This is a genomic window from Microcoleus sp. M2_D5 (genome assembly GCF_036701935.1).
GTDB lineage: Bacteria > Cyanobacteriota > Cyanobacteriia > Cyanobacteriales > Microcoleaceae > Microcoleus.
The window spans coordinates 2,584-44,505 of record NZ_JAUBRP010000055.1; the positions used below are offsets into that span (position 1 = coordinate 2,584).

Below are 41,922 nucleotides of genomic sequence, written 5' to 3' on the forward strand. Positions count from 1 at the left end.
GATTTTAGATTTTAGATTGATGGCTGTTTTGGGCCAAGTTGAGTTTAGCGCAATTTTGGCTCGACAACTTGTTGATTTTAGGTTTTAGATTTTAGATTTTAGATTGACGGCTGTTTTGAGCCAAGTTGAGTTTAGCGCAATTTTGGCTCGACAACTTGTTGATTCTTGATTTTAGATTTTAGATTGATGGCTGTTTTGGGCCAAGTTGAGTTTAGCGCAATTTTGGCTCGACAACTTGTTGATTCTTGATTTTAGATTTTAGATTTTCGGCAGTTACGGATAATTTGTAATATGTAATTCTAGGTTAGAGCGATCGCCCTACTTGAATCTAGTTTAGTATTGTTATAAGGCCTATAAAAATTTCAATGAAACTTTTAATTAGCAACGACGACGGCATCTTTGCACAAGGCATCCGCAGCCTCGCCAACGCTCTCGCCACCGCTGGCCACGACGTGAGTGTAGTTTGTCCCGACAGAGAGCGTTCCGCTACCGGCCACGGCCTTACCCTGCACCAACCCATCCGCGCCGAAATTGTCGAATCTATTTTTGATCCCGCAGTCCAAGCTTGGGCCTGTTCGGGTACTCCGGCCGACTGCGTGAAACTTGCTTTGTGGGCTTTACTTGACAAACCGCCGGATTTTGTCCTTTCCGGTATCAACCACGGGCCCAATTTAGGCACGGATATCATCTGTTCGGGTACGGTTTCGGCCGCAATGGAAGGAATTATGGAAGGCATTCCCAGCATTGCTTTCAGCCTCGCGAGCTTTACTTCGCAGGAATTTGGGCCGGCGGTGGATTTCGCTGTCAGCTTGCTGTCACAGTTGGAAAAACACCCAATGGCGAAACCGATGCTGTTGAATGTCAACATACCGCCAGTCACACAAGCAGAAATTACCGGAGTTGCGATCGCCCGTCAAGGCATTCGCCGCTATTTCGACATATTTCAAAAGCGCACAGATCCGCGCGGCAAAACTTATTATTGGCTGGCTGGGGAATTGTTAGAAGATGTAGAAGAAATCGCCGATTCGGCGGTGCCGCATGATATTCCTACAGACGTACAAGCTATTCGCGACAACAGAATAACCGTAACTCCTTTGCAATATAATCTCACCTGTGCTCCAGACTTGCACTCGTTGCGGGATTGGCAATTTGCAGGTTTTCCCAAGCAGTGAGCTCCGATCGACCCGATTGGAGCGGTAAACTAGGAATTAAGGAAAAGTGCCTCTCAAGGTCTATACCTTAAGCGTTAACACAGGCTCCCAATTACTTGTTAGTTTTTTTTACTCAAGAAAAACAGTTATGAACGCTCCCACCTATAACACTCATTCTGTCACTTGCCCGATCTGCAACCGTTCCAGCGTCGTAGGCCCCGTCGGGATGGTCAGTGGACTATTCACTTGCCCCCACTGCCATTCTCATATGGTAATTAGCTGGAGCGGTCATTTTGTGCGCGATCCTTTTAGTCTCAAACAACTGACGGTAGGAAAGATGCTCAGGCGCGAGAGCAGGCCGTTAGCTCGGCTTCAGCGGGACTTTGGGCTGGGTAAGCCTTTGCCGCTGATTGCAATTTTGGGCAGTGTGGTCTTTTTCGGGTGTGCGATCGCTGCTACGGAACAATCGCTACCCCGACAGCATTCATTTCAAGGATTTTTAGAGTGGGTGAGCGGAACTGGTAATTCCCAAGATGTCTCACGTTAACATTTCTTAAAAAAGATTGTGGCAGATACTGCGTGCAAATATCTATTCCTTTAGGTAGAAATCACACTATTTTAGCAATTGCATCCATCTTGAGCTACGGGTAAGCACTTAGACGCCGTGTCCTTCATCCTGTGCCCAAAAACGTCAAAACCCCAGTCCGGCAGGGGTTAAAACCCCTGTAGGGAAAGCGCTGTGCCCGTAGGTGTCAACTTAACGTGCAACCGATAGTCCGACAGTCCGACAGGGGTTGAAACCCCTGCCTCAAAGCTAAAGTCGTCTTCAGACGACTGAGGATCGCGAATTAAATAATTTACACATATTTGTGGGATGGGCGTCCCGCCCGTCCACTCATGACGGGCGGGACGCCCATCCCACAAGAACAATTAAAATGGTAAGTTATTTAATTCGCGATCCTAATGAGTTTTTGAGTCCTCTTTGATAGGGCTTTAGCTATAAGCCCTGTGGAATATCATTCCCTGGGGAAAAGTGCCGGGTGAGCGGGAGGACTGGCGGACTAAAAGCTTAAGTTGACACGCCTACGGCGCTCGCCCCAGGCGTGTACTCAATTGAGAAACTCAGCAATTTTTCTAACTGCTGCTTCTAAAATTGCTGGCGACTCGACTAAGGCAAATCGCACGTAGCCTTCTCCTGATTTCCCGAAACCGGCACCGGGGGAAGCTGCGACTCCTGTAGTCTGTACTAGCTGAGTGCAAAATTTCACGGAATCTTGGGCCCAAGGTTCCGGCAGTTTCGCCCAGACGTACATGGTGGCGGGGGGTACGGGTACTTGCCAGCCGATGCCCTGTAGCGCGTTTACAAAAGCATCCCGCCGTTTTCTGAAGGTTTCTACGCTGCTTTTGACGGTATCTTGAGGGCCTGTTAATGCGGAGATCGCTCCGTTCAAAATCCCTAGGTATTGGTTGAAGTCTACTGCGGCTTTTACCTGTCGCAGGGCTGCAATTAGTTCGGCATTGCCGATCGCGTATCCGACTCGAAAACCTCCCATACTGTACGATTTGGATAGTGTAAAAAACTCGATCGCCACACTCTTGTCTCGATCCGCCTGAAAGATTGACGGTGCCATCAATTTGCGGTTTTCCTCGATCCCAGTCGCCTCAATTGCAGAATTGCGAGCGTCAAACACCAAATCTACATAAGGGAAATCGTGCACTAAAACCAGCCGGTGTTCGCGACAAAAAGCCACGGCTTTCTCAAAAAAAGCAACCGGGGCGATCGCAGTTGTAGGATTGTGAGGATAGCTCAAAACCATCATCTTCGACTCAGCCAACACTGCTGTCGGAATATCTTCAAATATCGGCAAAAACGCATTTTCTGCTAATATCGGCATCGGATAAATTTGACCGCCGGCCAAATGCACACCGCCCGCGTGGGAAGGATAGCCCGGATCGAGCAACAAAGCAAAATCTCCGGGGTTGAGTACAGCTAAAGGCATATGCGCTGTGCCTTCTTGGGAACCAATTAACGGCAGCACTTCTGTTTCTGGATTGACTGCTATTCCAAATTTTTTCTCGTACCAAATAGCTGCTGCTTCCCGAAAATCTCTTGTGCCGTTAAATAGCAAATAGCCGTGGGTGCTGGTGTCGGACAGAGAATGTGCGATCGCCTCTGTAATGTGAGCAGCGGCCGGCAAATCCGAAGAACCCAGAGACAAGTCAATCACATTTTGTCCCGCTGCTCTAGCTTGAGCTTTTGCCCGATCCATATCGGCAAATACATTAAATTGCAGTGGTTCTAAACGTTTAGCAAATTGCATATTTTCTATATTTTTGGGAGATTTTAAGGATTATTTTTATATTAGCTAAATTATTTTTTTTACTAACCGCAGAGAGCGCAGAGGGCGCAGAGCCAGAGAGGAATATTGAGGATACAAGAGAGATATTGAAAAACTATTTGCGATTGCTATAGTTGTAAGTAGGGAGTTGGAAACTCCCGAATTATTTCCAAACTTTATAAGTGAGCGTCCAGCAAACCGATTAAAGTTTGTTTAGTAATGGCTCCCTCGTGGGAAAGCACTACTTCGGCATTTTTAAACAGCCTGAGAGCTGGGACTCCTTCTACTTTATACTGCTTGACAGTATTAGGATTGGGGTCAATTTCCATTTTAACCACTTTCAGCCGATCGCTGTAGTTGGCCGCCACCCAGTCTACCGAAGGCGCGATCAGTTTGCAAGGCCCGCACCAACTCGCCCAAAAATAGGCAAGCACTGGTTGCTCTGCTTTCAGGACTTCTGCTTCAAATTTTTCGTCGTTAATGACAATTACACTGTTGCTCATGGTTCTGCGATTATTTTTTCTATTTATTTCTAAAGCACCGGCGGGGGTGAAACTTGCACCAACTTAGAAGACAGGCCCAAAAAACTGTTACTAATTTTAAAACATTCTGCGAATTATTGAGTAGAAACTAAGGACTCGCGACTGATGGCTAATTCTGTATGGCGTTTAATTCCGCTGTTGTCGGCGTCTGGTAGCGTGCAGATGGCGATCGACCAATGGCTGCTGGAACAGCATCTAGCGGGCAAAAATCCGCCAACTCTGCGATTTTACACTTGGCAACCGGCGGCGATTTCCTTGGGCTACCACCAGCGCCGGTGGCCGGAGTTTTGGCAGCAGTTGTCTTGGGGGGGAATGCCTGTGGATTTGGTGAGGAGGCCCAGCGGCGGGCGCGCCGTGCTGCATCAAGGGGATTTAACTTATGCAGTTGTGGCGTCGGGATTTGGAAGCAGCCGTATGAAAGCTTATCAGATTATTTGCGAGTTTTTGATTGAGGGTTGGAGGGCGATGGGTTTGGATTTGCACTATGGGGAAGCTGGAAGGGGTTATATTCACAATCCGAATTGTTTTGGTACTGCGACGGGTGCGGATTTAGTTACTGCTGATGGCTGCAAGTTAATTGGTAGCGCTCAATTACGCAGGGGTGATGCTATTTTGCAGCACGGTTCTATGCGTTTGCAGCCGGATGTTTGTTTGTTTTCTCAAGTGTTTGGGGAGGATTTAATTCCTGTGCAATTACCTCTCTCTCAAGGGGGAGATGATTTGATTGCCACTGTCATTGATGTTTTGAGTGCGGCGGCTTGTCGCTGTTTTGAAATTGATTTGGAGGTGCAGCCACTTTCGGATCGGGAATGGCAGGATATTTGGGAATTAACAAGTAATCAACTGTTTCACATTTAACCTCCATATTTGGGGCGGGGTTTACTGCTACCTTTTCGGAACAGCCAAGATGGCCGTTCCACAAGAGATTTTTGGGATAATTATTGTGGGGTATACCGCCTTTTGGGAACAGCCAAGATGGCCGTTCCACAAGAAAAATTATTTGTTGTAGAATAGCCATCTTGGCTGTTACTGATACAAGTTAAAAACTTGTACAGTTATTTTTATTAAAAGTTTTCCCGGCAGTTGTTGATCCGACGCCAAAAAAGTTAAATTTAAATGCTGTACCGCTTAGGGCTGTGGCGGAATTTGAACGATCGGCTCTTTGGCAACTTCGCCCAATTTCACAGAATCCAGCAAGCTTTCCCAATCAGCCTTGAACGTTGTATCATTAGGTCGATCGCGGCGAATGGCAGCTAGGGTGCTGAGGGCATCTTGCCAAATCCCATTTTCAGCATAAATAACGGTTTTCTGGCGCGGATCGGCCTGATCTAATTGACTGCGGATATCTTCACTGAGTTCAACTCGCCGTACCGTACCGATTTCTATCTGATCTGCCGATCGGTCTAGAGAGTCGCAAATCACTGTAAAATTCCAACGGTAACTTTTGCCTACTTCCAAGGGCGGTACATTTTGGTTAGCGGGGATACTAACGCCGATTACCCCTGATAAATTGCTAATTGTGAGCTCCTGTTTATAAATCTCCTTGCCGCTTTGATCTTGTAGGATAAATTCGGCTGATTCGGCCTCTGTTTGAGGCAAGTAGAAAAAGAACGTTGGATAGTCGGAAACAGTCCGTCCCATCTTATTTTTAGGCACTAAGGCTGTGAGACCTAGCTGACTAATGCTGGCGCAGCCACCGCGCACAGGGCGTCCCGGTTGAGTGGGGGGCCGCTCATCTATATCTTCAGTAGGCTGAATGAAGCGCGGCCCTCCCGGTATAGGGTTTGGTGGCCGGTCAGGTGTGTTTATGCTGGGCTGTCCCACAACTGCCAATTGAGAAATGTTAAGTGTGGCTATCAATACTATTGAGCCAACTGATATCAGATCGATCAGAAACTTAGTAATTGTTTTCACATGAACTCCATCAATTTGTAGGGAGAGATTCTCTCTTTTTATTTCTTTTTCCTTCCCAAAATCCGGTAGACATTAACTTTTTGTTCCCTGCCTCTTAACGGTAAAGCTCCCCAAGATTCTACCTCAAATTTGTCTGCCAAATGCAGAAATGTTTCTTCTGCAATCAATATCCGGCAAGTGTCCTCGTGCCGCTCCTTTTCGCAGCTTTCTAGGCGAGAGGCAATATTTACGCTGTCGCCGATCACTCCATATTCTAAACGGGTTGTGCCTCCCAGACTACCCACCATAACAGGCCCTGTAAAGATGCCTACTCGCATTTTTACGGCCGGTAAACCGCGTGTGAGCCAATTTTGATTCATTTCTGGCAAGCGGGAACTGATGGCTAAAGCGCAAGATACGGCAAGACGAGCATCTTCTGCAATTTCTTCTGCAGTGGTGCGGGGAATGGGTACGCCAAATACTGCCAGCATTCCATCTCCGGTAAATTTATTAATCACGCCTTGATGTGCTTGGACTTCTTGGGCCATTGCTGATAAATACTCATTTAACCAACTCATTACCACTTCTGGCGCGAGTTTTTCGGAGATTGTACTAAAACCCTGCACGTCGGTGAGGACGATCGTAGCAGTAACTTTTTGACCTGGCAATAACCCTGATTCGAGCAGATGGACGCGCTCTTTCCACAAGGCATTTGCGATCGCGGGTGAAGTTTGTTGTCCTAATAATTTCATCACAATTCCTTGCTGTTGTCTCGACTGCTCGTATTTATAGGTGACTGCGACTCCTGCGGTGATTAAAAGTGCCAGGGTAGGGGAAATTAGAGGTATCCACCCCTGTTGCATGAAGAGGAAAAAGGTGAGTCCGAATAATGAGCCGCAAGCTGCGATCGCACTTCCCATCAAATTCAGCGATTTTTCTAGCCGCCAAGCTAAACAGCCGCCCGCTGCACTCCAAACCACAATCCAAAGAATTTCTTGCCATTCGTCCCAATACCAAAATAGCCCTTGGCCGTCTAAAACTGCACTGAGAATTTGGCTGGTGGCCGTTGCGTGAATTAATACCCCAGGCGTCGGGATATTACCGTTTTTTGTAGCGCTGTAGGGGGTAGAAAAAATATCTTTTACAGTTGGGGCTGTCACCCCGATTAAGACTATTTTATCTTTGACCAATTTTGGGTCTACTTGACCCTCCAAAACTTGAGTTAATGTGACGGTTTCTGCTATTTTTTTAGGAGAGCGGTAATTGAGCAATATTTGATATCCTTGTGCAGGAATGTTCTGATAACCTCCTGAGTTCGATCGCAACTTTGAAAATACTGTTTTATCTACTAAAAATTCATTGTTTTCTGTAGCTTTAGATTCTATTTTTTTGCTATCAAAATATGCAAAAGCCAGCCGGGAGGAAAATGAATAAAACGTGTTTTTACCGTCGCCAATAGACATCACATTGCGACGCACTATACCATCTGGATCGAGATACATATCGTTAAATCCTACCCGCTTGTCTGGTATGTTGGGAGGTGGCTGCACTCGATCGTACTTTAAGGAGCCGATGAAGGTAATGGGAAATACTTTGGGGTTTTTCAGTTGAGTTGCTAATTCTGCACTCCCCGGTTCGTAGGGAATATCGCGAATTATATCGAGGCCAATAGCTGTGGGTTCCAAACGCGCTATTTCGGCGATCGCTTTGGCTAAAACGCGATCGGAAATTGGCCATCTGTTTAAAGCACTAATGTCCCGATCCGTGACTTCAACTATCAGCAACCTGCGGTCGGGACCCCGATCTGGCCGCAACTGCACCATGAGGTCGTAAGCATTTAATTCTAGTGGCTGCAACCCGCCTAAATGCCTCACGCCCAATAGAGTTCCCGTCACGACAATCCAGATAATAGCAAGAGGCTGCAAGTCAGGAAAGGGGAAGAAATAAGTTAAGTTTTTTCCACGTCCATCTGCCAATTTCTGATAAATTCTCTTAAAGAATTTGGGCATAAAATTTTTTGTTTTAACCCTTATTGACAAAGTTTGCTACATCTTAATTTATCGCTGATGCCCCTTACCGATGCCCAATTTTTAGTTTTCTTGTGCGGTTTTGGCGATCGCACTTAACTGCAATCCTTGAGGATAGCTGTTTTCTTCTTTGCTGCGCTTGATGTCGGCCATTGAAATCTGGGGTTTGAGGTATTTTGCCAAAACTTTAACCACGTCGCCCCGATCGATCGTCCCCGCTACTGAACCAATCGGCGAGAGGACGATGATTCGGGGGAGTTGACGGGCTTCCATGCTGTTAATTACTTCTGCGAGGGATGCTTTTTCGGAGACTGTGGGGGTTTTTCCCAGGGGTTTCAAAATGTTGTGCAAAGTCTGAACTTGCCATTGGCTGCGTTCTGTGAAGCGGATATCGTCGATCGACACTAAGCCCAAATCGCGGCCGTTGGTCGCAGCAATGTAAAATGGAAACGGATTGACTTCTAACAAATAGCGATCGGCAAATTCTCGCAGAGTCAAATCTGCATCTACAACTCGAAAATCGCGACTCATCGCATCGCTGGCTTTAATTTTAATCAAGGCTTCTTGGAGCGAAGTAACTTGGCTGTAAGCAGTGGCATTGCGAATGCCAAACCAGCCAATCAGTGCAATCCACAAGCCGCCGTACTCGCGCGCTAAAAAGCATAAACTCAGACCCAAAGCAACACCCATCCAACCTAAAACTTGTCCTGTTTTTGCCGCCCAGCGAACGCCGGCAAATCGAGATCCGGTGATTTTCCAAATTGCTGCTTTTAAAACTTGTCCTCCATCCAAAGGCAGACCGGGAATTAAGTTAAATAATCCCAAAACGAGATTGATTAGTGCTACCCTTTCGGTGACAATTGCTAGCAAACTTTGCGGGGGAAGAACTTGAGAACCCAAACCGAGGATTAAAAACAGCGCAAAGCTGACTAGAGGGCCGGCAATGGCTACTTGAAAAGCTTGACCGGGAGTTTTGGATTCCGAGTCGATCGAAGCTACTCCGCCAAATAAGAATAAGGTAATAGAATTAACTTTAATGCCTTGCGATATCGCCGCCAAGCTGTGTCCGAGTTCGTGCAAGAGCACGGAAGCAAACAGTAGCAGAGCTATTGCTAACCCCGCACTCCAGGAGAGCGCAGGCCCCCACAGGCGGTAACTGCTGGCGTATTCGCGGGTTGCTAAGGCTAAAATTATAAACCACGAATAATCTATAACTAGGGGGATGCCAAATAAAGAGCCGATTCGCCAACCTGTCTGCATGAATTTTCCTGGGAAAGGAGAGCAAGAAAGAGTTTCTATTATATCTTTTCTCACCCCTTGCCTTTGCCTTTCCCCTGATTTTTACAGAACTCCGGCGTTACCCAAGCCCAAGATTACTCCGGCTCCGAGCAAGTGGCCGAAGCTGGCTGTTGCCAGCAATTCTGGTACGCCGAAGCCTTTGAACATTCCAGGGAGTGCAACGGGTAAAGCTGGGCCCTTGCCTCGGTTTTGCTTGGAGATGCCGTAGTAGCCGATCGCGATCGCCAGCAAATTGCATAAAATCATTGTCAGTCCTACCAGTGGCGACCACTCCGGTGTTGAGGGTGCGGTAGATTGTACGGCTAACAACAAAGATGAGTTAATCATGTTCTTATCTCCTGATTTCACAGATATATTGAGTTCCAAGATTATAAAAAGCGTTTTGCATTAAACTAAGATTTGTTTTAATAGTTAACAATTCGTTTATATTTTGATACAAATTCGGAAGGGAGGAGTCGGAGTGCGGGTTAAAATTTGCGGAATCACTAAATTAGACCAAGGAATTGCGATCGCCCGCTTGGGAGCCCAGGCTTTGGGGTTTATCTGCGTGCCGGCTTCCCCCCGCTATGTCACCCCAGAAACAATTCGCCTGATTGTCGAGCAGTTGCCGGAAAATGTCGATCGCATCGGCGTTTTTGCCAACACCACAATAGAAAATATCTGTCAAGTAGCGGCAGAGTCAAATTTAAGCGGGGTGCAGTTGCACGGAGATGAAACAGCGGAATATTGCGATCGGCTGCGGGAGTTTTTACCGGGAATTGAAATTATCAAAGCCCTGAGAGTTAAGACTCCTGAAACTTTAGCCACCGCTGCTGTTTATGCTGTTCGTGTCGATACTTTACTGCTGGATGCTTACCATCCAGGGCAATTGGGCGGTACTGGTAAAACGATCGACTGGATGATGTTATCAGAGTTTAGACCGCCGTGTCCTTGGCTGCTGGCGGGCGGTTTAACACCCGATAATATTTTAAATGCAATTGATAGCGCGATCGGCAATAACTTCAGCGGTGTTGACCTTTCTAGCGGGGTAGAAATAGCGCCGGGAGATAAAGATTTGACCAAAGTTGCTCAGTTGTTTGCTAATTTAAGTCAACTTGCTAATCATTGATACAGCATATTTCATGTAAATGTAGAACGCGAGAAACCGGGTTTCTTAAACAGTATCAGTAATGATACGAGAACTGTAAAGAAACCCGGTTTCTGGGGTGTAGTTCATAAACCTGGAATACGCTGTAAATTGCCCATACCAAATTCGCGCTTTTTATGCGATTCATTCTTTAGTCTGCGCGAGCGAAGCCTGCCTTATACAAGGCAGAACTCGTTTCTACAGTAGCAATTTCAACCGCAGTTTATGCCGTTTAGGATCGCGAATTAAATAACTTACAATTTTAATTGTTATTGTGGGATGGGCCTGAAAGCCCGTCCACTCATGACGGGCTTTCAGGCCCATCCCACTTTCAAGAGTGGAAGTTATTTAATTCTCATTCCTTATTCTTTTATCGCCGGATCTCAAAAGTACGCGCGGCGGAGCTATCGTCAAGGGAATCGCCCTCCGGTTCTTCGTATTCCAAAACCAACTCGCTCACCTTAGCACCGCTGGGGCCGCCTCGGCACCAACTAATCATTTGTTCAACAGCTTTTTTGGAGCCTTCAAAGACAGCCTCGACGCGCCCGTCGGGGAGATTTCTTACCCAGCCGCCCAGGCCGAAATACTTTGCTTGATTCCTCGTTGAATATCGGTATCCTACTCCTTGAACTAATCCCGAAACAAAAACGCGGACTCTGACGGGCGGCAACGATTGGTTTTCCATAAACAGCTCAACTTACTGCTAACATCTGTTTGACAATTTTAAGGATCAGTTTGATTATGTTAAATTTTAGTGCGATTCCCTACCCTTCGGGAACCCCTGCGGGGAACGGGATAGCTCCGCTTCACGCGCTGCCGGGATTCCTGATACGCCGCGTCACCCTGGCTTTTTCAACTATTCCCGATGTCACTGATTGGCTGGTTGTAGCTATGCTCGCGCTGGTTTACACTTCTATCGCTCTTTCCATCGGTTTTTGGTCGGGATTTCTAAAAGTAGACGTGCAAACCTCTCGGCGTACAATTTTGGGAGTGCTGATTGGCTGTTTGTTAAGTCCGGGCATCACGGAGGAATTATTGTTCCGGGTGTTAATGCTGCCGCACTCGTTTGAGAAGGCTTCTGGCTTAATGCTGTGGTTTTGGGGAGGCGCGAGTTTGGCGCTTTTTGTAGTTTACCACCCGCTGAACGCGCTGACTTTTTACCCGGTTGGTCGATCGACCTTTATGAATCCAGTGTTTTTGCTGCTGGCGGGAATTTTGGGAGTTGCGTGCTCCCTCGCATACCTGCAAAGCGGTTCTATCTGGCCTGCGGTGGCGCTTCACTGGCTCGCAGTGACAGCCTGGCTGTTGCTACTGGGCGGTTACAGGAGGCTGTATGGTTAAATGTAAAAAGTCCAGCATCACTATTTTGTCGGGAGGATCTCAGTTGTGGGTATCATAGGGGCGATCGTAGGTTTTTTGGCAGGGGTAGCAGTTGCTTATTGGTTAGTGGAAAAGCGCTTAAAGAAGCAAAAGCAAGAATACTTGCAGCAAACTCGCAGAATTACTGAGGAAATAGAAATAGCTCAGATGTCTCGGGTGCAACAAGCTGTCGAATCTCAGCAAGGAGAACGGGAAAATCAGCTTAGAAAAGCTACTATCGAACACGAAAATTTACTCAGACAAGTTACCACCCAATACGAAAACCAGCTCAAACAAGTTGCGGCTCAATATGAAAATCAGCTCCAACAAGTTTTGGCCGAACGCGACACTCAGCTCCAACAAGTTGTCAGCGCACACGAGCCCGAGCTGCGCCGACAAATCACCGAGGAATTAGAAGCTGCTAACAATGCTAGGATGCAGCAAAATATCCAATCTTTGCAAGCCGAACACGAACATCATTTACTTAGAGTTGCTGACGAATTGCATCTAAATTATCAAGCTCAGATGGAGCAACATTTGCAAAACTTGCAAAATGAACACGAAATTCGCTTGAGGCAAACTGCCGAGGAATATGAGAACCGCGAGGTTGAGCTGCAGTTAAATATGGAGTCTTTGCAAGAGCAATACGAGAGTCAGTTGCAAGCGGCTCACGAGCAGTTGAGAGAGCACGAAGCTCAGATGCAAGCTACTATCAGGTCTTTGCAAGAGCAGTACGAGAGTAACGTACAACAACAAGAAGTCCCGGAGCAGCAGTTTAGTCAGTTAAATTCAACAGAATTTGCCGAAGGTTTATCACAAGAAGAAGTTTGGCAGGAACTGTCAACTGGGTTAGATCAAACAGAAGTTGAAGAAGAGTTAAATTACACAGATTTTTCAGAACCACAACCCATTGATTTAAATCAACCCGAAGTCGAACAACAGCTTCCAATTGCCAGACAAGCACCAAACTATTCCCTACCGCAGTTGATGGGATCTGTTCAAAGTCAGGACAAAGAAACCCGCAAGTTTGCAGCGTCTGCTTTAGGTAAAATGGCTGCTGCTAATGCTCTGAGATCGGAAGGTCAGCGAGCAATAGAAACCTTGGGAAAATTAGCTCAAGATATTCACCCGGAGGTGCGCGAAGCTGCAGTGGAAGCACTAGCAATGATTAAGTCTGAAAAAGTGATTCCGCTGTTGCAAAAAGCTTTGCGAGATATAGATAGCGGTGTGGCTAAATCGGCAAGTGCTGCGCTCAATAAGTTTAAGTTTTATCCGCGCACTCCGGCGGCTAAACCGAAAACTGTTGATGTAAAGAAACCAAAGCGTTAAGCATTTAGGATCGTGGATTAAATAACTTCCGTAGGTTGGGTTGAGGAACGAAACCCAACAATCAAGCGTGACTACAAAAAATGCAAGTTATTTAATTCTCATTCCTTACTAAGATAAAGATAGCAATTCTTAATTGCCTACAACACAGTAGGGATACAACATTGTTGTGTCCTTACCCGGTGCTTTATTGCTCTCATTTGCCATTACTATTACAAACATATAGTGAACACTTTGGAGGTTGGGTTGAAGAACGAAATTACACTAAATTATTCGATCGACAACTCGCCCAATTTTTAGCAGACATAGCAGACACCCCGCTGTTTAAAACCGTAGGCTGAAACCTTTTTTAGCAACTGGCGATTGAAATCGCTTCTTGTATCTTCACGCATCCTGTAGGGGCGGGTTTTACCAATTATCTATGCCAGAAACCAACAATATAATAAACCCGCCCCCACTTGGGCGGCAAATCCGAATCTACATTTTTTGAATTCGCTCGAATATCAGGTTAATCTGGGTTATCGGTTGTGTGGGGGCGGGTTTACAAGATTGTTTGCGGTTATCAAATATTGTTGGTAAAATCCGCCCCTACAGTTAACTCGCGACTGATGACTAATTTAAAATCGCTGCTTTGTACCGAGTATAAATTTGATGTCGCCGGAGTCGCTAACAGCCACATCTAAGCGAATTAATCCAAAGGACGATCGCACCCTCACACCCAGCCCAACACCCGCCCCAGTCCCCGGTTTGTCCCTGACTACGGCCGGTTTTCCCAGTACACTATCTCCCGTTCCCAAATCCGACGCAAAATCAGCAAATATCACGCCGCCAACATCCCTCCCGACAGGAAACCGATATTCACCCGAAGCTAAAAAATAACTCCTGCCACTGCCAATATCCCCGCTATCGTAACCCCGCACAGAATTGCGACCGCCGAGGCGAAAAGCTTCCGTTGGTGGCAAATCCCCGATTACCGTGCCCGCTTGCAAGTTAAAAGCCAGCATTTCGGGCAAGGCTTCGGACTCGCTGATGCCGAGCAAAGTTACTGGTACATAATGTATATAATTTGCTAACAGCCTGTTACTCACAATGTTACCTCGTCCCAGAGGTATCGACTGCTCGGTGCTGAGGCTCAGAATCGAGCCGCTGGTGGGGTTGAAGGGATTGTCCCGCCGATCGAGCATCGCACCAAAAGAAACAGTGTATAACTCATCAACGCCGCTGCCGCTGAATGTGAGAGGATTGCCGAGTTCGTCGCGACGGGCAATATTTAAGTTGCGATCGCGCGTACTGATGTTTGTATAATTGAGTCCCAAAGTCGATTGCCAATCGCCCAAAGGTCTGGTAAACCTCAGATTTCCCCCCACCCGAATTTCCCGAACTCGGTTCCCGTTGGGCAAATCAATATCTTTGTTGAAAATTTCCGAGATTCTGCGATCGCCAAAAGCTCTCACACTGTATCCCAAACGGTCTTCGGCGGCAACGTAAGGGCTGACAAACTCGACATCGTACTGGATACCTCGGAGGCTGGGCACAAGTTCCACCGCCAGCCGCTGCGGGGTTGTTCCGAAAGTTCGATCGGTATAGGAAAGAGGCACAGCAACGCCAACATCATCACTGAGAGTGGCACTCACGCTAAAAGAGCGAGCCGATCGCTCTTGAACGTTGTAGATTACATTAACATCCGTGCCAACTTCTTCGATCGAAACCGTAACTTTCTCAAACAATCCCAATTGCTGCAACTGCTGCAAATCCGATCGTACAACTTCCCGGCTGTAGTTATCCCCCGCCTTGAGTTTGATCTCGCCTCGGATAAAATCTTCGGAAATTCTGCCCTCAATTGGATTCCCTTTTCTATCAACAGCTTCGCCTCTGGAATTGACAAAGCGAATTTTCACCTCAGCAACGTAAACGCCGTCAGCATTGCCCGCTTGACCCATTTGTAGAGTACCGTCTAGCTGTCGGGCGTTGGTGTTTACGGCTTCGGCGATTTCGGCGTTGGTTGCGATCGTCGCCGGAGTTTTTAACAGAGATGTAAAATCTTTATTGTGGCTGGACTTGAGAGACAGAGATTCCCTAGGGGATAGCTGCGCCCCGCGTACTTCAGCCAACATTCCTGTGCCACAAAACAATTCATCTCTTGTGGAACGGGCATCTTGCCCGTTCTGGACAGATGCTGCACCGTTCTTGACAGATGCTGCACCATTTTCAATCAGCTTTTGATGAACAGGCAAGATGCCTGTTCCACAAAACAATTCATCTCTTGTGGACCGGGCATCTTGCCCGTTCTGGAGAATGGTGCCAGATGTGAGACTCACCTCATCCTCCTCCCTCTGTGCCCTTGTGGGACAGGCATCATGCCCGTCAATTTCTGCGGTTTCCTCTCTAAACTCGGCCTCAGTCGGTGCGGCACTCGGATCGATCGCCCCGGCTGCCAATTCGCCCCCAGCCAGCGCCACCAAAGTCAAAAATGCAATAATCGCAATTCGCATAGACATTAAATTTAAAGCACACCCAACGCATATTACCCAAAACCTGGCCCCTTGCATAATTAGCCGAAAAGAAACCCGGTATTGTTGAGGCTACCGGGTTTCTGGGATGCTGAAATGTCGGAAAGTTCGATCGACCGCGGGCGATCGTAAATTGGGGAAACCGAAAATTTGTTTAAATAGCTTGTCGAGAAACTCGTTTCTCAAAATGAGCCTGAGTCTGCTGCAACAGTTGTTCGCGACTGTCCTTAGCGGTGGTAATGGTAGGGAGCAAGTTGCGAGCTTGTAACGTCATGTGAAGCTGTAGGTGTGCTACGTACTCACTGACATCTTCCCGAAGAGAGCAAGCCGGGTACTGTTTTAAAGTAGAGTTCAAAGTGTTCTCCTGCTTTGGGTTTGTAGTATTTTCTAATAATCATAGAGAATATCACGGTCTATTTCTAAGTGCGTACTCCGTAATGAAGTTTAACCTTTGGACTGCTTTTTTGTTACAATTTTTTACAAAAATTTCTTACCTATCAGGAGTCGCTCCCCGTGCAGTCTCAAGCACTTGTAGGACAAAAGCACACATTAAGTACATTTGTCAATAGCACTAGCCAAACAGCAGCCTACCTCGACATCGGGTGCGGCAAACCCTTATTGATGCTGCACGGTTTCTTAGGATAAAAGACTTGCTGGCTGCCATTAATTGAGTTACTGCAATCTCAGTTTCGGTGCATCAGTTTAGATATGCTAGGTTTTGGAGAATCCAGCAAACCAGAAATCCGCTACGACGTAGCTGTAGAAGTTGCTTTTGTCCGGCAAGTTGTAGAACAACTAAATATCGAACCTTGCTGCATCATCGGACATTCTTTTGGCGGTTGGGTAGCATCTGCATATTCCCTCAAATATCCTAATTCTGTGAGCAGTTTAGTGTTAGCAGCACCAGCCGGAATTCGGGACGACAGTTTTTGCGGTCAATACGATGCTTTGCGGCCGCTATTGTGGGAAACTCCAGTTGTTGATTGGGCATTGCAGTTGGCAAAACCTTTTGCGAGTTTAGCGGGAAAAAGTGAGAAATTGCAGCAAATTTTTGGGTGGCGCAGGGAGTTAATGTCTCAACCAGTAGCAAGGTCATTGTTAATGAGTCTGATGCGGCAGGAAGACGCACTTGATACAGCAGAAAAATCAATTTACAACTTGCAAATTCCTACCTTAGTTATCGCAGCAGATAGTGACGAAACAATTCCTCTATGGCACTGTGAAACCTAGGCTAAGGAATGAGAATTAAATAACTTCCACTCTTAAAAGTGGGATGGGCGTCCCGCCCATCCAAAAAGGACGGGCGGGACGCCCATCCCACAATAACAATTAAAATTATAAGTTATTTAATTCGCGATCCTAACAAGATACCGGGGGCAGAGTTAGCAATTATTCCCAATGCCACTCACGGGTGGCCGCAAACTCAAGCTCCAATTATGGCGAAGTTGACTTGTGAATTTTTGAATAATTAAGAAAAACTGTGCAAGAAGCCGAATCATAAAAATTGCGATCGGCCACAAATGGAAAATAATTGTGTTTTAGTATACTACTTTATTGTGAAATACAGAATATATTGATTAGTGTATTGTACAATTATTTTTATGGCTCTTAAATATTGTGTCAGCACGAGCTACAGACATTTAGTTGAGTCGGGGGTATTACCAGTGGCAGCATTGAGCAACTACTTTAATCTGGAAGAAATTACGACAGCCAGAAAAATTAGTGCTGCGGTAATTAACATCAGCGGCCGCCAGCGAATGCTTTCCCAACGAACGGCTTTTTTTTGCATGAGGTTAGTTTGCTCTCAGAATGGCGTAGAAAGAGCCAAACTGCGGGGGAATTTGTTAGAGGCGATCGAGCTTATGGAAAAATCCCACCGCGACTTAATTAATACTAGCAGCAGCCTCAACTTATTGAGTCCCCCTTCAGCCACCGTCAAGGCCATGTATTTTGAGCCACCACTGTATTTAGACAAACAAGTACGCGCATATATCGATCGAATAAAAGCCTTGGTGCAAGTTCCCGATGCCGAACTCAGGCTGGAAAATCCCCACCTGCTGTACATTGTCGAAGCAGCGGGCGGCGACTTGCTAGAAGCTTTCGATGCCGTGGTGAGTCAATACCAGCAAGAAAGCGAAATCGAACAATTTGAAATCGATCTTAAACAGGTAGAACTTTATCAAGAAAGTTGTGCTGCTACCTCGAAAGCGGAAGCTCAAGCAGCCCAGCTCGATCGCGCACTTTGCGAACTAAAACAAACTCAAGCTCAACTCCTCCACAGCGAAAAAATGTCTTCGCTGGGGGCGCTAATGGCTAGTATCGTTCACGAAATTAATAACCCAGTTAGTTTTATTTACGGCAACTTGAGCCATGCCGCAATTTATACTCAAGATTTGTTGCACCTGCTGTGTCTCTATCAAAAATACTGTCCCAATCCCTGTCCCGAAATCACAGCTAAAATCGAAGAGATAGATCTGGGTTTTCTAGTTGAAGACTTGCCTAAAGTTATCTCTTCCATGCAAATGGGTTCCAATCGCATTCGCGAAATTGTCAAATCTATGGGCAACTTTTCGCGAACCGATAACAGTAACATGACCATGTGCGACTTGCACGACAGCATTGACAGCACCGTGTTAATTCTGCGAAACCGTCTCAATTCTCAAATAGACCGCCGCGACATTCAAGTAGTTAAAAATTATGGAAAATTGCCTCCTGTAGAGTGTTATTCAGGACAGCTAAATCAAGTATTTATGAATCTAATTACCAACGCGATCGATGCTTTGGACGAGGTAGCACAAAACCAGCCCAATGCTGCGCTAAAAATTTTTATCAGCACAGAATTAGCTGGCCCCGATCGGGTGAGAGTGCGGATTGCTGACACGGGAACTGGAATGACACCACAGATAAAAGAACGAATGTTCGAGCAGTTTTTCACCACCAAGGAAATCGGTAAAGGTACCGGTTTAGGATTGTCTATTGTCTACAAAATCTTAGTAGAAAATCACCGAGGATCGCTCCGCTGCGAGTCGGAACCCGGCAAAGGAACCGAGTTTATCATTGAACTGCCGATCCAGCAAACTTAAGCAATTTACTAATCCTCGAAATTTATCTATTTTAACTATGTGTGGCACGGGCGTCCCGCCTGTGTTAACTGTGGCACGGGCGTCCCGCCTGTGTTAACTGTGGCACGGGCCTCCCGCCTGTGTTAACGGTGGCACGGGCCTCCCGCCTGTGTTAACGGTGGCACGGGCCTCCCGCCTGTGTTAACTGTGGCACGGGCGTCCCGCCTGTGTTAACTGTAGTTAAAATTTACACATATCCTACGCTAATTCTAGCTTCAAAGTTGGCAACAGCTTTTCCAAATTTCTGAGAGATTTCTGTTGCCAAGGAATATCATTTGAACCCAATACCAAAAGTTGAATCGTTTTCTTTTTCCGAACGCTAATAACAAATTTAGACAGCATACTGATACCAGAACTGTTAACAAATTCCAATTGTTTTAGGTTCAAGGTAATAGTAGGCGGTTCGCCATTGGCGACCAAATCTAACAATTCAGCTATTGGGGCATATTCTGGAGGGCCACTCAGGCTGAGTTCGCCTTGGAAAGTGACTGTGACTGATTCTGGATCGTACTGAATGCTGTAATCTTCACCTTGAATTTCTTGAATGCCCATTGTGATTTGGTTTCCTGACTAAAATAGTGCGATCGCACAAGAGAATAAATATTGAAATGCTAGAAACTAGACCCTAATTTGAACCACAGTCGTAACAATGATGGTATCACTATCTGGCCTGGGCTCGAATTTCCAACCTATCTTAGCTGAATAGTCATTAATCATCGTCAGCAATCCCAATCCCGATGTATCACTTTCAGATTCCGCATTCTTTTCAAGCTGCTGCAAATAAAGTTCATTGGGATCGGAAGCCATAATTTCTTCAATAAACTCCTTCAACTTATTCGCCCCTTCTGAAGTGACACTATTACTGGCAAAAATTACCGCCGTCACCTCTGTTTCACCAATAAAGTGTATGCCAAATTTGACCTTGTAATGAGTATCATCGTTATTAAATTTAATCGCATTTTCTAACAGTTCGTTGGCTACGTAGCTCACAGCTCCCTTGCTTTCTTTTATCCGTTTCTCGCTGCTAGCATCCTCCTCATCCACAGGTAGAAAGCTAGACAAATAATCGGCTACAAAATGAGCTGAAAGCCTGTTGTTGCGCCAGCGCTGTTTGATCGGGCGAGAACTGGGAGTAAATGTCAGTTCTAGGGAGTCGTGTTCAGGAGGAAATTCTTCAATGAATTCTCCAAAGATTTGGGTCATTGTTTTTAAGCTGCCAGATGTCATGATTTTTTTCGCTCTAATTGAGGTATTAAGGTCACTTCTTGGTGAATTTCCACACGCCATTCCAGTTAGCCGGAAGACTATTTTCTAACAGCGATTGGATGCGTTTTAGGTAAAGTTGACTGGGCTTGTCATCTGGATTTAGCGCTACTATCTGTTCAAAACAAACTATGGCCTTAGCAAAATTTCCCTGACAATATTCTTGGAGTCCCTCCTCAAATATAGGCAAGGTTTGAATTTTGAGCGATCGCACTGGTTCTACTTCAACATCTAACACCTCACAAACTGTAATTGCTTCTTGTCTACCTTTGACAATAGCCCGATCCAAAAAACGGATATGATACTTTTCTGGTTGACTCAAACGTTGTACCACATCTCCAGAAATTAATAAAGATACGCCATAATACTTAGTCAAACCTTCCAGACGAGCGGTGAGGTTGACATGATCTGAGAGCGCATCTGCTTGCATCCGATTCGCGTCTCCAATAATCCCAACCATCGTATCACCCACATGGATACCAATGCCAATATTCAGCGGTATATCCCCATTTATTTTACGGCTTTGATTGTATTTCTGCAACTGCTCCAACTTCACAATTCCTGCCTGAATAGCATCATCCACCCCATCAGGAAAAACTGCCATGACTCCATCTCCAATATACTTGACAATAAAACCATTGTGCTTGCGAATTTCCGGACTAACTTGCTGTAAATAGTTATTGATGAAATCAAAGTTTTCTTGAGGAGTCATTTGCTCCGCCATCGTGGTAAACGAACGCATATCGGAAAACATAATTGCCATCTCTTTGCTCACGTGATCTCCAAGCTGGAAATCAACAATGCTCTGCTTGCCGAGAAATTGGAGAAATTCATCGGGAACGAAACGTCCGTAAGCCTGCAAAAGTTTCTCTAATTCTTGTTCCCGCGCTTTCACAGTTTGCACCATATGGGAAAATACCTGTGCCAGTTCTCCCAGTGCATCACTGCGCGCTGCCACATCTGACAATATCTGGGGTTGAAAGCTATTATTTTTTACAGCAATAGCTGCATCTATAACCTTTTTTACCTGCTCGATGTAAGTCTGCATCTCTCGGTTTTTATGATGGATCTGGTTTTCCAGATCCGTGGAGTGTTGCGTGATAATTTCTACTAAGGTTTCATAGCTATTTTTTTCATCCTCTACTTCCTCAAGTTTTTCGCTCAGCTCCTGTAGCTGCGTATGGAGTTCTTCTGGAGATTGAGAAAGTGCTAATTTTATTTGTGGTTTCATAATTTATACTTCCGAATCTGGAAGCGCAAAATTGTTTGACTTCCTCGCTGTAAATTATTATAACTTACACGCCAGAAGCAATAAATCCGGTTGCTGGTTCCATGCTGGGCGACTAAATCCAAGCTGGATCGTAGAAACCTGGTTGACGACAGTCAATCGATTGCGCGATTTTAGATTTTAGATTAAAGAATTGAAGCATTGACTTGCGCGAGATAAATACGTTCGGCAAGTTTCTCGGATACACGTTTTTAATTTCTCCACGGATGAATCGCGTGGCGGGTATCCTGGATGCTTTCGGTCAATCATCAATTATGCACGATATTTCCCTGTTGCTTCAATACTAGCAAAGTAATGTCATCAAAAACCTTTTGTTCTCCAATAAAGTCTCGCAAATCATCAATGGCGGCTTCCTTAATTTGTTCGGCGCTCAAATGCCAGTTTTGAGAAACCACTTCACAGAGTCTTTCAATACCATAGAATTTTTTGTGCATATTTCTAGCTTCGGGAATGCCGTCAGTGTAAAGCACCACCCCGTCCCCCGGCTCTAAGTCTACTAAAACATGGCTAATCCAATCGGAAATATCCTCATCTAATGCGAGCGGCAATCCTAAATTTATGGTGTTTATTCGCTGGATTTTACCGCCTTTCCTGACCACAATAGTTTCCTCATGTTGACCGCTGATACTAATTGTGCGATCGGCATAGTTGAGCAAAGCTAGTGTCATATTTTTGTCGGAGTTCATGCGCTGGACATTTTTATAAATAGTGCGATTGAGGGTATCTAAAAAACGCACCGGGTTGGATTCTTGCATTTCCTGAAGAGTGCGGACAGCAGCTTGAGTCATCACCATCAAAATGCCGCTTTCTAATCCGTGTCCGGTGACATCACCAATGCAAATTGTGACAACCCCGTTAGTACAAAGTACGTCGTAGTAATCACCACCTACTTCCGAGGCTGGTTCCATAAATCCGGCAATATCTAAATCTTCAATGGCTGTGAGTTCAGCAGGTTTTGGCAGAATCAACTGCTGCATTTGTTTGAGCATATCGAGTTCGGAACTCATGCGGAGGTTTTCCGCTTTCAGACGCTGGTTGAGAGTAGCAATTTGTTTGGTGGCTGTAGCGAGTTCAGAGGTACGTTCTTTGACTTTATCTTCTAGCGTTTCCAAGGATTCTTGCAGTTGTCTCGCCATACTGTTAAAGGAATTTCTTAAGGTTTCAATTTCCAAAATCCGACTGGAAGCAACGTTCTGGTTAAGAGCACCACCTGCTAGATATTCTGAAGATCGAGCAATTTGATTCAGGGGGCGAGCAATCCAGCTAGCGGTGAAAATACCCATTGCAACAGAGACAATGAGAGCCACAATACACAGCCAAATGGTCTGGCGAGTGTTAGCATAAATTTGCGCCATAAAGTCCGCTTCAGGAACTACTACTACACTCAGCCAATTGAGACCGTACTTGTCAGTTAGCGGAGAAACTTGGATAAATTGCCGCTCACCGTTAAGATAAAAGTCAAGTTGAACAGTTTGATCGATGTCTTCCAAACGCTTGAAGCGATCGAGCAGATAAAGCACACTTTGACGCATCAGGGGGTTGTTGCTTTCCTGTGCTTTGATCCGCTTTGTATCTTTGCCTGTTCCCACAGAAAGAGGCTCTTCTTTAACCGAAGTAGCTATTAACTGACCTTGGGGTTCAATGATAAATACTTGGCCGGAATTACCCACCCTTAATGTTTGCAAGAATTGGCGAATTTGATCGAGTCCCATCTGGCAAGTCAGCACGCCAATTAGTTTCCCTTCGGCATCATAATAGGGTAGACTCGCATTAATTTGCAGCGTACCGTAGCCAAAATTAATATAAACTTCACTCCAAGCTGCCTGTTTCTTCTCAACAGCTACTCTGTAAAAAGGGCGGGTGCGAACATCATAATTGGGCGTGTTTTTGTCGATTGTTGTCGGGTTTCCATCAGCGTCAAGGTTGTAATATATCAAGTCGCCGCCCCCCGGAATCAGTTGCTGGGCAAGCTGAGGTTGTTCAAGTCCAACCAGGCGATTTACCCAACCCACACGCAGGTACTGACCTTTTTCGTTGGCAATTCCCGCGTGACCGATCGACTTAAATTGCAGAACTTGTTTCCAAAAATAGGGTCGATATTGCTCCAAATCGTCAAAGTTCAACACTCCCAAAGCTACAGCATCCAGATTGATCTGATTCACCAGTGGCGGAGCTTCCAAATAGGTTTGAACACGTTCGTAAACTCTCGCACTCACTTCGTGGCGCAACTGACTAACAATATTGTTGACTATCTGCTCTCCGTTTCTGTAAGAGAGATAGCCAACGCAGCCAACAGCGGCCAAAATTTGGAGAACAAAGGGAACTACCAAGACATTGCGGAGACGGATTTTGCCAACTCTGGAGACGATCGCGCTTTTTTGAGAAACCATTGTTAAAAACACTCCCAGCGGGCAGTTTTTTGTTACAAGACTTGATAATGGATATATTAAGAGCTACGGACAATGTTATCATATCAAAAATTCAACAAACATCAACCAATCTGCGTTCCTCAACGCTCATCTGCCTGCATCAGCGGTTAAAATTTTAAAAATAAATTCCCACAAAAATGCAAATTACTCAAGCCCTCCACAGCGCCGTACTCATCTCCAACCTGGAAAAATCCCAACACTTTTACAGCACCGTACTAAACCTGCAAAAAATCGATCGAGACTTAAAATTTCCCGGAATCTGGTATCAAATCGGCGACTTCCAGCTCCACCTAATTTTAGGTGCAACAATTATCCCAGATGCCGCAGACCATGCCAAATGGGGACGCAACCGACATCTAGCATTTTCTGTTGCTAACTTAGAGGCAGCCAAACAGCAGTTAATCGCTCACAATTGCCCGTTTCAAATGAGCGCGTCAGGTCGATCGGCATTATTTACCCAAGATCCCGACGGCAACATCATCGAACTCAGCGAGTAACAGATGAAAATCATCGCTTATTCTTACACCGAACCGCTACTCGAAGCAGCACCCGCACCGGAAATTTGGGGTCAAGAAGTCGATCGCACCTATCAAGACTTAGGAGGGCGGCAGCAACTGCAGCAACTCCTCAAAGACTGCGAAACAGAACCAGTCAAATACTTATTAATTCAGCGGTTTGAAGAACTAGGCGACACATTGCAGCAAGTGTGTTCGCACCTCGCCCAACTCGAAAACCTCGGCGTCGAAATCATTGTCCAAGAAGAAACAGAACCAAGAAACCGCAAAAACTTGCTGCAAATCCTCGCAGAAATCCAGCGCAGCCAACACAGCCGGAGTATTCGCAAAGGACACGCGCGCAATCGCATCAAATCAAGACTTCCACCGGGTAAGGCCCCTTACGGCTACCGGCGCGGCAAAGATTGTTACACGATCGATAAAACCACCGCCCCCACCGTCAAAGACTTTTTTGAACACTTTTTAATCTACGGTTCCTTGCGAGGTTCCGTGCGGTATTTAGCCAAGAAATACAACAAAAAAATTTCTGTAAGTACCGGCCGCCGCTGGCTGACAAATCCCGCATACCGAGGCGATTTGGAATATCAAAACGGCCAAGTAATTTCTAACACCCACGTCCCGATTATTTCCAGAGAAGAAGCCGCCCAAATAGACAGGTTGCTGCGCCGCAACCGCTGCCTTTCTCCTCGCAGCGCTAGCGCCCCGCGTTCCCTCGCAGGTTTGGCAATTTGTGCAGAATGCAAATCGCCCATGACAGTTGCCAAAGTCACCTCCTACCGCAAAGAAAAAGAATACCTTTATTTGCGACCGATTAACTGTCCAAAACAGCCTAAATGTAGCGCCCTTTCCTACGATGAAGTATTGCAATTAACCATCGCCGGTATTTGTCGGGATTTACCCGATGCTGTTGCTGGGTTGCAGACGCCGAATATGAATGGAATTAAAGCAGGAATTGTCAGGGCGATCGCATCCAAACAAGAAATCATAGAGCAACTTTTCGCCCTGATTGACAGCGGCATTTTAGACACCGAAACGGCAGAGTTGAGAGCCTACAAAATCCGCACCGAAATTGCCGAACTGCAAAGCAAATTAGCGCAACTACCCCCAGTAAATTTGCGAGAAACTGCCCAAACAGTTTCCCTGCCGCAATTTTGGCTCGATTTATCAGAATCAGAACGCAGGTTTTACTTTCGAGAATTTATCGATCGCATTGAAATCGTCCGGGAAAATACAAATTGGAAACTGCAAATTATTTTCATTTTTTAAGGATTAGCTCGACGTTCCTCCATAGTTCCTAGGTTAGATGCCCGACTTCTTAAAGAAGTGGGGTATGTGGGTAGTCTCTTAGTTCGCTAGGAGTGGACTTCGTTTGACAAGCATCGGTTTCTACCGCTGAATCATCTTTTTTAGCTTTCAGCCAATAGGCGATCATCTCTCCTTTTCCTTTAACCGCGATCGCACCTCTTTCCTCAAATAAATACCGATCTTTTAACAGTTCGTAAATATCAGCAGTAACTTGAATATCTCCCGGTAATCCTTGACATTCCATCCGAGAAGCAACATTAACAGTATCTCCCCACAAGTCGTAGATAAATTTTTTAGTGCCAATTACGCCAGCAACTACGGGCCCTGTATGAATGCCAATCCGAATTTGAAATGATTCGCCTCTGTCAGTTTGAAAATCAGCGATCGCTTCCTGCATATCCAAGGCCATATTCGCGATCGCTTCTACATGATCTGCCCTCGGCACAGGCAATCCCCCCGCTACCATATAAGCATCTCCAATTGTTTTAATTTTTTCCAAACCGTGTTTTTCAGTTAGTTGGTCAAACCTTGAAAAAATCTGGTTCAGTACATTTACCAATTCTAGAGGTAACATTCTAGCAGCAATAGACGTAAAATCGACAATATCGGCAAAAAGAACTGTTGCTGAATCAAACCTCTGGCCAGGAGAACCCTCCCCCTTTTTCAAATTTTCAACAATCGCTGCGGGTAAAATATTCAGCAATAAATGATCCGACTTTGTTTGAGCAAGCCGTAAAGCTAGCTCCACCCCCTGCCGCTCTTTAATTTCGTTTTGCAAACGTTCTACAAGTTCTTTGAATTGCTTCGTTTGCTGTTGAAGTAAATGTTGTTGACTTTGAATTGTTAACTGATTTGCCACTCGTGCCAATACTTCTTTACCGTGAAAAGGTTTAGTAATATAGTCAACTCCTCCCACATCAAAGGCTTTTACCTTATCTAAAACGTCATCTAAGGCGCTTAAGAAAATCACGGGAATGGAACTGGTTTTTGGTGAAGCTTTCAACTTTGCACATACCTCATATCCATTCATTTCTGGCATCATCACGTCCAGCAAAATTAGAGTCGGCGGAAACTCTTGCACTGTAGCGATCGCCCTTTGCCCGTTCAGCGCTTTACGAACCTGATACCCTTGTTCGGTCAATATTGTAGATAAAAGCCGCACATTATCTGGCTTATCATCAACTACTAAAATGTTGGCTTGAATTGTAGGATATTGATGGTTGTCCATGCGATCGCTCACGGTAGTTTGTCAAGATAAAAGATATTAAGACTTAAGAAGTTTACCTCAAAAAAAAGGCAATAGTAGAAATTCCGATTTGCTATCCTAAAAAGCTATGGCAAGGAGATGCTATTTGGGCTTAATGTTAGGTATTTTTTAAATATAAAAACCTTCTAACTTTATACTAATAAAAAAATGATATTTTCACCTGGCGGCAACTACTGATTGTGCTATCTCTATAATATCGTCAAATAGGAAATCCTGCACCAAAGTAGTTAGATATTGTGCGGACGAAGCAAACTCGCTCGGCATTTCCTCAATCAACTTGACAATTTTCTCATCGCAGCATTCATGAGCGGCATGAGATATCTGTTCTACCCATTCAATAGGCATTTGACCGAGTTGTGACTCGACAGATTGATTGCTACTCACTCCGCTAGTTTTGCTTTCATTGTCTAGTGGTACATCAACCGATTCCTCGTAAATGTAACGCACTCCTAAAAGTTCTTCCATTTTCGCAAATAATATCTTTGCCTCGAAAGGTTTACGCATAAAATCATCGCAGCCTGCTCCTAAAATAGTTTGTCGTTCTTCTTCAAAAGCGCTAGCAGTAAGAGCAACTATTGCAGTTTGTTTTCCAAGAGGATGAGCTTTAATTTGTCTTGTGGCTTCATAGCCATCCATGACAGGCATCTGCATATCCATCCAGATCAGGTGCGGTTGCCAATCCTCCCATACAGCAATAGCTTCTTGACCATCTCTAGCCGATCGCACGAGGAGGCCTAGTGGTGACAATAATCTCTCTATGACTAGGCAGTTATCGGCGCGATCGTCAACAACCAAAATCCGGTATTTTGGTTGATTCGGTGCTAAACTAATTACTTTTTTCTGCGGTTTAAGCATTTTAATAGCGGTTGGATCTGCCAGCCTGATTCCAATATCAAATGCAAACTTACTTCCCAAACCAGGCGTACTGCTGACAGTAATATCCCCTCCCATCATTAGGACAAATTTGCGGCTAATTGGTAAACCCAATCCAGTCCCCTGTTGAGATTTTTGACCTGTTTTTGTTTGCTCAAAGGGTTCAAATAACTTATTTATCTCTTCTGTGGCAATGCCAGGGCCGGTATCTTCAATTTCAAACTCAAGGTGTAACAATTCCGGGTGAAGGTCATTCGCGTTTACACAATCACACTCCGCCAAGCTTTCGGACTGATTAACACCAGTGCACCATCCGGGTTGTTTTTGTATAGCTGCGGTTTCAACCCCTAAGCTTTCGGAATGTTCAGAAGCCGCGCCGGCAAGTTTTGCTTGTGTGTCGAACAACTCTGGGGTTTCAGCGCCCAAACTTTCTTCTACCTTCTTTTTAACTCGCAAAGTAACGCTACCCCTCTCTGTAAACTTGATCGCATTTCCTACAAGATTAATCAGAATTTGGCGCAATTTACCTTCATCTCCGCTAACAAACTGCGGTACACCATCACCCACTTCCAAATTTAGCTGCAATTTCTTAGATTTAGCTTTTAATCGAAACATTTCTTCTAAGGTTTTTAGCAAGCGCATTAAATTAAAACTGCTTTCATTAAGCTGACTTCTGCCCGCTTCAATTTTGGACATTTCCAAAATGTCATTAATTAGCGAAAGCAAGTGTTCGCCCGCCCGATTAATAATTTCTAGGTGCTGTTGGTGTTGATTGTTGAGAGATGAATCGCGCACCATTACCTGACTAAATCCGAGAATGGCATTCAGGGGAGTCCGCAATTCATGGCTCATAGAAGAAAGGAATTCGCTCTTGGCGCGGTTAGCTGTATCAGCAGCTACAACAGCTTTTTGTAATGCTGTTTCTGCTAATTTGCGATCGGCAATTTCTGTTTTTGCTTGTTCAAAAAGGGTGGATTGCTGGATGGCAATTGTTAGCTGCACGGAAATGTGTTTGAGAGATTCTATCTCAGAAGAGTTCCAATACCTTTGACTGCGGCAGTGATGAGCAATGAGTAGCCCCCACAATTTTTCACCTTGCAAAAGGGGAACTACTAGGTTAGCTTTAATTTCCAACTCGCTCAGTAAATTAATGTGGCACTCGGAAAGACCTGCCGTATAAATATTGTCGATCGCGCGAATGTGTCCCTGCTCGTAAACAGAGACGTAGCGTTCTCGAAAACAAGGGTCATTAATGTCAATTCCCAAAATCGGCATCGTACCGACGGATACCGACTCGACGGCTATAAATCCGCTCCAATCTGGGTTAAAGCGGTAAATAACTGTTCTATCAGTTGACAAAAACTGCCGAATTTCTTCCACAGCCATTGTCATTACTTCTTCTAGGTTAAGAGAGGAGCGAATTCGCTCTTGGATGGAATTCACGAGCCGCTCCCTTTTTACTTGTTGCTGCAAGGCTAGTTCCGCCTGTTTGCGAGCAGTAACATCTACTCCATAACCCACGCACTCCACAGGTATCCCAGCAGAATTTTTGACTAACTTAACCTCATCGTATATCCAGCGATAACCACCGTCTTTGTGCCGTTCGCGGTATTCGTAGGAAATCGATTCTTTTTCCAATATCTGAGCGTATGAAGTATCAACAATCTCTCGATCTTCTGGATGAACCAGGCTATGCCAATCAAGGGAACCCTCAAGAAATTCTCTGGCTTCGTAACCAATCATTGAAACAATATTATCGCTGACAAAAGTTACGTCATAATTTCCCCCTAATTGGCAGCTAAAAATCACCGCCGGGGTAGTCGCCAGTAAATATTGCAAACGTTCGGTGACAGAACGCAAGTTTAACTCGGCTTGCTTGCGATCGCGAGCTTCCATTGCTAAAGCTGCGATCTGCGCCACATAGCTAGCGAAGCTTTGTTCGTCGAGCGTCCAATTCCTAGTCCTTCCCAGATGTTCTAAACAAATTACACCCGCAATTTGCCCTTTATGGGTAATAGGAACATCTAGCATGGACGAGATGTTTAAAGGCCTCAAATAAGATTCGCTAAATTCTAGGGTTCGCGGATCGGTTTGGGCATCAACCGCTGCGAGTACCTGTTCTGTATTCAAAGCTTGGAAATAGCTAGGATACTCAGCAACTTTCAGTTCTGCACCGGCACTGTGTCGATTGGGCGTCAGTTCGTAAAGATCCGCACAGAAAATTGCGGATTTATCTTCCTGATAAAACCAAATACTTGCCCGATCGACATTCAAGGTACGAGTTGCCATTTGCGTAATCTCTCTCAGTGCCTCGCTGATATTTCCTTCGTAGATACTAGAATTTTTAGCTAATTCTAGCAAACCATTTTGTTGTTCTGTTAATCTAATTTCTCGTTCTCGCAAAGCAGATTCAGCGACGATTTTTTCTTTAATTTGTGCTTCTAAATAACCGTTTGTTTCTCTCAATTCAGCGGTGCGTTCTTGAACTTTAATTTCTAAGTCATCATAAGCGTAGCGCAGCGCTAATTCTGCCTCTTCACGTACCGCAATTTCAGCCTGCAACTTGCGATTTATGGCCTCTAATTCTTGGGGGGTTTTTAAAGACAAAAACTGGGGCAATAGTGTTACCATCGAGGCGGCGGTGTAGCAGGAAACCAGTGCAGTAATTCCTTTTTCAATCCCCGACAGCCAATAAGCAGAATGCCACAACGTCCAAATGTCTAGCAAGTGGCCCGTGCCGCAGAGAATAATAAATGCACCAAATAAAGCAAATATTCCTAAAAAAGGAACATCGCGCCGCTTGAAGATAAAATAAATTAGCATCGCCGGAATTGAATAGTAGGCGATCGCGATTAAAAAGTCCCCAGTTACGTGCAGCCACACTAAAGGCGTTTGCCAAAGATAGCAATGACCGTGAGGCATATACTGAGTTGGGGAAAAAATATTTTTGAGTGCTTCCCACATAATACTTGTTATTGGCAGATAGTATGGATTTGATGATGCCTAAGTTAGGCAAAAAATAAAAAAAACCGCAAATTGTAGCTGGATTCAGTATTATTTATTAACGCCTCAACCCCGCTGGTTAATAACAGCTTGCTTCGGCACTAGGTGGCGATCGCCAAATTGCGATTGCAAAGGAATTTCAATAATAAACTCCGTACCTCTGCCAACCTCGGAAGTGCAGCGCAAATAACCTTCATGGGCTTGAATAATCTGATAAGAAATCGCCAAACCCAGCCCGGTACCAGCACCGATAGGTTTCGTCGTATAAAATGGATCGTAAATTTTAGCGATCGCATCATAATCTATGCCAGTGCCATTATCCGCAATGTGAATCTGCACCCACTTGTCATCAACTAAAACGGTGCGGATGCGAATTTTTAGCAGTGGGCAATAGGTATTTTGTAAGTTGTCAGAAAAATTATTTTCCCAATAGCCGTTGGTCGTATATCCCTGGTCTACAATCTGTTCTAAAGCATCAATAGCATTAGAACAAATATTCATAAATACTTGGTTAAGCTGCCCAGCATAGCATTGCAATTTTGGCAAATCTCCATACTCTTTAATCACTTGGATAGGCGGACGGTTTGGTTGTTCTTTCAAGCGGTGCTGCAAAATCATTAAAGTGCTGTCGATCCCTTCATGGATATTTACTTTTTTCATCTCGGCTTCGTCTAACCTGGAGAAAGTGCGTAAAGATTTAACAATTTCCCTAATTCGCTCTGCTCCTATTTTAATCGAACCAAAAAGTTTTTGCAGGTCTTTTAAAATAAAATCGAGTTCTATCGTGTGAATCTTGTCTGCAATTTCCGGCGCAGGAGTGGGGTAATAAATTTGATAAACCTGAATCAATGCCACAATCTCTTTAATGTATTCCTCAGCCGGAATCAGATTGCCATAAATGAAGTTAACAGGGTTATTGATTTCGTGAGCAACCCCAGCTACCATTTGCCCCAAAGACGACATTTTTTCAGTTTGCACGAGTTGAGCTTGAGCCCCTTTTAGTTGTTGCAGAGCGTTCTCTAGCTGCTCAGTTTGTTCTAGCAGTTTAGCTTCCGAGTGCCGCAACGAATTTTCAGCCAAAGAGCGATCGCGATTTTCCTGTTGCAAACGTTCATTAGCCACCTCTAAAGCGATCGTCCTCTCAATCACCCGTTTTTCCAATTCCAGCATTAATTCTGAGAGTGCTTCCTGAGCTTGTTTGCGATCGCCAATCTCCTTTTGTAAAGCTACATTTGCCACCGCCAATTGAGCGGGACTGGGAATAGCCAAGATTTTGGGGATTAGTTCCACCAGCACTGCTGCTGTACATAGCGAAATCAGCGCCGTAATCGCTTTAAGAAAACCAGAGAACCAATAATTAGGATGCCACAGCGTCCATATTTCCATAATATGGGTAATGCCGCAGCAGACAATAAAAGAGCCAAACAGCATGAAAACCCAGTCAAAAGGCACGTCTTGCCGCTTTTTGACAATATAAATCAGCGTAATCGGTATCAAAAAATAAGCGACGGCTATCAAACCATCGGACAAAACGTGTAGCCCCACTAATCCAGGCTTCCACAAGTAGCAATGACCGTGAGGAATAAAATAATTTGGGAACATTTTATGAACCAGTTGCATTAAATTAACTCGGTTATTGGCTAATATTTTTCCGACGTGATTACTGGAAGAAATTTAAAAATGGGGGTACAAAAATAAGAATTAGACTTTGGGACTTAACACTTGCGATCTGTAAATGCAGTGTTCTGAAACTACTGTTAATTAAATTAACATCAATCGATTCAGCTTTAGCAAAGTCAACTGTCACATTTTTAATTCTGCCTTCACTATCAACTGTGACACCGGCATGACATTTTGGGCAACGATCGAGAAAAACTGAGCGCAGATTCCTTTCCAGTAAGAGCGCCAGCGCCCATTAAAATTTGGTTATAGCACTCAGTGACCAGTCAGGCAACGGGGTAATCACCAGGTTTAACAGATGTCACGGATTTAAATTAACGAAAAGAACCATTCTCAAAAACCTGTAGAGGTGGGTTCACTCTTGTACCCTTGAAAAGTGCAGACAGGTTAAATACACCCGCCACTACCCCGCGAGGGAATTCTTGATTATTGACAGTGATACTCTTCGGGGATATTTAACAGATGTGACCAATTACCCCCTGAGAAATGTCGCGACAAGAGCGTGTGGCAATCCAATAGGCGATCGCTCTGAGCTTTAGAGTCAATAATCAGTGATAATATCAACGATACACTTATATGGTTATTGCCAATTATGACGATAGATGAGGTACTACAGCTAACTCGTGTGCGATTACAAAAAGATTTATATCCAGTACAAGAAATCATACTCCGCCAAGTTTGGGAAGGAAAAACTTATACAAGTATTGCATCTGCCTCTCATTACGGAGAGCATTACCTGAGAAACATCGCCTCGTCTTTGTGGCAATCTCTCTCTCAAATCTTGCAGACATCTATTAGCAAATCTAATTTTCGCTCTTGTGTAGAATCACGTTCCCTAACCGCAGAGGAACGAGAATTAATTGAAGCATTCACCCGCAGCAAATGCCTAGCAACACCTTTAGAATTTCCCGGTTCTCCCGTGTCCCTGGATTCGCCATTTTATATCCCTCACCCGCTAATCCAAGAACTCGCCTATCGAGAGATTACCAAACCAGGAAGTGTGCTGCGGATTAAAGCTCCCAGGAAGATGGGAAAAAGTTCCCTTCTGCTACGGATTTTAGACCGCGCGACTTCTCTTGACTATCGAACTGTAAGTTTAGATTTTCAGCAAGCCGAGGAAGCTGTCTTAGCCGATATCGATAAATTTTTACGCTGGTTTTGTGCCAACATCAGCCGTCACCTAGAATTACCACCTCTATTAGATGATTATTGGGATGAAGACATGGGTAGCAAAGTAAGCTGCACCATCTATTTGCAACAATATGTATTAGCCGAAATAAGTACCCCTCTTGTGTTAGCTTTAAATGAAGTAAATATAATTTTTGAGTATCCAAAAATTGCCAGAGAATTTTTTCCGCTGCTGCGAAGCTGGCATGAAGAAGCAAAGCGGATTGAAACCTTGGGAAAACTGCGGTTAATCGTTCTTCACTCCACAGAAATTTATATTCCTTTAAAGCTCACTGAATCGCCTTTTAATGTCGGTTTACCGCTGCAATTGCCCTATTTTACAGAAGAGCAGATACTTGCTTTAGCCCAGCGTCACGGACTGGATTGGACAGATAGCCTGGATGCCGAGCGCCTGATGGCAATGGTGGGGGGACATCCTTATCTGGTGCGGCTAGCTCTTTACCACCTCTGTCAAAACAGTATAACCCTAGATCGGCTACTACAAGAAGCTCCGACAATAGCTGGAATTTATAAAGATTACTTGCGGAGTTGTTGGGCAACATTGCAAGAGTATCCCGAACTTGCTGTTGCACTTAAACAAGTGGTAAAATCGGAACACGGAGTGGAATTAGATCCGATAGTCGCTTCTAAATTATTTAGTATGGGGCTGATTCATATCGATAACAACCGCTGTACGCTAAGCTGCGATTTGTACCGCCTCTATTTTGGTTCGCACAACTTTATTTAGAGTCTGCTTTACAGTTTATTTTCGCAATCGAATATCCGCGTTGAACACTCCACTTTTCTTGGGGAGTGGAAATCGCTGCTATACAAACAAAGTCCGCCTACGCGGACTAAAAAAAGCGGTAATTAACCAAAATCGGGCATTATTTATATTAGAATGAAGCTCCTGCACCACATCCTCACCTCTAAATAAATTTACTACATACTCACCTTTAAACCTACCCATAAACGGCATGACCCAAGTAACATACCAAATTGGAGGCAGTCTCGCCACTGATGCGCCTACATACGTACTGCGGCAAGCAGATTCCGAACTTTATGAAGCCTTAAAAGCTGGCGAGTTTTGCTACGTCCTCAACTCCCGACAAATGGGCAAATCTTCCCTTCTCGTTCGCACCCTGCACCGACTGCAAGCAGAAGGATTTCAATGCAGCACGATCGACATGACCCGCATCGGCAGCGAAAACATTACTCCTTTACAGTGGTATAAAGGGATTGTCGGGGATTTGTGGCGCAGTTTCCATCTTGTAGGAAAAGTTAATTTAAAAACCTGGTGGAAAGAACAAGAAGAAGTTTCTCTGCTGCAAAGATTGAGTCAATTTATTGAAGAAATTTTATTAGAAAAGTTTGCTAATGAGCGAATTTTTATATTAGTCGATGAGATTGATAGTATTTTAAGCTTAGATTTTCCCGTCGATGACTTTTTCGCCTTGATTCGTTATTGTTACAACCAACGAGCCATTAATCCAGAATACAACCGGATTACCTTCGCGATTTTCGGAGTAGCTACACCCAGCGATTTAATCGCAGATAAAAATCGGACACCTTTTAATATCGGACAAGCAGTAGATTTGTCAGGATTTAGCTTAGAAGAAGCGCAACCATTAGCGAAAGGGTTAGAAAATGTCATAGCCAATCCGCAGGCAGTTCTCAAAGAAATCTTAGATTGGACGGGAGGACAGCCATTTTTAACGCAAAAAATATGTGAATTAGTCGTAAAAAGGGCGCGGGAAGCCCACACGGGCGATTTAAAAATTCCACCGGGAACCGAGGGATTTTTTATGGCATCATTGGTGAGAGAAAATATCATTAATAAATGGGAATCTCAAGATGAGCCGGAGCATTTAAAAACTGTTCGCGATCGCATTATTGGCAACGAACAACTCACTGCACGTAGTTTAGGGCTCTATCAAAACCTCTTACAATGTGGTGAAGTTGAAGCGGATGACAGTCGAGAGCAGATCGAACTGCTGCTATCAGGTTTGGTAGTAAAACAGCAAGGTTTTTTAAAGGTAAGCAACCCGATTTATCAAGCAGTCTTTAACCTACAATGGGTAGAAATACAGTTAGAGCAACTGCGTCCTTATTCCCAAGCTTTCAACGCTTGGATCGCTTCAAAACAAACCGATGAATCGCGACTGTTGCGCGGACAATCGCTAAAAGACGCTTCCTACTGGGCCCAGGGAAAAAGTTTGAGCGATTTGGATTATCACTTTTTAGCAGCTTCTGTTGAATTAGACAGGCTGGAAGTGCAGCAAGCGCTGGAAGCAGCGAGGCTCAGAGAAGTTGAAGCCAGACTCACAGAAGAACGCAAGCGGTTAGTTTTAGAGCGAGAGACAGCGAAGCGGCAGCGAAAGTTTATTGGGGCGTTGAGCGGGGTATTAATTGTTGCGATCGCCTCCAGCATTTTCGCCCTCTGGCAATACCATCGCGCCGTCACCAGCGAAATTCAAGCCCTCACCTCCTCATCCGCAGGACAATTCGCCTCCCAACAGCGATTAGACGCCCTCGTGAGTGCCATCAAAGCCAGACGGAGGCTCGACAGTCTCGCTCATTCCAGCACTCAGTTGCAATCTCAAGTTCAACAAGTGCTGCAACAAGCCATCTATGGAACGGCAGAATTCAATCGCCTGTTGGGGCATTCCAGCCCGGTTCTGGCAGTTGATGTCAGCCCCGACGGTCAACTCATCGCCACCGGAGGCGGCGACCAAACAGCCAAGGTTTGGCAACGGGATGGTACCTTGCTGTACACTCTCCAACACACAATCAGCAGCGTGTACGCCCTTCGTTTTAGTCCCGACAGCCAGCGCCTGGTAACATCCAGCGTGGACGGCAACATTTATCTGTGGAGTCGGGAAGGCAAACTGCTCAAAACCTTTCAGGGACACAAGGCTGCGATCTGGGCGATCGCCGTGAGTCCAGACGGTGAGCGCATCGCCTCCGCCAGTGAAGACAGCACCATTCGCCTGTGGAGCGTTGATGGCAAACCGCTCAAAACCCTCAGCGGACATGAAGGTTCGGTTTGGGGTGTTGCCTTTAGCCCGGATGGAAAGCTGCTAGCCTCTAGCAGCACAGATAATACTGTCAAGGTTTGGACTCTAGACGGGGAACTGGTGAGAACTCTGGAAGGTCACAGCGCCGCAGTTTGGGACGTTGAGTTTGCTTTACTTGCAGACAATAGTGGCACAAAACGTCCCACCATTGTCTCTGCCAGCGCTGACAACACTGTCAAACTCTGGCAACCAGACGCAGGAGCAGGCACGGGGGCACTGCCCCTACTTACTCTTAGCGGTCACAGTTCGGAAGTGTTTGAAGTCGCTGTCAGTACAGCAGGCGATGTGATTGCTTCCGCTAGCGCCGACGGAACCATCAGCCTCTGGAAGCCGGACGGGACGCTGTTGAAAGTCCTTAAAGGGCATCAATCTGGAATTCGCGGGCTTGCTTTTATTCCCAACAGTCAAATAGTTGTCTCTGCTAGCGACGACAATACCGCTCGACTCTGGAACCCGACAAACCCCTTCTCGAAAGTCCTTTACGGACATGGCGGCACGATTTGGGATGTGGATTTCTCCCCCGACGGTCAGATGCTAGCTTCCGCCTCTTCCGATGGCAGTTTCAAACTGTGGGCGCGAGACGGCACGTTGCTGAAGTCTTTTGCCGGAAACGATACTGCCGTTCACTCGGTTGCTTTCCTCTCTGGTGCCAGCTTTGCCAATCCTGCTAATACACGTTTCCTTGCTACCGCTAGTGAAGATAAAACAATTAAATTCTGGCAGTTCGACGGGACGCTACTGAAAACCATAACAGGTCATGAAGCTGGAGTTTGGGATATCTCCGTCAGTCCAGATGGGCTACTGGCTTCTGCTAGCAACGATAAAACCGTGAAACTGTGGAACAAGGACGGCAGGGCGGGCGCGGGGGCATCGCCCCTACGAACTTTCACAGGGCATCGGGCTAGGGTTTACGATGTGGATTTTACCCCTGACGGAAAGAGGCTGCTTTCAGCTAGTAGCGACAGCACTGCTCGGTTGTGGAGTCTTGACGGTAGGTTTTCCAAGACCCTAAAGGGTCATCGCAGCCCTGTTTGGGAAGTTGCCATCAGTCCAGACGGTCGCACTTTGGCAACTGCTAGCAGGGATGACACGATTAAACTATGGACGAGTGATGGCACGTTGCTCAAAACCCTCAAGGGAAATAGTAGAGGCATGATGGCGGTTGATTTCAGTCCAGACGGTCAAATACTGGTGGGGGGAGGCTCAACTGGCGCACTCAAACTTTGGAAAACCGACGGGACAGAAATCACGACGCTAACCGGACATGAAGGGAACGTTTGGGGGGTGGCGTTTAGTCCTGATGGCAAACAAATTGCCTCCGCCGGGGACGATCGCACTGTGATTTTATGGGATCTAGAGCGTATTCTCAAACTCGATGAACTGGGTTATGCGTGCGATCGCGTGCGAGAGTATATACGCACAAATGCCGATGTGAAGGAGGAGGATAGGCATTTGTGCGATGCCGTGGGCGATCGTTAAAGTCTCATAAACCATGAACTCAAAATCATGAATAATTACCAATACCAAATCGGCGGCAGCCTTGCTAATAATGCACCTACCTACGTAGTAAGACAAGCAGATTCCGAACTCTATGAAGCCTTAAAAGCAGGCGAATTTTGTTATGTGCTCAATTCTAGGCAAATGGGCAAATCTTCCCTATTAGTCCGCACCCTGCACCGATTGCAAGCAGAAAATTTTCAATGCAGCACCATCGACATGACCCGTATCGGCAGTGAAAATATCACTCCTTTACAGTGGTATAAAGGCATGATTGGGGAACTGTGGCGCGGCTTCAATCTCTTAGGGCAAGTTAACTTAAAAACCTGGTGGCGCGATGAAGAAGATGTATCATTTTTGCAAAGATTGAGTCATTTTATTGAAGATATTTTGTTAGCCAAGTTTCCCGAACAACAAATTATTATATTTATTGATGAAATTGACAGTGTTCTCAGTCTAGATTTCCCTGTAGATGATTTTTTCGCTCTAATTCGCTTTTGCTACAATCAACGCTCAATTAATCCTGAATACAATCGCATTACTTTTGCAATTTTTGGAGTAGCAACACCTGGGGATTTAATTGTCGATAAAAAACGCACTCCTTTTAATATTGGTAGAGCGATAAATTTACGAGGTTTTGAACTAGAAGAAGCCCAGCCCTTAGCGGCGGGATTGGCAAGTGTAGTCAATAATTATCAACCTATTCTCAAACAGATATTGGCTTGGACTTCGGGGCAGCCATTTCTGACGCAAAAACTGTGCTATTTAGCCTACATGGCAACTCAAACTACACCGCAAAAAGTAGTAACAATTCCTCCAGGAACAGAAGAGTTTTGGGTAGCTCGCTTAGTGCGAGAAAATATCATTAATAAATGGGAATCTCAGGATGAGCCGGAACATTTAAAAACGATAAAGGAGCGGATTATTCGCAACGAACAACGCGCGGGTAGATTACTCGGCATCTACCAGCAAATTTTACAATCTAATCCCCCCTTAACCAGCGGTTCTGTTTCATTGTGGGACTTTGAAGAGGACTATAGGGGCAGTAACCCCCTGCCTGACCCAAATCTTCATAGGGCAACTACAGGGGAATTGCCCCTACCAGGAAATGAAAGATTTCTACCTTCGAGCAAAAAAGTGGGACGGGTATCAACTGATGACTCACCAGAACAAATTGAATTATTATTATCGGGATTAGTTATCAAAAACAATAGTTATTTACAGGTAAGAAATAGGGTTTATGCTGAGATTTTTAATCTGGAATGGGTAGAGAAGCAATTAGGGCAACTGCGCCCATACTCGCAAACCTTCGATGCTTGGGTTGCTTCACAACAAACAGATTTTTCCCGACTTTTGCGGGGACAAGCTTTAAAAGATGGTCAAATCTGGGCGCAGGAAAAAAGCTTGAGTAACCTTGACTATCAGTTCTTAGCTGCTAGTGCCGAACTAGATAGGCGAGAAGTTCAACAAGCTTTAGAAGCAGAACGCACCAAAGAAGTGGAAGCGCGACTGGCAGAAGAACAAATGCGATTAATTCAAGAAAAAAAAGCAGCGAAACGGCAGAAAAACTTACTATTTTCTGTGAGTATGGCACTGCTGCTTGCCTGTGTCTTAGGAGTAACAAGTTATTTTCAGTATCGCCGAGCCGTTATTAGTGAGCGGGAAGCTCGGATCAGTGAAATTGAAGCGCTGGTTTCTTCCTCGGAGGGGCTGTTTGCCTCTAATCGCCGATTGGATGCAGTAATAGAAGCAATTAAAGCTAAGCGCCGACTACAAAGTTTAGGCAAGACGGATAAAAATATTGAGAATCAAGTTATCAATGTATTGCGTCAAGCGGTTTATGAAGCGGCTGAATACAACCGTTTATCGGGACATAAAGCGGCTGTTCTCGGAGTTGATATTAGTCGGGACAGTAATTTTATTGCTTCAACAAGTGTGGATAAAACTATTAAACTGTGGCGGCGGGACGGAACGGAAATAGCAACACTCAAAGGTCATCAGGCGATCGTTCGATCTGTCAAATTTAGCCCGGACGGTCAGTTTCTTGCTTCTGGAAGTGATGATGGAACTGTAAAACTTTGGAAACTGGATAGGGCAGGCACGGGGGCACTGCCCCTACGAACTTTTCAGGGTCATACTGCTGGTATCTGGACAGTGGCGTTTAGTCCCGATGGCCAAACAATTGCTTCTGCCAGCATGGACAAAACGGTGAAACTCTGGAACAAAGCAGGCAGGGGGGCAGTGCCCCTACGAACTCTCCAGGGTCATACTGCTGGGGTATCCTCAGTGGCTTTCAGTCCAGACGGTCAGACTATTGTTACGGCAAGTGGAGATAAAACGGTGAAACTCTGGAACAAAGACGGGACAGGCACGGGGGCACTGCCCCTACGAACTTTCCGGGGTCATACTTCTGTGGTATCTGCAGCAGCGTTTAGTCCAGACGGTCAGATTGTGGCTTCAGGAAGTGGAGACAAAACGGTGAAACTGTGGAACAAAAACGGTACTTTACTACGAACGCTTGAAGGTCATTCTGCTGTAGTATCGGGAATTGTTTTTAGTCCAGATGGTCAGACTGTTGCTTCTGCAAGTCGCGATCAAACTGTAAAACTATGGAATGTTGACGGGACACAACGGACGACATTGAGAGGTCACACTGCTGGGATTTGGGGGATAGCTTGGAGCCCGGATGGCAGTTTTATTGCTTCGGCGGGTGCAGAAAATACGGTGCGGCTGTGGCAGAGTCAAAACCCATTGCGGACGATGATTACTGCACATAAAGCGGGGATTTGGGCGATCGCACTGAGTTCGGATAGTTCTACAATTGCTACAGGCAGCGAGGATGGCACGACTAAGCTGTGGAGTCGGCAAGGTAAATTGTTGAGGACTTTCACTGTAGAAAACGCTGCGATTTATGCTGTTGCCCTGAGTGGCGATGGCAAGTTAATTGCTTCTGGCAGAAATGATAATAATGTGAATATCTGGACTCGAAACGGAAAAGCGATCGCAAATTTGGTAGGTCATAACGCTACGGTTTTTACATTAGCTTTCAGTCCAAACGGTCAAATGATTGCTTCTGGAAGTCAAGATAATACTATCAAGCTTTGGCGGCCCGATGGTACTTTATTGCATACTATGACAGGACATCATACTCCTATTTGGCAGGTGGTATTTAGCCCAGACGGTCAGCTAATTGCCTCGGCGGGGGGGGATGGTACTGTGAAGTTGTGGAAGCTTGATGGTACTTTGGTGAGAACTTTTCCAGGTCATACTGCTGCGGTTTGGAGGGTGGCGTTTAGCCCTGACGGTAAATTTCTGGCTTCTGGCAGTGGGGACAATACTGTTAAGATTTGGACTGTGGATGGTAAGTTACTGAGAACTCTGGAAGGTCATCTCGCCGCGGTGTGGGGAGTGGCGTTTAGCCCGGACGGTAATATTATTGCTTCTGGTAGTGTAGACAATACGCTGAAGTTTTGGAAGCTTGACGGTACCGAATTAACGACGCTCAGAGCTAACTATGCGGCGATTCGGGGGGTAGCGTATAGTGGGGATGGGTCATTTGTGGCTTCTGTGAGTGAGGATAATACGCTGATTTTGTGGGATGTGGAGCGAGTTTTTAAAGTGGATTTGTTGGCTGATGGTTGCGATCGCGTGCGAGATTATTTGCGGACGAATGCGATGGTCGAGAAGGGCGATCGTTTGTTGTGCAATGGTATTGGAAGGAAATAATATCAAGTCCGCGTTATTATAGCAATCCTAAATGATTCGTAAATGTTTTACCCCACCCCAACCCTCCCCTTCCTAAGGATCGCGAATTAAATAACTTACAATTTAAATTGTTATTGTGGGATGGGCGTCCCGCCCGTC

At 45.4% G+C, this 41,922-nt stretch carries 31 protein-coding genes; 15 read left to right on the forward strand and 16 right to left on the reverse strand.

Features of this window, described 5'->3' with window-relative positions:
* Positions 1–365: 365 nt before the first annotated feature.
* On the forward strand, positions 366–1,172 hold the full coding sequence (surE, locus tag QUA50_RS20820; protein WP_333265660.1) for a 5'/3'-nucleotidase SurE: 807 nt from the start codon (positions 366–368) through the stop codon (positions 1,170–1,172).
* A 127-nt stretch (positions 1,173–1,299) separates the two neighbouring features.
* Positions 1,300–1,698 (forward strand): hypothetical protein, encoded by a 399-nt coding sequence (locus tag QUA50_RS20825; RefSeq protein WP_333265662.1) that lies wholly within the window; start codon positions 1,300–1,302, stop codon positions 1,696–1,698.
* Between the two features lie 562 nt (positions 1,699–2,260).
* On the opposite strand, the gene QUA50_RS20830 is transcribed toward QUA50_RS20825, so the two are convergent.
* Both QUA50_RS20830 and QUA50_RS20835 read right to left on the reverse strand, forming a co-directional pair.
* Positions 2,261–3,472 (reverse strand): LL-diaminopimelate aminotransferase, encoded by a 1,212-nt coding sequence (locus tag QUA50_RS20830; protein ID WP_333265664.1) that lies wholly within the window; start codon positions 3,470–3,472, stop codon positions 2,261–2,263.
* Positions 3,473–3,666: 194 nt separating this feature from the next.
* A complete protein-coding gene (locus QUA50_RS20835) occupies positions 3,667–3,993 on the reverse strand; it encodes a thioredoxin domain-containing protein (RefSeq protein ID WP_333265666.1) in 327 nt (108 codons plus the stop codon).
* A 144-nt stretch (positions 3,994–4,137) separates the two neighbouring features.
* Between QUA50_RS20835 and QUA50_RS20840 the strand changes: the two genes are divergently transcribed.
* Positions 4,138–4,890 carry a biotin/lipoate A/B protein ligase family protein gene (locus QUA50_RS20840; RefSeq protein ID WP_333265668.1) on the forward strand — a complete coding sequence of 251 codons (753 nt, stop codon included), beginning with the start codon at positions 4,138–4,140 and terminating at the stop codon, positions 4,888–4,890.
* A 270-nt stretch (positions 4,891–5,160) separates the two neighbouring features.
* Here the strand turns inward: QUA50_RS20840 and QUA50_RS20845 are convergent, their stop codons facing one another.
* The 4 genes from QUA50_RS20845 to psaK form a co-directional block, all read right to left on the reverse strand.
* On the reverse strand, positions 5,161–5,946 hold the full coding sequence (locus QUA50_RS20845) for a DUF928 domain-containing protein (protein ID WP_333265670.1): 786 nt from the start codon (positions 5,944–5,946) through the stop codon (positions 5,161–5,163).
* Positions 5,947–5,984: 38 nt separating this feature from the next.
* Entirely contained in the window at positions 5,985–7,934 is a 1,950-nt protein-coding gene (locus tag QUA50_RS20850) for an adenylate/guanylate cyclase domain-containing protein (protein WP_333265672.1), read from the reverse strand.
* Between the two features lie 81 nt (positions 7,935–8,015).
* Entirely contained in the window at positions 8,016–9,212 is a 1,197-nt protein-coding gene (locus QUA50_RS20855; protein WP_333265674.1) for a site-2 protease family protein, read from the reverse strand.
* 81 nt (positions 9,213–9,293) lie between these two features.
* Positions 9,294–9,578, reverse strand: a complete 285-nt coding sequence (gene psaK / locus QUA50_RS20860) for a photosystem I reaction center subunit PsaK (protein WP_333265676.1) — start codon at positions 9,576–9,578, stop codon at positions 9,294–9,296.
* Positions 9,579–9,711: 133 nt separating this feature from the next.
* Here psaK and QUA50_RS20865 point away from each other — a divergent pair, with 133 nt between their 5' ends.
* The gene (locus tag QUA50_RS20865) at positions 9,712–10,359 is read left to right on the forward strand and encodes a phosphoribosylanthranilate isomerase (protein WP_333265678.1); all 648 of its coding nucleotides are present in this window, start codon (positions 9,712–9,714) and stop codon (positions 10,357–10,359) included.
* Between the two features lie 388 nt (positions 10,360–10,747).
* On the opposite strand, the gene QUA50_RS20870 is transcribed toward QUA50_RS20865, so the two are convergent.
* Entirely contained in the window at positions 10,748–11,062 is a 315-nt protein-coding gene (locus tag QUA50_RS20870; protein WP_333265680.1) for an acylphosphatase, read from the reverse strand.
* 56 nt (positions 11,063–11,118) lie between these two features.
* Between QUA50_RS20870 and QUA50_RS20875 the strand changes: the two genes are divergently transcribed.
* Together QUA50_RS20875 and QUA50_RS20880 are read left to right on the forward strand one after the other, a co-directional pair.
* The gene (locus tag QUA50_RS20875) at positions 11,119–11,718 is read left to right on the forward strand and encodes a CPBP family glutamic-type intramembrane protease (protein WP_333265682.1); all 600 of its coding nucleotides are present in this window, start codon (positions 11,119–11,121) and stop codon (positions 11,716–11,718) included.
* A 45-nt stretch (positions 11,719–11,763) separates the two neighbouring features.
* Positions 11,764–13,065 (forward strand): HEAT repeat domain-containing protein, encoded by a 1,302-nt coding sequence (locus QUA50_RS20880; protein ID WP_333265684.1) that lies wholly within the window; start codon positions 11,764–11,766, stop codon positions 13,063–13,065.
* Between the two features lie 614 nt (positions 13,066–13,679).
* Here the strand turns inward: QUA50_RS20880 and QUA50_RS20885 are convergent.
* Positions 13,680–15,611: a BamA/OMP85 family outer membrane protein gene (locus QUA50_RS20885; protein ID WP_445243175.1), complete on the reverse strand. Its 1,932-nt coding sequence runs from the start codon at positions 15,609–15,611 to the stop codon at positions 13,680–13,682.
* A gap of 115 nt (positions 15,612–15,726) precedes the next feature.
* Entirely contained in the window at positions 15,727–15,927 is a 201-nt protein-coding gene (locus tag QUA50_RS20890; RefSeq protein WP_006634481.1) for a hypothetical protein, read from the reverse strand.
* Positions 15,928–16,085: 158 nt separating this feature from the next.
* Between QUA50_RS20890 and QUA50_RS20895 the strand changes: the two genes are divergently transcribed.
* The 4 genes from QUA50_RS20895 (at position 16,086) to QUA50_RS20910 (ending at position 18,655) form a co-directional block, all read left to right on the forward strand.
* Entirely contained in the window at positions 16,086–16,217 is a 132-nt protein-coding gene (locus QUA50_RS20895) for a hypothetical protein (RefSeq protein ID WP_333298794.1), read from the forward strand.
* Between the two features lie 12 nt (positions 16,218–16,229).
* Positions 16,230–16,802: an alpha/beta fold hydrolase gene (locus QUA50_RS20900; RefSeq protein WP_333265712.1), complete on the forward strand. Its 573-nt coding sequence runs from the start codon at positions 16,230–16,232 to the stop codon at positions 16,800–16,802.
* Positions 16,803–16,840: 38 nt separating this feature from the next.
* Positions 16,841–17,044, forward strand: a complete 204-nt coding sequence (locus QUA50_RS20905) for a hypothetical protein (RefSeq protein WP_333298795.1) — start codon at positions 16,841–16,843, stop codon at positions 17,042–17,044.
* Positions 17,045–17,173: 129 nt separating this feature from the next.
* Complete coding sequence (locus QUA50_RS20910) at positions 17,174–18,655, forward strand: ATP-binding protein (protein WP_333265688.1); 1,482 nt, start codon at positions 17,174–17,176, stop codon at positions 18,653–18,655.
* 237 nt (positions 18,656–18,892) lie between these two features.
* Here QUA50_RS20910 and QUA50_RS20915 read toward each other — a convergent pair whose 3' ends face one another.
* From QUA50_RS20915 to QUA50_RS20930, 4 genes are all read right to left on the reverse strand, one after another.
* Entirely contained in the window at positions 18,893–19,246 is a 354-nt protein-coding gene (locus QUA50_RS20915) for a slr1659 superfamily regulator (protein WP_333265689.1), read from the reverse strand.
* 66 nt (positions 19,247–19,312) lie between these two features.
* A complete protein-coding gene (locus tag QUA50_RS20920; protein ID WP_333265691.1) occupies positions 19,313–19,921 on the reverse strand; it encodes a DUF6272 family protein in 609 nt (202 codons plus the stop codon).
* A gap of 31 nt (positions 19,922–19,952) precedes the next feature.
* Positions 19,953–21,188, reverse strand: a complete 1,236-nt coding sequence (locus QUA50_RS20925; protein ID WP_333265693.1) for an adenylate/guanylate cyclase domain-containing protein — start codon at positions 21,186–21,188, stop codon at positions 19,953–19,955.
* A gap of 305 nt (positions 21,189–21,493) precedes the next feature.
* Entirely contained in the window at positions 21,494–23,635 is a 2,142-nt protein-coding gene (locus tag QUA50_RS20930) for a SpoIIE family protein phosphatase (protein WP_333265695.1), read from the reverse strand.
* A 176-nt stretch (positions 23,636–23,811) separates the two neighbouring features.
* Between QUA50_RS20930 and QUA50_RS20935 the strand changes: the two genes are divergently transcribed.
* Together QUA50_RS20935 and QUA50_RS20940 are read left to right on the forward strand one after the other, a co-directional pair.
* A complete protein-coding gene (locus QUA50_RS20935; RefSeq protein ID WP_333265697.1) occupies positions 23,812–24,171 on the forward strand; it encodes a VOC family protein in 360 nt (119 codons plus the stop codon).
* Between the two features lie 3 nt (positions 24,172–24,174).
* Positions 24,175–25,455, forward strand: a complete 1,281-nt coding sequence (locus QUA50_RS20940; RefSeq protein WP_333265699.1) for a recombinase family protein — start codon at positions 24,175–24,177, stop codon at positions 25,453–25,455.
* Positions 25,456–25,504: 49 nt separating this feature from the next.
* On the opposite strand, the gene QUA50_RS20945 is transcribed toward QUA50_RS20940, so the two are convergent.
* The 3 genes from QUA50_RS20945 to QUA50_RS20955 all read right to left on the reverse strand — a co-directional run bounded on the left by QUA50_RS20945 (position 25,505) and on the right by QUA50_RS20955 (position 32,257).
* Positions 25,505–26,722 (reverse strand): adenylate/guanylate cyclase domain-containing protein, encoded by a 1,218-nt coding sequence (locus tag QUA50_RS20945; protein ID WP_333265714.1) that lies wholly within the window; start codon positions 26,720–26,722, stop codon positions 25,505–25,507.
* A gap of 195 nt (positions 26,723–26,917) precedes the next feature.
* Positions 26,918–30,598 (reverse strand): GAF domain-containing protein, encoded by a 3,681-nt coding sequence (locus tag QUA50_RS20950; RefSeq protein ID WP_333265701.1) that lies wholly within the window; start codon positions 30,596–30,598, stop codon positions 26,918–26,920.
* 105 nt (positions 30,599–30,703) lie between these two features.
* Positions 30,704–32,257, reverse strand: a complete 1,554-nt coding sequence (locus tag QUA50_RS20955) for an ATP-binding protein (protein ID WP_333265703.1) — start codon at positions 32,255–32,257, stop codon at positions 30,704–30,706.
* A 685-nt stretch (positions 32,258–32,942) separates the two neighbouring features.
* On the opposite strand from QUA50_RS20955, the gene QUA50_RS20960 reads away from it, so the two are divergent.
* The 3 genes from QUA50_RS20960 to QUA50_RS20970 all read left to right on the forward strand — a co-directional run bounded on the left by QUA50_RS20960 (position 32,943) and on the right by QUA50_RS20970 (position 41,784).
* Entirely contained in the window at positions 32,943–34,232 is a 1,290-nt protein-coding gene (locus QUA50_RS20960; RefSeq protein WP_333265705.1) for an AAA-like domain-containing protein, read from the forward strand.
* A gap of 229 nt (positions 34,233–34,461) precedes the next feature.
* On the forward strand, positions 34,462–38,040 hold the full coding sequence (locus tag QUA50_RS20965) for an AAA-like domain-containing protein (RefSeq protein ID WP_333265707.1): 3,579 nt from the start codon (positions 34,462–34,464) through the stop codon (positions 38,038–38,040).
* A 27-nt stretch (positions 38,041–38,067) separates the two neighbouring features.
* Positions 38,068–41,784, forward strand: a complete 3,717-nt coding sequence (locus QUA50_RS20970) for a WD40 domain-containing protein (RefSeq protein WP_333265709.1) — start codon at positions 38,068–38,070, stop codon at positions 41,782–41,784.
* The last annotated feature ends 138 nt before the right edge of the window (positions 41,785–41,922 follow it).

Bases quoted from the DNA above. Each gene is read 5' to 3' on its own strand.
- surE (WP_333265660.1), top strand. From the start codon at position 366: ATGAAACTTTTAATTAGCAACGACGACGGCATCTTTGCACAAGGCATC.
- QUA50_RS20825 (WP_333265662.1), top strand. From the start codon at position 1,300: ATGAACGCTCCCACCTATAACACTCATTCTGTCACTTGCCCGATCTGC.
- QUA50_RS20830 (WP_333265664.1), bottom strand. From the start codon at position 3,472: ATGCAATTTGCTAAACGTTTAGAACCACTGCAATTTAATGTATTTGCC.
- QUA50_RS20835 (WP_333265666.1), bottom strand. From the start codon at position 3,993: ATGAGCAACAGTGTAATTGTCATTAACGACGAAAAATTTGAAGCAGAA.
- QUA50_RS20840 (WP_333265668.1), top strand. From the start codon at position 4,138: ATGGCTAATTCTGTATGGCGTTTAATTCCGCTGTTGTCGGCGTCTGGT.
- QUA50_RS20850 (WP_333265672.1), bottom strand. From the start codon at position 7,934: ATGCCCAAATTCTTTAAGAGAATTTATCAGAAATTGGCAGATGGACGT.
- QUA50_RS20855 (WP_333265674.1), bottom strand. From the start codon at position 9,212: ATGCAGACAGGTTGGCGAATCGGCTCTTTATTTGGCATCCCCCTAGTT.
- psaK (WP_333265676.1), bottom strand. From the start codon at position 9,578: ATGATTAACTCATCTTTGTTGTTAGCCGTACAATCTACCGCACCCTCA.
- QUA50_RS20870 (WP_333265680.1), bottom strand. From the start codon at position 11,062: ATGGAAAACCAATCGTTGCCGCCCGTCAGAGTCCGCGTTTTTGTTTCG.
- QUA50_RS20875 (WP_333265682.1), top strand. From the start codon at position 11,119: ATGTTAAATTTTAGTGCGATTCCCTACCCTTCGGGAACCCCTGCGGGG.
- QUA50_RS20885 (WP_445243175.1), bottom strand. From the start codon at position 15,611: ATGCAAGGGGCCAGGTTTTGGGTAATATGCGTTGGGTGTGCTTTAAAT.
- QUA50_RS20910 (WP_333265688.1), top strand. From the start codon at position 17,174: ATGGCTCTTAAATATTGTGTCAGCACGAGCTACAGACATTTAGTTGAG.
- QUA50_RS20915 (WP_333265689.1), bottom strand. From the start codon at position 19,246: ATGGGCATTCAAGAAATTCAAGGTGAAGATTACAGCATTCAGTACGAT.
- QUA50_RS20920 (WP_333265691.1), bottom strand. From the start codon at position 19,921: ATGACATCTGGCAGCTTAAAAACAATGACCCAAATCTTTGGAGAATTC.
- QUA50_RS20925 (WP_333265693.1), bottom strand. From the start codon at position 21,188: ATGAAACCACAAATAAAATTAGCACTTTCTCAATCTCCAGAAGAACTC.
- QUA50_RS20930 (WP_333265695.1), bottom strand. From the start codon at position 23,635: ATGGTTTCTCAAAAAAGCGCGATCGTCTCCAGAGTTGGCAAAATCCGT.
- QUA50_RS20935 (WP_333265697.1), top strand. From the start codon at position 23,812: ATGCAAATTACTCAAGCCCTCCACAGCGCCGTACTCATCTCCAACCTG.
- QUA50_RS20940 (WP_333265699.1), top strand. From the start codon at position 24,175: ATGAAAATCATCGCTTATTCTTACACCGAACCGCTACTCGAAGCAGCA.
- QUA50_RS20945 (WP_333265714.1), bottom strand. From the start codon at position 26,722: ATGGACAACCATCAATATCCTACAATTCAAGCCAACATTTTAGTAGTT.
- QUA50_RS20950 (WP_333265701.1), bottom strand. From the start codon at position 30,598: ATGTGGGAAGCACTCAAAAATATTTTTTCCCCAACTCAGTATATGCCT.
- QUA50_RS20955 (WP_333265703.1), bottom strand. From the start codon at position 32,257: ATGCAACTGGTTCATAAAATGTTCCCAAATTATTTTATTCCTCACGGT.
- QUA50_RS20965 (WP_333265707.1), top strand. From the start codon at position 34,462: ATGACCCAAGTAACATACCAAATTGGAGGCAGTCTCGCCACTGATGCG.
- QUA50_RS20970 (WP_333265709.1), top strand. From the start codon at position 38,068: ATGAATAATTACCAATACCAAATCGGCGGCAGCCTTGCTAATAATGCA.